Origin of the sequence: Paraburkholderia sp. BCC1876 (genome assembly GCF_902833695.1) — a bacterium.
In the GTDB taxonomy this organism is placed as follows: Bacteria; Pseudomonadota; Gammaproteobacteria; order Burkholderiales; family Burkholderiaceae; genus Paraburkholderia.
The window spans coordinates 173,015-217,362 of record NZ_CADFGI010000013.1; the positions used below are offsets into that span (position 1 = coordinate 173,015).

A 44,348-nucleotide genomic window follows, 5' to 3' on the forward strand; every position below is an offset into this window, starting at 1 on the left:
AGGATACGATACAACCCGGTGTTGTCGGCATCGCGCACGGCGGACTGGCTGCGCGGGGTTTGGGGAGACCCCGCCAAAGCAGATCTCGCTGCGCGCCGACGTCTCCCTTAGGACCGCACGTTCCGCCACCTGAACGAATGATAAAAAATCGCCGAGAACTGTTTTCGCTTCACTGGACCTGCGCATCGTTCGCAGGCCTCGCATTTCTGGCCGGTTGCGCGTCGCCGCCTGCCGCGACGCAGAAACCCACGGGCTGGATCAAGGACGAAGTCGCCGACTCGTACGTATTCGGCTACCCGCTGGTGCTGATGGGCGTCGCGCGCGACGCGGCGGTCGGCACCGATCCGGGCCAGGCGCCGCTCAATACGCTGCGCCACGCGCAGGCGTTGCCGCCGGTCGGCGCGTCGAACCCGCCGCAGCCGAGCCTCGACACGCTCGACTCGACCGGCTGGCTGGACGTCGGCAGCGAGCCGGTGATCGTTTCGCTGCCCGATTCGCATGGCCGTTACGTCGATGCCCGCGTGCTGGATATGTGGACCAACGTCGTCTGGTCGACTAGTGCGCAATTCACCACCCGCGCGGCCGGCATCAAATCGCAAACGATTGCCTTTGTCGGCCCGGGTTGGCAGGGCGATCTGCCCAAGGGCGTGAAGCGCGTCGACGTGCCGACCCGCAACGCGTGGGTGAGCGTGCGGATTCAGTCGAACGGCACGCGCGACCTGACGGCGGTCCGCAAGTTGCAGCGCGCCATTCGCGTCGCGCCGCTTAGCGCCTATGTGGGCGACACACGCACGGCGACCATTACGCCGCCGCGCAGCAATGCCGCCGACGCGGCCGCAAGCGCATCCGGCACACCGGCCGCGCAAGTCGCCGCGCTCGACGCCAACGGCTTTTTCACGCGACTCGCGCAAGCCTTGCCCGACAATCCGCCGACTCCGGCCGATCCGCACGCACTGAAATTCCTCACCGACCTGGGCGTCACGCCGGGCGAGCCGGTCAAGCTGCCGAAGGCGGCCGATGCGATTGCCGCCGGCCTCACCGAAGGTCATGAGCGGGTTGTCACGGCGCCGAGCAATCTCCTGAACGGCAACGGCTGGAACTGGTTCGGCGACGGCGTCGGCAATTACGGTCCCGACTACGCGTTGCGCGCTTATGCCGCGTCCATGCAACCGGGCATCGGCACGAAAGACGACGAAGTGCGCGCGGTCGTCACGCAAGACAGCGACGGCCACGCGCTGAACGGCGCCAATCGCTACGTGATTCACTTTGCGCCGAACCAGTTGCCGCCGGTGCGAGGTTTCTGGTCGATCACCGCCTACACAAAAGACGGTGCATTGGGTGAAAGCGCGCCGGCCCGTCTGGCGGTCGGCGATCGTAACGGCGCACGCCGCAATCGCGACGGTTCGCTCGACGTGACCGTCTCGTCGGCGCGTAGCAAGAGCGGCAACTGGTTGCCGGCGCCGCGCGCCGATCTGCAACTGGTGCTGCGTTTGTATGCGCCGAAGCCGCAAGCCACCGACGGTAGCTGGCAACCGCCGGCGGTCGTGCGTCAGTGAAATGCGTCGCTGATATGACAGTCGCGCGCGCTTGATGCATCGATTAATTTATGCCCGCCGTTTTACAACGGCGGGCATAAACTTTTAATAGCGTCAGCGATTGTGTAAGCCCCGGCTTACATTTCTATCCCATCCCTGATTCACGACTTATACTGCCGCTTGCGGGATTTTCGTTTTCGCGGCGGGCTTGCCGCCGCACTACCCAAGACCGAGCATGGCAAGCCTCAACAAAGCATCATTAGCCTCCTCCATGCAGACCGTGCGCGACGTCGCGCAGTCGCGCCGCACCCGGCGTGTCCTGACCGGTCTGCTGATCTTCGTCGTATTGTTCGGTCTGCTGGGCTTCTTCGCGGCGCCGCCGCTGATTCGCCATATCGCCGAGCAACAACTCAGCAAGCAGCTCGATCGTCCGGCCACCATCGGCCGGATTGCGCTGAATCCCTATACGCTGCGACTCGAAGCCGACCGCGTGCATATCGGCGATAAAGACGGCGCGGGTGATTTCGTCGATATTTCGCGGCTTATCGTGCAGGCGTCGTGGAGTTCGCTGTTTCGCGCGGCGCCGATCGTCGACGAAGTGCAACTCGATTCGCCGCGTTTTCATATTGTTCGTTATGACGCGCAGCGTTTCAATTTCACCGATCTGATCGAGAAGTTCTCGAAACAGCCGGCCAAACCCGACAGCAAGCCGACGCTGTTCTCCGTGTCGAACATTCGCCTCGAAAACGGCCAGATCACGTTTGACGACAAGCTGCTCGGCGTGACTCATGTGATCGATCAATGGAAGCTCGGCATTCCGTTTATCGCCACGTTGCCTTCGAAAACCGACATCTTCGTCGAGCCGTTGCTGCGCGCGCGGATCGACGGTAGTCCGCTGGCGATCGACGGCAAGACCAAGCCGTTCGCCACGTCGCGTGAATCGGAAGTGTCGCTGCGCTTCGACGGGCTCGATGTGCCGCGGCTCATGTCGTATGTGCCGACCAAACTGCCGGTGATCGTGCAGTCCGGCAAGCTGTCCACCGACCTCAAGCTCAACTTCGTGATTTCGAACGACGCGCCTTCGCTGCGCGTAGCCGGCACCGTCGATATGAACGACGTGGACGTGCGGGATCAAAGCAAGGCGCCGTTCTTCGCGGCCCACGCCGTGCATGTGGCCGCCGCGACGCTCGAGCCGTTGAAGAGCCTCTATCACTTCGACGAGATCCGCATCGACGCGCCGAGCGCCGATCTGGCGCGCGATAAAGACGGCGTGTTGAGTGTCGAGCACATGTTCGCGCCGGCGCCGGTGGCGTCTGACACGGCCGCTGCGTCCGCACCGGCGACGGCATCGGCTGCTGCATCGGCGGCCAGAACTGCTAGCGCACCGGCCGCCGCATCTGGCGCCGCCGCGACGGAAACGGCTGCGGCTCCGCCGCTGGATCTGGCGATCAAACGCTTCGTGCTGAATGACGGCACCGTGAATGTTCACGACGAAGCGGCTTCGCGGCCCGTCGACGTCGGTCTGCAAAAACTGGCTGTGGCGCTGACCGATTTCTCGACACTCGCCACCGCGCCGGCGCATTACACGCTGAATACCGATTTCAAGGACGGCGCCGGTTCGCTCGGCGCGGCAGGCGCGTTCGGCCTCGTCGCGAAGACCGCGAGCGCGAAGCTCGATCTCAAGTCGCTGAAGCTGCCGCTGCTGCAGCCCTATATCGACACCGCAACCGCCGCGCAAGTGACCGACGGCGCGCTGTCCGCCACGGTGAATATCGGCGCGAACTGGTCGAAGGAGCCGGTCGCTGTGATGGTCGCCGACACGCAGCTCGATCTGCAATCGCTGAAGCTGGCGGCGCGCGGCAGCAAGCAACCGCTCATCGCGCTCGCGCAGGCGCACGTGACGGTCAAGCAGGTTGACGTGGCGGCACGCACCGCCGACATCACGAGCGTCGAGACGACCGGTCTCTCGGTCGACGCGCAACGCCTGAAAGACGGCAGCATCAATCTCACGTCGCTGGCCGGTCCGCATGAAGTCGAGCAGCAGCGCACGGCGATTCACGCGGTCAAGAAGGCGCAGGCGCAAGGGCCCGCGTGGCACTACAAGATCGGCGAACTGAACCTGAAAGACGCGACCGCCAATTTCACCGACAACACCACGCCGCAACCGGTGCGCCTGAGCATCACGCCATTGCAACTCAAGGTGCAGCAGATCAGCGACGACCTGAGCCGTCCGCTGCCGATCGACCTACAGGCCACGTTGAACAAGAAGGGCACGCTCGGCGTGAAGGGCGACGTCACGGCCACGCCGCTCAAGGTCGCGGTCAAGGTGAACGCGAACCGGCTCGACGCGGCGGCGTTCGAACCGTACTTCGGCAGCAAGCTCAATGCGGTGATCGCGAGCGCGTTGCTCAACGCGAACGGCGAACTGGCGCTGAGCCAGACGAAGTCGTTGAAGGCGAACTATCACGGCGACATGGCGCTGGTCGACGTGCGGATGCTCGACAAGGCGACCTCCGACCCGTTCGCGGGCTGGGGCTCGCTCGCGCTGACCAACCTCAAAGCCGATTACGACGAGCGCGGCACGGAAGTGGACGCGGGCAAAGTCACGTTCACGAAGTTCTACGGACGCGTGCTGCTCGACGCGCAAGGCAAGCTCAACCTCAAGGATGTGGTCGCGCATGAAAGCGGCGCGCCCCAATCGCTGACGCGCGACAAGAGCGGCGCCGAACCGGTGCCGCTGACACCGCAAGCGCCTGCGGTGGCGGCAGCACCGGCGCCGGTTTCGTCGACTACACCCGCCACACCCGCTACCGTGACGGCCGCTACGCCGCCGCAGAGTCCCGTCAAGCTGCACTTCGGTCAACTGGTGCTGCAGCAAGGCCGCGTGACCTATACGGACAATTTCATCAAGCCGAATTTCACGGCGAATCTGGTCGGCATTACAGGCACGATCGGCGCGTTCGGGACGCAATCCACGACGGCCGCGCCGGTCGACGTCGCCGCAAAACTGGCGGCCAACGGTCCGCTATCGATTCGCGGGACGGTCAATCCGCTGATCGAGAAACCGGCGCTCGATCTGACGGCGAGCGCGCACGATATCGAGCTGACCAACCTCACGCCATATTCGGCGAAGTATGCCGGCTATCCGATCACCAAGGGCAAGCTGAACGTCGATCTGCACTACCAGCTCGCTAACGATCAGTTGAACGCGAACAATCACCTGTTCATCGATCAGCTCACGTTCGGCGACCACGTGCAGAACGATACGGCGACCAAGTTGCCGGTGCGTCTCGCGATCTCGCTGCTGAAGAATTCGCGCGGTGAAATCGACGTGAACCTGCCGGTCTCGGGCTCGTTGTCGAATCCGGAGTTCAGCATTGGCGGCCTGATCTGGCATGCGGTGCTCAATCTGCTGCAGAAGGCGGTGACCGCGCCGTTCTCGCTGATCGCCAACGCGTTCGGCGGCAGCGGCGAGGAATTGGGCTATGTCGAATTCGAGCCGGGCTCCGCGAAACTCACGGACGCCGACAACAAGAAGCTCGACACGATCGTCAAGGCACTGGCCGACAAGACGTCGATCAAGATGGACCTGATCGGCCGCGTCGACCCGGCTGTCGACGAACCCGCGTTGCGCACGCAATACGTGGACCGTCTGGTCAAGCAGCAGAAGATCAAGGACGTGGTGGGCAATGGTGAGAGCGTCGATCTGTCGACGGTCACGGTCGATCCAAAGGATTACGACAAGTATTTGACCCAGGCCTACAAGTCCGCCGACTTCAAGAAGCCGCGCAATTTTGTCGGCCTGACCAAGAGCCTGCCGAACGATGAAATGAAGAGCGCGATTGCCGCCAACGCGCCGATCGACGACGCCAGCCTGCGTCAGCTCGCGCAGCAGCGGGCGCAGAGCGTGCAGCAGTATCTGGACGGCAAGATCGACAGCAGCCGCGTGTTTATCGTTGCGCCGAAGCTGAACGCCGACGGTATCAAGGACAAAGGCGCGACCACACGGGTCGACTTTGGCTTGAAGTAACGTTATCGGGGCGGCGAACGTGGCGTGCAGCACGGGCGCGTGAAGCCACGTGAAGCCGCGCAAAACCACGCGCCGCGCAATCAGGCGGCGCGCGTCGGCTTCTTCAACGCGGTCTGCTCGATCACACGCGCGAGCGTGTCGAACGCGGGGCCGATCTTCTCGTTCGGCACGCACGCATAGCCCAGCAGCAAACCGCGCCGCGCGGGCGTATCGCTGCTGTAGTAGCTCGCGAGCGGACGCACGATCACGCCGGCATCGTAAGCGGCGGCGGTCACCGCGCGATCGTTCGCGTGATCCGGCAAACCGAGCACCAGATGCAGACCGGCCTCGTCGCCCATGACCGGCAGTTCGCTGCCGAAGCGCGCGGTGATCGCGTCGATCAGAATCTGCCTGCGCTCGCCGTACAACGCACGCATGCGCCGAACGTGCGACGTGAGATGGCCGTCCATAATGAAGTCTGTCATCACCGCCTGCTGCATCAACTGCCCCTCGCGGTACAACTCCGCGACGCCGGTCCGGAACGTCTCCACCAGATGCTCCGGCGCGATCATGTAGCCGATCCGCAAGCCGGGAAACAGCATCTTCCCGAGGCTGCCCACGTAGATCACCTGCCCGGCCTCGTCGAGTCCTTGCAGCGATGCGAGCGGCCGGCTGCCGTAGCGGAACTCGCTGTCGTAGTCGTCCTCGATGATCCAGACGTTGTGCTGACGCGCGTATTCGAGCAGCGTGCGGCGGCGCGCGAGGCTCATCACCATACCGAGCGGATATTGATGCGATGGCGTGACGAGCGCGAGGCGCGGCGGCTGTTGCAGATCCTGTTCGCGCGGATTCAGACCTTCGGCGTCCACGGGCACCGGCACCAGCGTGATCCCCGACGATTGCAGCACGCTGCGCGCGCCCCAATAACAGGGCTCCTCGACCCACGCGCGATCGCCGACGTCGGTCAATAAACGCACCGCCAGATCGATCGATTGGTGAATACCCGTGGTGATGATGATCTGATCGGGCGTGCAATTCACCGACCGCGCCACGCGCAGGTAGTCGGACAGCGCACGCCGCAATGGCCGATAACCGCCGCCCGGTGCGTAGGTGAGCAGATCGGGATTGGCCTCTTTCCATAACCTGGCCTGCAAGCGGCTCCACGTACGCGCCGGAAACTCCGCGACGTCGGGCACGCCCGGCATGAATGCACCCCATTGCTTGGCGGATACGCCGGCTTTGTCGATCAGCCGACGCCCCCGCGTCGACAGGTCGCCGAGATCGCGTTTGGGCGGCGGTGGCGGCGGCTCCGCAGCGGGGCTCGCTTGCGTGTCGACACTGATGACCACCACGGGCTGCTTGCGCGCATTCATCGCGGCTGTGTCCGGCCTCGTGTCCGCGACGTAGGTGCCGCTGCCGGTGGTCGAGATCACGTAGCCTTCGGCGGTCAACTGATCGTAGACGTGCAGCACCGTATTGCGTGCAATGCCGAGATCTTCGGCGAGCGTGCGTGAGCTCGGCAGCTTGGTGCCGGGCGGCAACTGGCCGGTGAGAATGGCCTGCTGCATCAGTCGCAAGGTCTGTCTGTAGACCGGTTCGGCGGCCGTGCGGTCGAGCCTCGCGGCGAGCCAATCCGACAAGATCACGGTGTCCAAGTGGTTCTATCCGGAATAATGAAATGGTTCCATATTGTAGAACCGTAACGGTCTATAGTGAGCCACGCAATTGACACAATCCCGCTGTTTTGCAGGGGGAGCCAGATGGATCGCAGAGGAGACTGGAGCGATGAAAACCGATGACGTGATCGTCAGCTTTCGCGGCGTGCGCAAGACCTACGACGGCGAAACGCTGGTCGTCAAACAGCTCGATCTGGACATCTATCAGGGCGAATTCCTGACGTTGCTCGGGCCGTCGGGTTCGGGCAAAACCACTTGCCTGATGATGCTGGCGGGTTTCGAATTTCCCACCGGCGGCGAGATCTGGCTCGACGGCACGTTGCTCAATACGGTGCCGCCGCACAAGCGCAACATCGGCATGGTGTTTCAGAACTACGCGCTGTTTCCGCACCTCACAGTCGAGCAGAATGTGGCGTATCCGTTGACCGTGCGCAAGGTTTCGGCGCAGGAGCGTGCGGAGCGCACGCATAACGCGCTGAAAATGGTACGCATGGAGAGCTTCGCGAAGCGTTATCCGGCGCAGTTGTCGGGCGGCCAGCAGCAACGTATCGCGCTCGCCCGCGCCCTGGTGTTCGAGCCGAAGCTCGTGCTGATGGACGAACCGCTCGGCGCGCTGGACAAACAGTTGCGCGAACACATGCAGTACGAACTCAAGTCATTGCACGAGAAGCTCGGCGTCACCTTCGTGTACGTCACGCACGATCAGGGTGAAGCGCTGACCATGTCCGATCGCGTCGCCGTGTTCGATAAAGGCATCGTGCAACAACTCGATACCGTGGACCGTCTGTACGAATCGCCGTGCAACGAGTTCGTCGCCAACTTTATCGGCGACAGCAACAAGCTGCGCGGCACGATCGCGAATGTCGACGGCGAGTTCTGCGAGTTTCATCTGAGCGACGGTACGCGTCTCACCGGCCGCAATATCGGCGGTGCGCGGGCGGGCACGTCGGCCGTGGCGTGCATTCGGCCTGAGCGCATGAAGCTGGCCAATCGCGCCGTGAACGGCGAGCGGCGCGCCGGCGCCAATGCGCTCAGCGGCGAAGCGCGCGGGCTGATCTATTTCGGCGACCACGTGCGGATGCGCTGCGGTCTGCCGCAGCAGGACGAGTGCTTCGTCAAGGTGCCGCTCGGCACGGCAGCGCTCGATACCTTTGCACCCGGCGCGCCGGTCGCGTTGGAATTCGCGCCGGAGCATCTGCGGGTTTTTGCCGAAGCATAAACAGGTTGAGCGTATTGGTTGCAGTGAACACGCCGGACGTGCAACGCGCCCGACGTGGGTAAGTCTTTTCAGCAGCACATAACAAAACCGCGTCGTACATAGATTTGAAGCACATCACCCAAGGAGAGCAACACACCATGAGCAAGATCGTGAAATCGCGCTGCGCCATCGCTGTCGGTGCTGTCGCGCTCGCGCTGGGCGCCGCGCAAGTCAATGCCGCCGAACTGACGGTCGTCAATTTCGGCGGCGCGAATGGCGACGCGCAGAAAGCGGCATTCAACCAGCCGTTCGAAACGCAGACCAGCAATAAAGTGACCGCCGTCGAATACAACGGCGAGCAGGCCAAAGTGAAGGCCATGGTCGAAGCCAAGCACGTGAATTGGGACGTGGTGGAAGTCGAATCGGGCGACATTGGCCGCGGCTGCGATGAAGGCCTGTACGAAAAGCTCGACTGGTCGAAGCTCGGCAAGAAGTCGGATCTGATTCCTGAAGCGCCGCAAACGTGCGGCGTCGGCTTTTTCGTGTGGTCGACGGCGCTCGCGTATAACGCCGACAAGCTGAAAACGGCGCCGACCGGCTGGGCCGACTTCTGGGACGTGAAGAAATTCCCGGGCAAACGGGCTATGCGCAAGGGCGCGCGCTACAACCTCGAATTCGCGCTAATGGCCGACGGCGTGGCGCCGAAAGACGTCTACAAGGTTCTCGCTACGAAGGAAGGCCAGGACCGCGCATTCAAGAAGCTCGACGAGCTGAAACCGAATATTCAATGGTGGGAAGCGGGCGCACAGCCGCCGCAATTCCTCGTGGCGGGCGACGTGGTGATGTCCACCGCGTACAACGGCCGGATCGACGCCGCGCAGCGCGAAGGCAAGAACCTCAAGGTGGTCTGGAACGGCAGCATTTACGACCTCGACTATTGGGCGATTCCGAAGGGCACGCCGAACAAGGCGCTGGCCGAGAAGTACATCGCCTATTCGATCTCGTCGAAGCCGCAACAGGACTACGCGCATAACATCGCCTACGGTCCGGTGAATGTGACGGCAATCAAGGCGCTCGACGCGAAGACGCTCGCCAATCTGCCGAACTCGCCGGCCAACGGCAAGAACGCCGTGCTGCAGAACCTCGCGTTCTGGACCGACCATGGCGATGAACTGGAGCAGCGCTTCTCGTCGTGGGCTTCGAAGTAAGCGGTTGAGTTTGAGAAGGCGCGGTTCGATCGATAGTGAGCCGCGCCGTATCGATGCAATGAAACGTTCGCGCTTATCCGATGGATGCGCGCGAACGTTCAGATGGAGACGGGTGTGACTACGATGACGATCGCCGCCGATTCGACGCCTGAAGCAAGTGGCCGACTCAAGCGTGAACTGAAGGCCGCGGAATCGAAAAAACGGGCCATGGCCTTGCTGTTGATCGCGCCGCTCGCCATTTTTCTGCTGTTGATTTTCGTCGTGCCGATCGGCGCGCTGTTGACGCGCGCGGCGCAGAATCCGGAAGTGGTCGGCGCGCTGCCGCATACGCTGAATGCGCTGAGCGCCTGGGACCGCAAGACGCCGCCGCCGGACGCCGCTTATGCCGCGCTAGCTACCGACCTCACCGCAGTCGCCGACGGCGACGGCATGGGCGCGCTCGCACGCCGCCTCAACGTGGAGATTCCCGGTTATCGCTCGCTGGTTGCAAAGTCCGCGCGCGCCATGCCGTTCGTCGACGACAACAACAAGCCGCTGCAACTGACGCCCGCGCAGGTTCACGCCAAATTCGTCGAACTGGACGAACGCTGGAACGACGTCACTTACTGGCAAGCCATCGCCAAGAACTCGGGCGTGTATTCGGCGTTCTACCTGCTCGCTTCGCTGGATCATAAACAGGACGCGTTCGGTCACATCATACCGACCGATCCCGATCAGCAGATCTACCTCACCGTGTTCGGCCGCACCTTCGTGATCGGCGCGGTCGTCACGTTCTTCGCGTTGTTGCTCGGCTATCCGCTCGCGTACTGGATTTCGACGCTGTCCGAGCGGCGTGCGAATCTGGTGATGATCCTCGTGCTGATTCCGTTCTGGACTTCGATCCTCGTGCGCGTGGCCGCATGGATCGTGATTCTGCAAGGCGAAGGGCTGGTGAATAAAGCGCTGATCGCGAGCGGCCTGATTCACGATCCGCTCGCGCTGCTGTTCAACCGCACCGGCGTCTACATTTCGATGACGCACATTCTGTTGCCGTTCATGATTTTGCCGCTGTACAGCGTGATGAAATCGATCCCGCCCACGTATCAGCGCGCCGCGGTGTCGCTCGGCAGCCATCCGTTCGCCGCGTTCTGGCGCGTCTATGTGCCGCAGACCTATCCGGGCATTGGCGCGGGCGCCTTGCTGGTGTTCATTCTCGCGATCGGCTACTACATCACGCCGGCTTTGCTCGGCGGCCCGGGCGATCAGATGGTCAGCTACTACGTCGCGTACTTCACCAACGTCACGATCAACTGGGGCATGGCGTGTGCGCTCGGCGGTCTGCTGCTCGCCGCGACGCTCGTGCTGTACGTGATCTATGGACGCTTCACGCGTTCGTCATTGAGCCTTGGCTGAACGGAGTCTATTACGATGAAACTTGCCAAGCCCTTGTTCGCGCCGCATACGTCGATGGTGGAGCGCGTGTGGTATTTCGCGCTGCGCGCACTGGCCGTGCTGACGCTGCTGTATCTCATTCTGCCGGTGCTGGCGATCGTACCGCTGTCGTTTTCGTCGAGCACGTTTCTGGTGTATCCGATCCCGGGCTGGTCGCTGCGCTGGTATCAGAACCTGCTCGCCTCCGATGAATGGCGCACGGCCGCCAAAAACAGTTTCATCGTGGCGCCGTCGGCAACGATCGTCGCGACGGTGCTCGGCACCCTGGCGGCGATCGGGCTGACCAAAGCGAACTTCCGCGGCAAAGGGCTGCTAATGGCGATCCTGATCTCGCCGATGATCGTGCCGGTGGTGGTGGTCGGCGTCGGCATGTATCTGTTCTTTGCGCCGCTTGGGTTGGCCAATACGTATATCGGGCTGATTCTCGCGCACGCGTCGCTCGGCGTGCCCTTCGTCGTCACGACGGTCGCGGCCACGCTGCAGGGGTTCAATTACAACCTGGTGCGCGCCAGTTTGTCGCTGGGTGCGAATCCGGTCAAAACGTTCTTTCGCATTACGTTGCCGGTGATCGCACCGGGCGTTATCTCGGGTGCGCTGTTCGCGTTCGCGACATCGTTCGATGAAGTGGTCGTCACGCTGTTCCTTGCCGGCGCGGATCAGACCACGCTGCCGCGCCAGATGTTCACCGGCATCCGCGAGAACATCAGCCCGACCATTGCGGCGCTCGCAACGATTCTGATCGTGTTCTCCACGGGCCTACTGTTGGCGCTCGAATGGTTGCGAGGCCGCAATGCCGCGCGCGCGGTCAAGGCCTGAGGTTCATGATCGAGACTGCGACGTTGGATATTTAAGGTTCCTTACATTCTGCAAAGTTCCGAACCGTTTCTAAGATTGTTCCCATTCCCCGTGTGTCTGCGTCTGTTCATACTCTGAGCCCTCTTCAGCAAGATGCGCTCGACGCAGACAGTCAATGAAACTCCAGCTAACCCTGCTTGTCTGCGCGCTGACCTTAACGGGCTGCGCGGACCGTGCTGCGCGTGAGCGGCTAGGTATCGAAGACGCCTCCGTGTTGAGAACAGGCATTGGCGCCACGCAGGACGAACCTGCGGGCGCGGCGAACTCGCAATGGGTGAATGCTTACGCGCCGATCGCGAACAGCCGCGCTGCGATGACGTCGTTACAGGAACGCCTCGATCGCGCGCCCGGTAGCCGCAACGACTATTTTCGAGCGAAGGCGCAATGCTGGCTGGACGCCGCCCAGCAGGCGCGACAAGCGCATGATCAATGGGGCTTCGTCGAGGAGGCGATCGGCCAGGCCGCGACGATCACGGTCGGCGTTGAGCGCGGCACACCGTTATCGGCTGCGAATGCCGCGTTGCGCACTGTGTCCACGGTACGTCCTGATCTGTGGGGGATCGTCAACACAATCAAGGCAGATCCCGCCCTCGCTCAATGTCCGCCAGCGCAGCCGCCGCTTGCCTGCGCCGAAGTCGAACTGATGCAGGCGGGGCATGACGCATGGATACGTAGTTTCGCCGATGCCGAGAAGCACCTGCCTGACGTCAAAGACAAGCTGCGCAAATCGGCCGAAACAGCGGTGCAATGCAAGCAGGCCATGTCGGCATCGGTGCCCGTGTCGGCGTTGCCGGTAAAAGCGCCGCAAACAATGACGCTGCGGGCGGACTCGCTGTTCCGTTTCAACGACGCCTCGATATTGCCGGCTGGACAGCGCCAACTCGATGACGTGGTGAGCGCGCTAAAAAACGCGCCTGCCGTTCACGCCTTGCAGGTCACCGGCTATGCGGACCGTCTTGGCGGCGCGGCCCGCAATCAGTGGTTGTCGACGCAACGTGCGCAAACCGTCGAGCAGTATTTGCGCGCGCGTGGCGTGACATTGCCGATTACCGCGCGAGGTCGAGGCAGTGCGAATCAGCGGGTTGAATGCCATCAGAGCAGGCAGGACGCTTTGGTGCGATGTCTCGCACCGAACCGTCGTGTCGAGATAGAGCTGGTGGGCGCGGCGGCTTAGCGGGTTCTTCTGTCGAGCGTGTCTCTGTGCGAAACGGAGCCACTAACCTGAAACGCGGCACATTCTCGTCGCCATGCGACAACCGCCACTAGCGTGCAGGGGTGCGGCAGTACTCGCCGGTCCTCTGTCTTCCATGCTCGGAACGAGCGAAAGCGCCGCACGAATTAATGCATCGTCAGACCAGATGGCGTCGACGATTTGTGCGGCAAAGGATTTTTTAAAAAGGAAAGTAAACCATGTCAACTATTCTGGTTATCGATGATCATCCGGCATTCCGGATGGTTATCAAAATGCAACTCATGCAATTACTCGGTATCGAAGAAGTCATCGAAGCCGACAATGGACAAACCGCTGTCGAGCTTGCCCGGCAATACACGCCGAAACTCGCCATATTGGACCTCGACATTCCGCGCATCAGCGGGCTCGATGTGATCCCGCGTCTGAAGCTTGCGCATCCGGCGATTCGTGTGCTGGTTTTGTCTGGACACGACCCCGCCATTTTTGCGCCGCGCGCGATGCGCTCCGGCGTCCACGGCTTCGTAGGCAAGTCGCAGGAAATGAAGGAGATCTTGCGCGGCGTGGAGGCGGTATTAGCGGGCTACACGGTCTTCCCGGTGACCGCCAACGGCGCCGGCATCGCGCCTGCCGTCGGCATGGGTGGCGAGGAAGACAGGATCGGTCTGCTGTCGGACAAGGAACTGGTGATTCTTCAAATGCTCGCAAAGGGTCTGTCGAATAAAGCGATCGGCGACGCGCTATTTATCAGCAACAAAACCGTGAGTAGTCACAAGACTCGAATCATGCAGAAGCTGGGTGCGAAATCTCTGGTCGAACTGATCGATCTGGCGCGGCGCTGCCGGATCGCCTCCATGCAATGACGAGAGCGGCTAGCATGATGACTTGCGCTATAGCTTTCGACGACGCTCATGCGCTCGCTGTAAGAACGCTTGAGTTGACCGGCGGCGACCACTTCAGCGCGCGGCGTCTGCTCGCGCTGATCGTCGAGACCAATCGAGTTGCGGTCATACAGTTACGCGACGGTTTCGCGGCGCAGTCCTGGGATAGAGTGGGCAGCGCGGCGCATCGAGTGGCCGGATCGGCCTGCCTACTTGAATGTACCGAACTGATTGCGTTTCTGACGGAGTTGCAAGTGGCGGCGCGCGAGCGCGAAATCGCAACGGTATCCGCGCTCATGCAACGCGCGATCGACGCATTGGAGCGTCTCGACATGTCTATCACCGTGGCGCTCGATTCGGCCCTTCTGCGCTGAGTCACGCATTTTTCCGGCACCGGTTTGACGCTCAGTCGCTGATTCCCGAGCCGACGATCATCAAGCGTTCGCGTGCGTCGTCCGAAACCTCGCGTACCAACGCCGCAGTTCTCGAAGACGCGGTATTCCGATACCACTGGTATCGAGCCATGACCCTGGGTATATAGTTCATCGTCTCGATGTACGGCGGTATCTGCCCGCCATACTTTTGTACCGCACCTTCTCCGGCGTTATAAGCAGCAAGCGCGAGTGACAGATCACCGAACTGGCCGATCAGCGCTTTCAGATAACGCGCGCCCGCAGCGATATTCTGACGCGGGTCGAACAGATTGGACGCACCGTGCCGTGCGCCGGTCGCGGGCATTAACTGCATAAGACCCGTTGCGCCTTTGGGCGACACCGCTTGCGGATTACCTCCGGACTCGACATCGATCACTGCCATGAGCAGCGCGCTATCCACATCGGCGAGGCGCGAGGCTTCGTCGATCAATGGCGACAAGGCCATGACGCGCGAAACAGCCGAAGCGGACAGGGGCCGCGCCGCAGCGCGTGATATCGAGTTGCCCGGCGGGATCGCGATGGAAACCGGCTTCGCGGCGACGGCGGCTTCGTCGTTCGTGGTCATTCCGCCGATCATCATCACCACGCTCGGAGCGTGATGTGCGCGAGCTGACGCGTCGGCAGTTTGCGCGCGGCACGGCAGCGCGATGATGCCCGCAGTCATTGCGACAACCGGTAATAGCAGAGGCAAGCGCGCATTGGTCACCGCCTTAGGCAGCGCAATAGCCCATCGCGTCGCGCTGCGACCTCTCACTGCCGGACTGCGTCCGTTCACCCGAAATATCATCAATTACCCGTCGGATTCGGCGAATCGTTCAGCGCCGATGCTCTCAACGGAGACTGCATGCGCACGATCGCTTCCGAGTCCAGGGCGATCGGCCAGCGGCCGGTTGCGACGCCATCCTTGAGTTGCGTCTTGCACAACACGTCAGCGTTCCTGGGCGCGCCATAGGGGTCCTGATTTGCTGGCTCACGGGTTAGAAGACCCATTGTGCCGATGCTGCCGATCACGTTGGTCGCGTAGTAAATGACCTTGTTCACCAACGGCACATAGAGGGTGTAGCAATAGTGCACGTGGATCTTCAGCAGATTGGCGTCCTGGATGTTCACGCCGGAAGTGGCCGCGGACGCAATAGCAGCGTCGCGGTACATCAGCGAATCGTTGGGAATCTCGCTATAGTTCGCCGCCTGGTCCGGATAGTGACGAGGCCGCGAATAGTCCTGTATCGCGGCCGAAGTCGGGTTGAGCACGGTGATGATGCTGTAGTTCGCGGCAGCGGTCTGCGCCTTGGCAAGCGCGGCGCTGACACCCTCGGCGCTCGCCTGACGCGCGTAAAGCGGCGCCAGACCCCGTGCGAGGCCGCTTCGCATGGCTTGCATGGAGCCGTGATTCACCGCGCCTTCGCGCGCGGCTTCCAGGACCGCCACGTCCAACGTCGACTTCGCTTGATAGAGCAGCACGAACTGCAAAATACCGAAGCAGACGAATAGCAATGCCGGCGCGATGATGATGAATTCCGCCATCGATTGCCCCGACTGCCGGACTCTGCGCGGTTGCTGCGTCGATGTTGATCCCGATCCTGAGCGGCGCGCCGCTAGCCGCCGCGACTTAAAAAATGCCGCGCTCACGAGACCGCCTCGAAAGCCAAACAATCGCCGACCGCGAGTCGAAGTCGACGTGCCGCGCCGGCTGACATCTCCAGCGTCTGAGCCGCGCGAAAGTCGAGCACCACACGGCGCCTAGGTACACCGTGGTAGATCGCCACGATGCGCTGCCGCCGGTTCAGAAACACTACGTCGATAGCGAAGCGCATGCCGAACGTATGCACCGAACCGCAGCGTTTCATCAGCAAAGCTTCGTCGGCGGACAGGTGGTCGCGACCTAGCAGACCTCGCAATCGCTCCCGCGCCGTCTCGGTCACCTCGACCGCGACGCCGACGTCACGGCCATCCAGATAGAGATGCGCCGTTCTCACAGCAGACCCTCCTGCACGAACTTCATTACGATTGGGAAGCCGAGCACGATAAACGTAATCGGAAAAATGAACACGAGTAGCGGAAACACGAGTTTTACCGGCGCCTCCATCGCCTGTTTTTCGGCTCGCTGAAATCGCTCCGAGCGGCGCTGCTCGGATTGAAAGCGCAACGACTTCGCGAGTCCCGATCCCATGCGCTCGGCCTGGACCACCGCGCCGACCAGGTTCGTGACTTCCTTGATGCGCAAGCGATCGTCGAAACGGCGCAGTGCTTCCGTGCGATTCAGTCCGGATTTGAGGTCGCGTAGCACGTGCTCGAGCTCCCAGCGCAGAGGACCTGCCGGTCCTTTTTCCACCGCTTTCTGAATCGCACCGTTGATATTCAGCCCGGCTTCGACGGCGAGCGTCAGGAAGTCGAGAAAAATCGGCAGATGTTTAAGGATTTGCGAGATACGGCGGCGACGCACGTCGCGCGTCCAGATACGTGGGTAGTAATAGCCGAGCAGGGCCGCACCGATCACCGCGAGTATCGAGAACATGCCGAGCGCCAGCATCAGCAGAAGCACCACGAGCGCCGCCATGATCGAAGAGATGATGGACAACGCGATGAACTGTCGTGCGTTCATCAGAAACGTGAGCGACGTCAGGCGCAATTGGAGATCGGTCCGCTCCACCAACTGCTTGCTGAATTTACCGCCGAAATGATGGACCACGAAGTTGACGAGCGGCCATAGCGGCCGCAGCGACCTGGGCAGCGGATCGAGAAAGGCGCGATCTTCCTGCGGCACCGAGGCGGCCAGGCCGTTGATCGACTTATAGCCGACGCCGGCGATAAAAATCACGCCGAGACTAACGGCGAATGCGATGAATAGGAGCATAGGTCACACGTCGATGTTAGTGATCTTGGAGATCGACAGATAGCCGAGACACTCCATGACGCCGATGACGGCCAGTGTGGCCCAGCCGACAGGTTCATTGAACAGCGGCGCCATCGCTTTCGGTTCCATGAAGCGCAGCACGAGCATCAGAAAGAGCGGCAGGCACGTCATCACAATGCCTTGCATCCGGCCCTGGGACGTTAGCGCCTTGATCTTGCCGTCCATCTGGATTTTTTCGCGCAGGGTGCGAGCGACCGACTCCAGCGCCTCGGCGAGATTGCCGCCTACTTCGCGCGCGATCGTCACCGCTGCCGTCATCATCAGAAAGTCAGGAATCGGAATGCGTTTCTCCACGTTGCGCATTGCGATGTCCAGGTCGATGCCAAGACGAATCTCGCGCATCAACAGATCGAACTCTTGAGAAATGGGCGCGGACGATTCGTGTACGACGGCCTCGAGTGCAGTGGGAAAACTGGCGCCCGCGCGCAGCGCACCGGACATCATCAGCAGCGCGTCGGGTAATTGCTTTTCGAGCGCTGCAATGCGCTTTTTGCGCATGCGCCTGAGGTATTTTTTCGGCAACGTCAGCGCAACCGGCACAGCGGCGAGCGCGATCAGAATGCTGTGACTGAGCAGAAACACGAGGACCGGCAACATGATCATGACGACCATGCTCCAGGCTGCGGTTTTCTGCCGGTTCACGAACACGAACGCATCCGCTAGCGACGACTCGATTTCGCCGGCCATTTGCCGCGAGCCGGCGCGGAGCGTGGCTGTACCCATGCGGGAGATCAGAAAGATCAGGAAGAGGCTGCCGAAGAACGCCAGCGCGAGAATGATGGGGAGGCTCATGAGCGATCTCTCATTCGGCGCGCGTGAAAATGTCGGTATTCACGGGAATTCGCCTGCGAATCAACTCCTGATAGAAATCGGGAATGTAAGCCGTGGGCACGAACGTGCCGTGAATCTTGCCGTTCTCGCCGAAGCCTTCTTCTTTGAAAACGAAGACGTCCTGCAGCGTGATCACGCCCGACTCCATGCCGCTGACTTCGGTGATGTGCGTGACGCGGCGCGAGCCGCACGAGAAGCGCGACTGCTGCACGATAAGGTCGACTGCCGAGCAGATCTGCTCACGAATTGCCTGCACCGGCAGATCGAGGCCGGCCATCAGCGTCATTACTTCGAGACGTGCGATGCAGTCGCGCGGCGTGTTGGCATGCGCGGTGGTCAGCGAACCGTCGTGACCGGTATTCATGGCCTGCAACATATCCAGCGCTTCGCCGCCGCGGCATTCGCCGATCACGATCCGATCCGGACGCATCCGCAAACAGTTCTTGACCAGATCGCGAATCGGCACCGCGCCCTTGCCTTCCATGTTCGGTGGGCGCGCTTCGAGCGACACGAGATTGGGCTGCGACAGTTGCAGTTCCGCGGCATCTTCCACGGTGACGATGCGCTCGTCGTCGGGAATGTAGCTCGACAGCACGTTCAGCAGCGTTGTCTTGCCGGACCCCGTGCCGCCCGAGATGATGATGTTGGCGCCTTGCTCGACGGCGGTCTGCAGAAACTCGAGCATGTCGGACGACATCGAGCCGAACTGGAGCAGATCCTCGCCGGCAAGCTTGCGTTTGGAAAACTTACGGATCGTGATGCTGGGGCCCTTCAGGGCGAGCGGCGGGATTACCGCGTTGACCCGCGAGCCGTCGGCGAGGCGCGCGTCGACCATGGGCGAGCTCTCGTCGATGCGTCGGCCGATCGGCGCAACGATTCGCTCGATGGCGCCGAGCACAGCGCGGTCGTCGGTGAAGATCACGGGCGAGCGGGTCAATTGCCCCGATTGTTCGACGAAAATCTCGTTGTGGCAGTTGACCATGATTTCCGACACGGTCGGGTCCGCGATCAGTTCCTCTAGCGGCCCGAGCCCGATGATTTCGTCGAACACGCTTTTCTTCAACGTCTCAAGCGCAATGTCCGGTGTGCGGAAGCTCGGGTCGTGACTCAGAATATCGTCGAGCGCGGCGCCGACGGTCTTGCGCAGTTCGTCCTCTTCCATGCGCGCCACGTTCAGACGCCGCAGGTCGAGCGCGGCGATCACTTTCATGTGCGCCTGCTTGCGCAACTCGATGCCGAACGGACTGTTGATCGGCGCGACGGGCAGCTCGCCGGCAGCGGTTCTTCTTGCGTGCGCGGGCTGCATGCGGAGTGGCGCTTCGGAGGCGGGTTTGTTGCGGGTAGCGGTGTCGTGGTGTGCCGATGGCGGCCGTTGCGTCACTGGCGTGGCGATTTGCGTTGCGGTGAACGCTATCGACGAACTGGGCGAAGACGCAGCCGCTGCAAAGGAAGGCGCGCGGCCGTCGTTTAGCGACTGTTGATCCGGTGTGGCAGACGCAGCGTGCGACACGCTATGGGACGGTTGTTGAAGCGCCATATCTGCCTGAACCGTCTGCTGTGCCGACTGTGCCGATGATGCCGCCGCAGCCGTCGCGCCCCGAACGATCCTGATCGTCGTCGTGCCGATTTCGATCTGGTCTGCTTCGGTCAGCGGACCATAGCGTGTAATGGCCGAACCATTGACGAGGGTCGCCGCGATGCCGCCCTGATCTTCAATGTAATAGGCGTTGTGTTCCCTGACGACACGCGCCTGCAGCTTGCCAACCAGCAATCCCTTGACGATGACGTCGCAGCTCGCGTCCTTGCCGATCGTGCAGCCCTGTTCAACCTGGAGTGCGCGCACAGCCGCGTGGCGAGTGTGAATCTGAAGATTAAGCATGGTGCTTCTCCACGAGACCGGTCAATTTGCCGAACTGCCGATCGTGCCGACTTGCTGCGTCGGCACTTTGCCGTTCGAAGGAGGCGGCGCCGCGTCGAGCGGTCTGTTCGGCATGGCGGAGGATGGCGGTGCAGCGCTCAGCATACGAAGAGCCTCAGCCACGCCGACCGGCGGCGTGCTGCCGGACGCAGGCGACGACGCGGGTCGAGCGCCGACGTCATCCCCGGCCGGGAAGGATGGCGCTGGTGATGCCGCCGCCGCACGCGGCGCACTGCTGCGAACCGGCGTGGGAATGAGCGCGGGCGTGGGCGCGATGATGCTGCGCGGCGTGGTCGTGTGAGCCGCTTTGTCTTCGTCGTCGACGAGCGGATCCGGGTTGCCGTGCTCTGCCCGGAAGCGTTGATCCACCTTGTCGGCACGCGCCAGCAAGTTGACGTTGGGGTCCAGCTCCGGATCGGAAATCACCGGCGTCACGAAGACCACCAGATCGCTTTTCTTCGCGCGGAAGCTGTCCGAGCGGAACAACTGGCCGATGATCGGCACCTGACTGAGAAACGGCATGCCGTGAGAGTCGTTCACGGCATCCGCGCTGACGAGACCGGAAATGGCAAGCGTCTCACCGGCACGCATCGAAATGTCGGAGCTGGTGTTGCGGGTGAGGAAACCCGGCATGCCGCCGTAAGTGACCGTTGGGTCGATCTGGCTGATCTCGGTGGTCAGATGGGCGGAGATGACGTTGTTCGCATCGACGACGGGAGCAATGCTCAATTTGATCCCGTACTTCTTGTATTCGACATTGGTCGTGCCGAGCGCGCCCGACTGGGGAATCGGCACTTCGCCGCCCGCCAGGAAGCTTGCCGTACCGCCGCTCTTCGTATTCAATTCCGGCGCGGCGAGCACGAATGCGTCGCCGTTGTCGACCGCGAAATTGATCTGCGACGTGATGTTCGACGCAATGCCCGCGAGGAAGTAGTTCGTGCCCGACAGGGCCGCTTTCGCCGCGCCGCTCCCGAAGCTCGCACTGCCGCCGATCTGCGGTCCTTTGAAGGCGCTGTCCCAGGAAATGCCGAGGTTTCTCTGCGCATTGCGTGTGACTTCCATGATCTGCACCTTGAAGTGGACCGTCTTCCTGAGCGCGTCGCCTTCATCGATCCTGGTGGTATCGATCACGTTCTTCATGTCTTGCGTGGCGGACTTGACGATGCCCACCATGTCCTGATGCACGACACCGGACAAAACGATGTTCGAGCCGATGGCGTCGATGTGCAGGCCCGCGACCGATTTCAATACCGAACGCAGTTGCTCCAGCGAAGCGTTCACCTCGGCTTTGGCAATGCGCACGGTGGTTTGCAATGCAATGCCACGTTCGTTCCATACCACGAGCGACGTGATGCCGTCCTGTTCGCCGAGCAGCATCAGACTGCCGTCGACCACGTTCGCGGTGATCAGCTTGCCGTTACCGATCGCAATGCGCCGGATGGTGCCGGGAATGTGCAGGATGCGGACTTCGCCGCGAAACATTTCGAGCACGCTGGGGCTGGCGGAGGGCGCGTCCATGGTCCGCGAGTAAGCGGCCTGGGCAAGCGCGGCGGGTGCGGCCTCGCATAACATCACGCCGATAAGGGCGGACAGCAAAAACCGGCGACGCAGCGGCGTCGCATTGTGATTGACTTTCATGGTGTGAAAACTGGACTCGCTACTTTAGTTCTGCTTTGACGCGCTGGGTGCAACGGCTTTTTGCAGTTGTTGGGCAATGGCGTTGGCCTGCTCGTAGAGGCTCGGCTGACTTTGCGGCGCTGCCGGTGCCGGAGCCGGTGCGGATTGCGCCGCATGGGCCGCGGCGATGTCGGCACGAGGTGCTTCCTGCGTGGCGTTAGATGGCGCGCCGCCTTGAGGAACCAGCGGCACGAGCATGCTGGTGCTGTTGGCCCCGCCGCCGGCGATCACTTCGACGCCCTGAGCGGCGCGGCTTGTACCGATACCGGTCCCGCGCGTCAGTTGGCCCGGATCCGTGAATACCTCGCTCTCCTGAACCAGCGACGGGCCTGCGCTACCTTTGTCGTCGGCGTTGCGCAAAATCAGGCGCAAGCCGCCGATCTTCTGCGCGAGTGCGATACGCGCGACGTCTTCAACCGGAACCTGCAGCGTGACCGTGGTGTAGCCCATGCCTTCCTGCCGGCTCATCGCGCTGCTGTTGGCGTTAGCCTGGTCCTGCTGGGCCGCTTCGCCTGCGTCGCGCGGACGCATGTCCTGGCCGGTGGCGAGCACCAACACATTCGGCAGCAGCAGTTGCGCCATCTTCTTGTCGTCGGCGGATTGCGATTCGTGAAAGACCTTGCCGAGCCAGTACATATCGACGCGATTGCCGGGACGAATCAGTAGCGCGGTCGAGTTGACTGTGTCGATCTCGACGGTCACCGCGCGCTGCCCAACCGGCAGAACATCGGCGAAGTCGCGCCCGCGCAGCGAGTCGACGTCGCCGGCACGCAGAGGCAGACCCCGGCGCACCGGCTTGACGAGGTGTGACGCATGGTATTGCTGGAAGCCGTCCGCGCGGATCATGTCGTCATAGACCATGTCGCCGGGAATTTCGCGCGAGACGAACGCGGCGCTCGACAACGGCGTGCCGACCGGCACGTCTTGCGCGGGCACCACGACTTCCACGCCGGCGCGCACGCCGTGCGCGGCGATGTCGGCCTTGAGTTTGCTCTCGCGATCGTTCAGGTATCGGTACAGCAGATAGGTGAGGCCGCCGGCAACCAGCATGGCGAGGAACAGCAGCACCCAGGAGTTCGCGAGTAGCGAGCGGAGTTTGATTTTTCTAAACATGATCTATTGACCGTCGCCGGTCAGGGAAGCGATAAGGTGAAGCTATAAGCGTTGAAAAACGACCTGAAACCAGCCAGGAGCGCGGTGAATGGCGGGACGATATCGCCGGGCTGAAGCAGCAGAACGGCGACGAGCGCCGACGTGACGACGAGATATTCGGCGTAAGCCTGGCCGCGCTGTCGGCTGCGTTGCGTCGCGATAGCGTTGAGACCTCGTGTGGGTTGTGGCATCTCAACGATTCCTTGTTGCATTGATGACCGCAAAGGTCCTGCCATTGCGATCTGAAAAACTGACGTCCACGCTGTCTCTACCGAGTTGCATGGCGAACGCCGAGCCTTGAGGGGATTGAGCGCGTGAGGGTTGATAGTCAGGTTGACGGCCCAGGCTTTGCCATCCCTGCGTGGTAAGCGTGTTGCGGTAGCGTTGCGCATTCCAGCGAACGTCTCCCGGCATCTCGAGCAACCATGTGCGTCCGGTCTGCCCGGGATCGCGGCTCTCGATATCGGAGAGCACGCGGCTGTCCTCCGGTAACGGAACCGTCGCATCCGGAATGCGGTGGTCGACCGGCCGGCCGTCCATGCGGATCACGCTCATGAGACCGCGTGCGCGAGGACCTTCCGGCTGCGGCGGCAGGCTAAGCACATAGAGGCAATGGCCGTCCAGGGCGCTGAGCAACACGCCCGACGCGCTGGTCTGTCCTTTCGCCGGGACGTCTTCGCGCGTCCAGTACGCGCGGAATGCTTTCGAGACGTCGTCGATCGTGCCGGCGAACTGCACGCCGACAATCGAGGTCGGCACGCCGTTCACGAGCATGTCGCGGCCGAAGGCCTGGGTGCTTTGCGCCGGCACGGGCGTCTTGTTGCATGCCGGATCGGCCGCCGCGTGGCCGGCGACCAGCGCAGTCGCGAGGCAGCCCCAGTGCATGAGTCGATACACGAATTTCATTGCTTCAACCGCCCCGCCGGCACGACGTCCTGCTGAACGCGACCAAATTGAAGCGACGCAATTTCCGGCGCGTACTTCTGCAGGCTCATATAACCGGCGGGCGGTATCAATACGACGTTGGCGGCCGCCACGGCCTGACTGAACAACGCCTTGTTGCTGCTCGAACCGTCCGGCACCCACGTGTTGGTCACCAGTACGTTGGTGTCGGAGAACGTCAGGCCGCTGAAGGCCGGCAACGCATTGTTTTGCGGCCAAAGGCGTTTGAGCGTGTCGCTGTTTTTCGCGATTGCAATGCTGACGACGCCGGTTTGCAGCGTTTGCGTGGGCAGGTTCAGGTGCGCCGTAAATTGACTGCCGGCCGACCACTGGGCGAGGGCGGAGCCGGCCTGACTGCTGGCGGGATTGGCTGCGGCGCTGGTGCCGGCAGCGACGTCGGCCGCCGAGGTCAGCAAAGCGTTTCCGCCGTAGTCGCGCCACATTGCCGGCTGCGTGGCAGCCAACCGGGTTTGCTCGCGATCCGCGCTGGAGACGGGCGAATCGTCGCCTGCCAGGATGCGCTGCATCACTTCGCCCTTGAGTTCGGCGTCGGTCTTGCCGACAACGAGTGCGGCGGCGCCGTAGGTGCTGGACCAGCCTTCGGTTGTCGCGGGATTGCCCGGCAGATTCTTGCCGCGATCGCTGTCCGTCCACACGGTGCGTTCCCATGCGACGTAGCGCGAACCCATCAGGGTCCGGTTGCGAACGTCGTTGAATTTGCCGAGCATGACGATGGCGAACAGCAGCACGCTCATCACCATGGTCATGGAGATCAGGAACTCCACCATGGCCTGGCCGGTTTGCGCGCCTTTTCCGGTATGGAGTCGATTCATGGCTTGCCGGCCTGCGAGGTGGCCGCAATCTGGCTCGCCTGAGCCGCCGCGCGCTCGCTGGCGCTGACCGGTGCAAGCGAGGCTTGCCAGTACGGACTGAACAGACTGGGATATTCCGTCCGATGGTCGGCTCGTGCCCATTGGCCGGCGTTCAGCAGGCCACCCACGACCGCGTTGCCGAAGGACGTCTCGTCCGGGCGCACGAAATACGCGTTCGCACTCGACAGCGCGCGCATTGCACCGGCGGCTGCGTTGTCGGCCACGCTCAGTCGTCCGCCACCTTGCAGACCCACGGTCTTGACCAGGGTGTTGCTATTTCGCGTGACTTCGATGGTGATGCGCGGCGCCTGGCTCGCGAACTGCACGCCACTGATTTCCTGGTAAGGCAGCAGGCCGCCGTTGGCCGGGTCGAGCGAAGGGCCCGGACCTGCCCGGAACTGGGCCGCCATAGCGTCCGGCACTTGCAATCCGGGCGTCGAACTGCCCGTATAACCAAAGTTGAAGTAACCGCCGTAGCCCTGCCAGTCCTGCCATGCCGCGAACGGCGGATTGGTCATGAAGTTGGTGATATTGCCGTTGGCGCTGCCGCCGTAGCCGGCCACCGATTCGATCGCGCCAAAGCAACTGATCCAGAGATGGGCGGTACTGGCATCGATAGATTGCCAGCCTGCTTTGTCGCTGCGTAACTGGGTGCCGCCGGCATGCGTGACGTTGATCGTGATCGAACTATTCGCGGTTCGACACAGCACGCCGGCGCTGTCGTTCAGTTGCTGGAAGTTGGGCGCGACGCTGCGCACCGAGCTGCGATTCCTGACGAATCCGTCGAGGGTGACGGACGCCGTCGCGACGTCGGCGAAATCGTCCGCGCCGATCTTGCCGGCAGGCGCGACGGTAGCGGCATACGAGGTCCACGCCGCAAGCTGACCTGCGTTGCGCGGGCTGGTGAAATAACCGCTGGTGACATGTGTGTCCGGCTGGTTGAGCTGGGCGACGGCTTCTGCCGTGTCGGGCACGGCCGTGAAGACCGCCGCGTGATAGTTGGCTTGCGCCACGCTCAGCGCGCGGTTGAGCGAACCGATATTTCTGGCCACGGTGGGGAGCAACGCGTCGAGCGCGGCGCGCACCGGTCCTGTGTCGGCTTGTCCAATTCGTTTCGGCGTAGTCCATTGGGCCGGATGATCGGCCAGGTTGCTGACGGTGGCGTCGAGTTCCGACGTCGAGTAAGTCGCGTCGAGTTCGTCGATCCACGATTTCAGTGCGACCACCTGCGCGGCGGTGACCTGATTGGCGATCATGGCCCGGTTCGTGTAAGCAGCAAAGTTGTAGTCGCGCGCCTGCAGCACGGCGGCGCTGTACGCGGCGGCGTCGGCCGTGTTCTGAAGCTTGATTTTGGCGCTCGTCATCTGGAAAGAATTGAACGCCACGTAAAGGCCGAGACAGCCGGCCAGAAGAAAAATCAGCGCAGGGACCAGCGCCTGCCCGCTAGCGCCGGCGACCCTGCCCCTGCCCTTGCGGGCAGAGCGTTTCATGATGGATATCGACAGTCTGGGGAGATTAGTTGCCGGCGTTGTTGCTGTCGTTATACGTACCCATGTTCTTCGTCTTGTTGCCGTTGGTCGTTGCCGTGTTCGCGTTGGTCTGCGCGGTCGAGATATTGGTCTGCGCGTTCTGGCCAGACATTTCGACGGCGAGGCCGGAAGTCTGGTTGCGCAACGTTTGACCGAACAGCGAGTACACGCCGATGGCGGACACGGCAATCAGGGCGACGATGATGATGTATTCCGTCATGCCCTGACCGAGCTGCTTATTCTTGCGGCGAATTTGTGACATTTTCATAATCTTTAATTCAATTAAATAATGCAGGAGATGAGAGGTGTCTGGACACCGCTGTAAAAGTATTTGCCGTCATGGGTGAAAAATTAATTAAATAATTTCGCTTCAATAAAACGGACGAGCAACAGTGTCGGGCCGAAGTATAGAAATAGATTGGGTTCAATAATCTGCGAAATTTCCTAAATTCAGAGGGCGTAATTCCGCGTTGCCTTTCATTCATGAAACGCGTGGGTCGGCGGGTTTTCGCCTGGGCGCTATTTTGCCCGGCAGGTAAGCGCTGCCACGGCGATCGTCGAGCAATGACTGCGGAATCTCGCTGGGTGGAAGTCGATCCGATTCATGCCGAGCGCATTGAATCAGTGTGCTGTGAATTTACACGCGATTATGCGGAAATTTCCGCTTCGATTTTCTAGTTTCCTGATTTTTAGAGATAAAGCCACCGGTTAAATTTGCCACGCGTGAAAAACTCCGGGCCAGTTTCAATGTATCGGCCAGTTTTTTTGCGGGGAGCGTGTGCGCACGATTTTCAAGTCGAACTGCAAGCGGGGCTTGCCCTCTATTTAGGTAATTTATGAACAAGTCGTATATCAGCGTCTGGAATGACGCATTGGGCGCGTGGGTCGCCGCGCCCGAGACCGCCTCATCGCATGGCGGTAAAGGCACAGCGTCCTCCTGCACGATCTCGCCCGGAGTGGCTGCGGTAGCGCGTCCGGCAAGACCGTTCAAGGCGGCGCTCATGCCGATCGCAATGGCCATCGGCGCGGCAATGTCGCCTGGCACGGCGGCGGCTCAGGCAACTACGGGTAGCGGCGGTCTCGAGCTGTGCCCCGCGGGGGTAGGCGGAGTCGGGTCGTCGTGGGGCCCGCTCTCCAGCGCCGTGGGCATCATGGACTGCACAGCGCCGGCTCAGTCCGGCAGCGGGATGGCGTTTTCACTGAACAACGGGGCGGCCAGTAATGGCTCGTGGGGCTTCGCCGATAACGCGATCACTGCCCGCGTAACAGGTTATGACAACGGGCTTCTCGAGATCCAGGGGGCCGGCGGCATCTCGATGCTGAATGCCGTCAGTATGAACGGCAACAAGATCACGTCGCTGGCTTCGGGCGTTGTGTCGCAAGGTAGCGCGGACGCGGTGAACGGCGACCAGCTCTACCAGGCTACGCGATATTTCAAAGCCAACTCGCCTTCGAACGCGCCGTCGACCGACGCGTTGGCCAAAGGCGCCAGTTCAGTGGCCTCGGGCCCGTCGGCCATGGCAGTCGGCGCCAATTCCAGCGCCTATGGCGCGAACTCTGTCGCGCTGGTGTCCAACTCGGTCGCGCTGGGCGCGGGTTCGGTGGCTAGCCGTAGCGACGCGGTGTCGATCGGCTATCTGTCCGCAGACGGCAAGTCGCAGTACACGCGACAAATCACGAACCTGACGGCGGGCGCTGCGGGAACCGACGCCGTCAACGTCAACCAGCTCAACGCGGCAATCGCGGGCCTGAGCGGCGGCGGCGGTGTTACGGAAAATGCGGTGACGTATGACAGTTCCGCGTCCACGTTGATTACGCTCAAGGGCGCAAGCGGCACCCGGATCACGAATCTGACTGCGGGCGATATTTCGTCGGCGTGGAGTACGGATGCCGTGAATGGTTCGCAGCTTTACCAGACGAATCAGAACGTGACGAACGTCGTCAATAACGTTGCCAACATGTCGGGCAATCTCGCCAATGTGACGAACGTCGTCAACAACATTGTGAACAACGGCATTGCGGGCAATCCGCTCGTCGTGACGTACGACAGTTCGGCGCGCGACGCAGTCACGCTTGGCGGTGTGGGTAGTGCGAAGGCGGTCAAGCTGACCAACGTCGCGGCGGGTGACATCTCGTCGCTATCCAGCACCGACGCTGTGAACGGTGGGCAGTTGTTCCAGACAAACCAGAACGTGCACGACCTCGCGGAGAACGTCGGCCAGATCACGACGAATATTTATAACCGGGGCGTCAAGTATTTCCACACCAATTCGTCATTGGCTGATTCGTCGGCAGTGGGAGCGGATTCGGTGGCGATTGGCGGTCTCTCCATTGCTCAGGCGGCCAATTCGGTCGCGCTGGGTTCGAACTCGCTCGCAGACCGTGCCAACGCAGTGTCGGTAGGTGCGGCTGGAACCGAACGCCAGATCATGAATGTCGCGGCCGGCACGCAAAGTAACGACGCGGTGAACCTGGCTCAAATGAACACGGCTATCACCAATTCGTCGATCGGCGGCGGTTCGAAAGATGCCGTGATCTACGACTCGTCCGCGCACAACAAGCTGACGCTCGGCGGCGCGCTGGCCACGGTGCCGGTTGGGCTCACGAACGTGGCCGCCGGCAACGTTGTGTCGGGCAGCACCGACGCGGTGAATGGCGGTCAGTTGTCCAACACAGCGAGCAGCGTGGCCGCAGCGCTCGGCGCCGGCGCCACGGTCGGCAAGGACGGCACGGTCTCCGCGCCAGGTTACGTTATCAGCGGTACGACATACGGCAATGTGGGCGACGCATTCTATGCGCTCAATTCGGCGGCGGGCGATCTGGTCAGCGCAGCGAAGTACGTCAAGGTCATCTCGACGGCGAATGCGGCGATGGCAAGCGGTACGGAGTCGGTAGCGATCGGCGGCTCGGCCATGGCAACCGGTAGTCATGCGCTTGCCATCGGCGCGGGCGCGACCGCCGGATTCGCCAACTCGACCGCCATCGGCGTGAATGCGATCACGGATGCCGCCAATACGGTGTCGGTCGGCGCTCAGGGCGCGGAAATGCGCATCACGCACGTCGCGAACGGTCTCAATCCGACCGATGCGGCGACGGTGGCCCAGTTGGACGCGTTGCAGTCCCAGTTGTTGAAGAGCTCACAGCAAAACGGTGGCGTGAAGTCGATGCTGCTGGGTGCGGCGGTACCTGTCACTAACTACATCGCCGTAAGTTCGAACGTGACCGGCGGCGCGAACACCTCCGCGTCGTCCGATCTGAACGCCATGGCGATCGGCCCGGTGGCAGCGGCAACCGGTATCAATGCGCTGGCGGTCGGCGGAGGTTCTGCTGCGGGCAGCAACGCTTCTACGGCGGTTGGATCGGGCGCGGGCGCATTGTCGGTCAATTCGACGGCGATCGGCGCGGGCGCCACGGTTGGCGCCGTATCGGATAATTCGGTGGCGATCGGTTACAACGCCCGCGCCAGCGCGCTCAACGCGACAGCGTTGGGTGGTTTTGCAAGCGCGACGAGCGCGGGGTCCGTCGCGATGGGTTACAACTCGTTCATTAATCCATCTGCTACGAACGGCATGGCGTTGGGGTTAAACGCATCGGTCAGCGCGGTGAACGGGGTCGCGATCGGCTACAACTCGATCGCGGATCGTGCCAATGCGGTGTCGGTGGGGAGTTCGAGCAGGCAGAGTCAGATTACTTACGTCGCGGCGGGTACCAACAATACCGACGCGGTGAACGTCAAACAGTTGTCCGGCGTGATCTCCACGATCGGCGGCGGCGCTGCGATGAATTCGGACGGCACGATCAAGAATCCGAGCTTCGCGGTTGGCGGTCAGACGTACACCGACGTTGGCTCGGCTATTGCCGCCGCAGCCGCTACGGGGTCGGCCAATTCGGTGCAATACGACACCACTGCGCGGTCCAAGGTGACGCTGGGCGGTACGGGTTCGACGGTACCGGTGACGTTGTCGAACGTCGCCAACGGCGTGGCTAACAACGACGCGGTCAATGTGGCGCAGTTGCAGGCCATGGGCGCGACCATCGGCACCAGCGGTGTGGTGACGAACAGCTTTGTGGCGTACGACGACACGTCGCGCGGCTCGATCACGCTGAAGGGCACGGGCGGCACGACGATCACGAACGTGAAGGCCGGCGCGCTGACGGCCACGAGTCTGGACGCGGTGAACGGCAGCCAGCTCTATCAGACGAACGCGAATGTGGCGAACGTTGCAGGCAACATGGCGAACGTGACCAACACGGTCAACAACATCGTCGTCAACGGTGGCGGCATCAAGTATTTCCACGTGAATTCGACGTTGGCCGATTCGTCGGCAAGCGGGACGAACGCGGTGGCGATCGGCGGCGCGGCGAGCGCATCGGCGGCTAACTCGGTCGCGTTGGGTTCGAACTCGGTGGCGAATCGGGCAAACGCGGTGTCGGTGGGGGCGGCCGGTTCGGAGCGCCAGATCGTCAACGTGGCCAACGGTACGAACGGCACAGACGCGGTGAACATAGCGCAGTTGCAGGCCATGGGCGCGACCATCGGCACCAGCGGTGTGGTGACGAACAGCTTCGTCGCGTACGACGACTCGACCAAGGGCAAGGTGACCTTCGGCGGCACGGGTGCAACGAAGACGGTGACCCTGTCGAACGTCGCCAACGGTGTGGCGAACAACGACGCGGTGAACCTCGCGCAGCTCAAGCAGATGGGCGCGAGCATCGACACCAGCGGCGTGGTGACGAACACCTTTGTGGCGTACGACGACACGTCGCGCGGCTCGATCACGCTGAAGGGCACGGGCGGCACGACGATCACGAACGTGAAGGCCGGCGCGCTGACGGCCACGAGTCTGGACGCGGTGAACGGCAGCCAGCTCTATCAGACGAACGCGAATGTGGCGAACGTTGCAGGCAACATGGCGAACGTGACCAACACGGTCAACAACATCGTCGTCAACGGTGGCGGCATCAAGTATTTCCACGTGAATTCGACGTTGGCCGATTCGTCGGCAAGCGGCACGAACGCGGTGGCGATCGGCGGTGCGGCTAATGCATCGGCGGCTAACTCGGTCGCGTTGGGTTCGAACTCGATCGCGAACCGTGCAAACGCAGTGTCGGTGGGGGCGGCTGGTTCGGAGCGCCAGATCGTCAACGTGGCCAACGGTACGAACGGCACAGACGCGGTGAACATAGCGCAGTTGCAGGCCATGGGCGCGGACGTTAACAGCAGCGGTGTGGTGACGAACAGCTTCGTCGCTTATGACGATTCGGCCAAGGCCAAAGTGACGTTGGGCGGAGCCGGATCAACTACGCCGGTGACGTTGACGAACATCGCCGCGGGTAAAGTTGCTGCGACAAGCAGCGATGCCGTGAACGGATCGCAGTTGTACAAGACGGCGAATTCGATCGCCAAGGCAATGGGCGGTGGTGCAGCCACGCTCGCCGACGGTACGATGTCGGCGCCGTCGTATGAAATCACGGGCTCGACGTACAACGACGTCGGTTCGGCACTGCAAGCTGTCGACGGGCAGCTCGGCCAAATCAACACGAACTTCTCCACCAACCTGAAATACGTCAAGATCGTCTCGACGGCTGCCTCGGCACAGGCAAGCGGCGCCGAGTCGATCGCGATCGGCGGTAACGCCATGGCGACCGGCGATCACGCATTGGCAATCGGTTCAGGCTCGACCGCGACCTACCGCAATTCGACGGCGATTGGCGTGAACGCCATTACAGACGCGGATAACACCGTGTCGGTCGGCGCCCGCGGCGCGGAAATGCGTATCACGCACGTAGCGAACGGCCTCAACCCGACCGACGCGGCAACGGTGGCGCAGTTGTCTGCTCTGCAGACGCAACTTTTGCAGAGCACGCAACAAACCAACGGTCTGAAATCGATGTTGCTAGGTGCAACGCCCGCGGTGACGGACTACATTGCCGTGAGTCCGAACGTGACGCAGGGTAGCAGGACCTCTGCGTCGATTGACCTGAACGCCATGGCAATCGGTCCGGTGGCTGCCGCTACCGGCATCGGTGCGCTGGCGGTCGGCGCGGGCTCTATTGCCGGGAGCAACGCGTCGACGGCTGTCGGTTCGTCTGCGATGGTTGGGTCGATCAATTCGACATCGATCGGCGCGGGCGCCCAGGTGGGTGTCGAATCGGACAACTCGGTGGCGATCGGTTACAACGCGCGTTCGAGCGCGATGAACGCGATGGCCATGGGTACGTCTGCCAGCGCTACCAGTGCGGGTTCTGTTGCGCTTGGCTACAACACGTTCATCAACCAATCCGCCACGAACGGGATGGCGCTGGGTATGAATGCGTCGGTTAGCGCCGCGAACGGTGTCGCGATCGGCTACAACTCGGTCGCCGATCGTGCGAACGCGGTCTCGGTCGGCAACAGCAAGCAGCAGAGCCAGATCGTCAACGTGGCTGCCGGTACGCAAAACACCGACGCGGTGAACCTCGGCCAGATGACGGCCGCGATTACCGCTGCGTCCAGTGGCGGCTCGCCCAACGCTGTCGTCTACGACACTGCTGCGCATACTTCGGTGACGCTGGGCAACGCAGGTTCGCCGGTCAAGTTGGCCAACGTGGCTGACGGTTCGGCCAACAACGACGCGGTGAACGTCGCGCAACTGACGGCAATGGGCGCGACGATCAGCACAAGCGGCACGGTAACGAACGCGTTCGTCGCGTACGACGACACAACCAAGGGCAAGGTGACGTTCGGTGGCATCGGCGCTACCACGCCAGTCGTGTTGACCAACGTCGCGGCAGGCCAGATCACGTCGAGCAGCAAAGACGCGATCAACGGTGCGCAGTTGTACAACACGGCAAGCAGCACGGCGGCGGCGTTGGGTGGTGGCTCCACGGTAGGGTCGGACGGCAAGGTGTCGAAGCCGACCTACATGCTGAACGGCGCCACCTACAGTGACGTGGGTGCGGCGCTGGTAGCGGCTGCGTCAACGGGCGGTGGCGATTCGCCCGAGGCCGTCAAGTACGACACCACGTCGCATAACAAGGTGACGCTGGGCAATGCGGGTACGCCAGTGACGCTGTCCAATGTGGCCGATGGCGTGGCCAACAACGACGCGGTGAACGTTGAGCAACTGAAGGCAATGGGTGCGACGATCGGCACAAGCGGCACGGTGACGAACGCGTTCGTCGCGTACGACGACACGACCAGGGGCAAGGTCACGTTCGGTGGCATCGGCGCGACCACGCCGGTCGTGTTGACCAACGTCGCGGCAGGTCAGATCACGTCGAGCAGCAAAGACGCGATCAACGGTGCGCAGTGTACAACACGGCAAGCAGCACGGCAGCCGCGTTGGGCGGCGGCTCGACAGTGAACGCCAACGGCGTGGTGTCCAAACCGACCTATACGCTGAGCGGCAATACGTTCAACGACGTCGGCGCGGCGCTTGCCGCAGTGGACGCCAAGGCGACGACCGGTTCGGTGAACGGTGTGGTGTATGACACCTCGGCACATGACAAGTTGACGCTGGGCAATGTGGGCGTTCCGGTGACGATCGCCAACGTGGCCGCGGCCACCAGCGACGACCAGGCCGTCAACCTCAAGCAATTGAAGGACGCTGGCCTGAACGTCGACACGTCGGGTAACGTGACCAACTCGTTCGTTGCTTACGACAACTCGACCCGGGGCTCGGTGACCTTCAACGCGGGCGGCGCGCCGACCCAGTTGAAGAACGTGGCGGCTGCCAGCGACCTGACCGACGCGGTCAACTTCGGGCAGATGAAAACGTATGTCGCTCAGAACACGAGCGGCGGCGGCACGGCGAACGGCGTTGCCTACGACGATTCGACAAAGACTCGGGTCACGCTGGGTGGTGTGGGTTCCACAACGCCCGTGACCTTGACGAACGTGGCGGCGGGTTCCGGCGCAACGGACGCGGTCAATTTCTCGCAGTTCTCGAGTCTCCAAAGCCAGATCAACAACTTGGCCGGCGGTGGCGGCAATACGACCTTCGTCAACATCAACACACCGGCTAACGGCGGTACGGCTGCGGTTGCCTCGGGTTCGGATTCGATCGCGATCGGCAATGGTGCTGCGGCAACCGGCGCTACGTCGATTGCGATCGGCAAGAACACGGTGACGGCGGGTGACAACTCGGTCGCGATGGGTGCAGGGGCCACGGCGCCGAACACCAACGCGGTCGCGCTCGGTGCGAACTCCACGACGGATCGCGACAACTCGGTATCGGTCGGCTCTGCCGGTGCGACGCGTCAGATCACCAACGTCGCTGCCGGTACGCAGACCACCGACGCGGTCAACCTGGGTCAGTTGAACAATGCCATGGGCAACATGAGCAGCACGATCAACAACGTCGATCGCAATGCGGCCAAGGGTATTGCTTCGGCATCGGCGCTGAACATTGTTACGCCCTATCTGCCGGGTCGTACCACGCTGAACGCAGGTGTTGCCAACTACCGCGGCTATCAGGCTGTCGGTCTGGGCGTGTCTCGCTGGAATGAGAAAGGCACGATCAACTACAACCTGGGCGTGTCTTCGTCGGGTGGCAATAGCACCATCGTTCGCGCTGGTATCGGCATTGTCCTCGGCAACTAAACAACGGCCGCCAGGCCCTTGAATAGAAGCTTGAGGCGTTAGTTGTCTGGGTCGCACGGGAAGCTTCCGTGCGACCCTCTTTCCATGAGAAACAGACATGAAGTATTCATTGATTGCCATCGCGCTTGCCGCGATGCTCGCAGGATGTTCGTCGTCTGCCACTCGCGACCGGCTGCAAATTCAGGACCCTACGGTTCTGCAAACGGGATTCAGCGCGACGCAGAGCCAGGCCGCCGGGGCGGTGACGCCGCAGTGGATCGCAGCGTATGGCGGTGTCAGGAACGCAACGTTGTTGAGTACCGTGCAGACCCGCCTGAACGCGTTGGGCGAGCGAAAAAATAACTACTTCGGCGCTAAGGCGCAGTGTTGGTTGAATGCGGCTCGCGACGAACGCAGCGGTCACGACGGTTGGGGTTTTGTCGAGGAAGCGCTGGTCCAGGCCGATCACCTGACCGCCGCGCTTGAAACCGGTCAGGGTCTAGCCGTCGACAATCCGACGTTGCGCACCAGCGCGACGATCCGGCCCGATCTGTGGAAACAGGTGATGGCAGCGAAGACATCGCCGCTGTTCGCCCAGTGTCAGGAGGCCCAGCGTCTGGCCGCATGCTCCGAGGTCGAGTTGATTCATGCCGGCCACGAAGCGTGGGCGCGTAATTTCAACGAGAGCCAACGACTGGTGGACGGTGTCGAGCGCGGTATGCCAGGTATCGGGGCGGCGCTTGAGGCCTGCACGCCTGCGGCACCCGCGCCTGTGGCGTCGCCAATCCCGCAGAAAATGACGTTGCAAGCCGACGCTACCTTCCAGTTCGATCGAAGCGATGTTGCCGGTATGCTGCCCGCCGGCAAAACCAAGCTGGATCAACTGATTCGCGACCTCCAGCAGGCTGGCGACGTGACGGGCATTCGCGTCGAAGGCTATACGGACCGGCTCGGCAGCGATAGTTACAATCGGCAGTTGTCGGCCAAACGCGCCGAGACCGTCAGGCGCTATCTGCAGAGTGGCGGCGTGAAGACGCCGATCACGTCGCGTGGTCGTGGCAAGGACGATCCGGTGGTGCAGTGTAACGAGCGTAACCGTCAGGCTTTGATCGAATGCCTCGCACCGAACCGCCGCGTGGAGCTGGACTTTTTGCGCAGCAGTGAGCACACATCGGCGCCGCGATCGCACATGCCAACCCAACCGCAAGAGCAGCGACAACAATAAGGTAAGGGAATGGCCGGGCCTTCACGGTCAGGTCGTTCCTTTGCCCGGAGTCACTGCATAAGTGCGGCGAGCGCGGACGATGTTCGCGCTCTCTCTTCCCGGCAACTTTGCATGCCATCCACGGCATTGAATGCGCGCTCCGCGCATTGCCTGCGACGAAAAGCGCAGGCCACAAGCACGATTTATGCGTAAGGAATTTCAATCATTCAAGCGAGGAAAAATCCTTCAAATATTGCGGAAATTTCATTTATTCGTGTCGAAGAAATGTTTTATCAATGTTGTTAGTATCTAATCCGACCTCGCGTTGGGCTATTGCAATTCTGTTTTACGCCCATTAATCAAAAAAATGGAGCTATAGTGAAAAGAATTGTGATTATTGATGACCATCCCATCATTAGGGGGACGATAGCCAACGTGCTGCGCGCCGATCCTGAACTCAAGCTGGTAGGGCAGTCGGGAGACGGAGAAGACGGCCTGCAATTGATTCTGGACGAAAGCCCCGATCTGGTTATTCTGGATCTCGATTTGCCACGGCTGGACGGTTTGTCTATGATTCGTCGCATTCGAGCGCAAAATATAAAAGTGTGTATTCTCGTGCTGTCCGCCAAGCCGGAGCATGTTATGGCAACGTATACGCGCAATGCGGGGGCCAACGGCTACGTCAGCAAAGGCCGTGAAATAAGCGAATTGATTACGGCGTTAAAAACAATTCTATTCGGCTACGACTGTTTCCCCGTCGACTCCACCGATCCCACGACAGTAAGCGGACTGGCGGCCCTGTCGTCGCGCGAGGTCGAGGTGCTGCAAAATCTCGCGCGTGGCATGAGCAACCGTGACATTGCGGGTCGACTGTTTCTGAGCGACAAAACCGTCAGCACGTACAAGAGCCGCATTCAGGAAAAACTCGGGCTCTCATCATTGGCGGCACTCATCGAGTTCGCTTCGTTGCACAGACTGATCGATTGAGTTTCGCCGCTATGAATAAGATTAGCCCGTCGCATTCTTCTGCGGGTGTGCATTGTCGTACGCGGTGCCTGGTTCGCCATGTTTCTGCTGGTCATGCTTGCCCTGTTGGGTTGACTTCGATCCGTCTCGCGTCGGTATTGGGGTGTTTTTGTGCATTTGCATTGCTGTGGGCGCTGTCAATGCGCGCGAACGCGCTACCGTTGAGCGACAGCACGGCGAACGCCGTGCAGATCGATATTTCACGGTCGGGCGCGCACGGTGCGGCAGGTCAGCAATCGTGGATATTGATGCTCGTGGCGCCAGTTGTTGTCGCCCTCGCCGGCGTCTGTCTATTCCGGATCGCGCAGCGGCGTGCTGCTCAGAAGGCAAAAAATGCTGCCCATAAACGGAGTACCCGTCGAGAACTAGCCGCGCCGCGCGGCCGTGCGAGCTTGAGCGCGTCGTTTGCCGTCGAGTCATGGTGCGAGGAGTCGAGATCGGCTTACGCCGGTCCGCAAGCGCAAGTTCCTTCCACTGCGGAGGTCGAGGCGGACATCGCCCGGAACGCGTCTTTCGAGCCATTCGAAGCACGCTATCTTCAGGCGCTGTCCGAAGAGGGCATCGATCTCCAGACGTTTCTGGCCGGTTGGCGCCATGCAATGGACGAAGACCTCGCCCATCTCAATGCGTTGCGTCGCGACGGCGAGTTCGACCGTTTGCGCGGCGTGCTGCATCGGTTGAGCGGGGCGGTTGGCCTCGTCGGCGCGTGCAGCCTGATGGAAGCGTTGCGGCACACGAGTGCCGCGCCACCGGCGCATAACGCCGGTTCCATCGACGTGCTGACAACCCGCGTAAGGACTTTGGTCATGCAACTTGACACTGCGGCCCACACCTATCGGAGCACCCCGCGATGACTCGACCATGGGCCTTGATTCAAGGCGATCTTGCGTTGCCGAATGCGCGACTGCTCAGCGGCCTGCCGGCGCCTTTCGGTTTGAAACCGCAGCCGGTGCGGACCGGCGCGCAGCAAGAACCGCTGTCCGCAGTGCGCGATGAGACGCAACAGGCCAATCGGCGCGGGGTGCAGGCCCGAGTGCCTGTAACACCGCGGGATCCCGTTACGCCGGGGTCAAAGTTTGTCTTTTTCTACAAGTTGCAGCCGCAGCGCGAATATTCGGATCGTTTCGACGCTCAGTTGGCCGAAGCTCGGCGTTACCTTGAAATGGGCAAGACGCGACCGCGTTCGTCGCGCTCGGACCATGTAGTCGGAGCGGCGATTTTTCTGAGCTGCAGCATTGCGCTGGCCTGGCTGCTGTCGACCTGTGCAACGCGCGACGCCAACAAGACAACGTCCGTAGCGGTTACGCGTCCAGTCGTGCGATTGCAGGGCGGCCCAAGCGTGGCCTTGCCAAAAGCGCACGCCGAAGCTCGTTCGGCGGACGCGCTCACGGCCCGTTCGCAAACGCCGGGCTCTGAGGTGTCTACAGCGCTCGATGCAAGCCGGCATCAAACGGGCAACGCGTCGCCTGCCACCGATACGGCGCCGAAAATCGCGTTCGAAGCCGAGCCAACGCAAATGTCGCCCCGCGCCGAGTCGCATTTGGCCACGCGAGGTTCTCGCCGCAATCCCGAAACGAAGCTCGCCACCGCCAAACCCGCCGGGCGTGTCGCCATGGCGCACCTGACTCAGGCCCAGGTCGAAGCGCGTGTTGCTCTGACCCGCGTCACTTCTTCGGCCATTAAGCCGTCCCTATCGCATCAGACCGAATGGACCGCGCAGGCCTCGTCCACCCACGACACGGCTGAGCGCGCCGCGTTACTCGATTGGGCGGCGCGACAGCGGCGCGCGAGCGTCACGCTGCGTGCCACAGTGCCCGCGCCCGGCGAAACCGAGATCGAGACCGACTGGAATGCCCGCATGACGCAGCGAAGGATCACCGATAACCCCGCCGCCTTCCAGGTCAACCGAGGCCAACCGTAACGGCGCGCCGAAAAAAGCGCGCAAAAAAAAGCCCGACCAACGGTCGGGCTTCTAAAGTCGGCTGCGTCCTTCCACAGAACGCAGCCCCTGCAAAACAGCATGGCTGTTTGCGTTGCCGCTAACTCAGCTAAACAGGCAGCTTAAGCAGCCAGCAGCGAACGCAGCACGAACGGCAGAATCCCGCCGTGCTTGTAGTAGTCGACTTCGATCGGCGTGTCGATACGCAGCAGCACCTGAACGCGCTTTTCCTTGCCGTCCTTGCCACGAATCACCAGCGTCACTTCCTGTTGCGGCTTGAAGTCCGAACCCAGGCCTTCGATGTCGTACGTTTCTTCGCCGGTAATACCGAGCGATTGCACGCTATCCGAGCCCTTGAACTGCAGCGGCAGAACGCCCATGCCGACCAGGTTCGAACGGTGAATCCGTTCGAAGCTGCGTGCGACCACGGCCTTCACGCCCAGCAGTTGCGTACCCTTCGCAGCCCAGTCACGCGACGAGCCCGTGCCGTACTCTTCGCCCGCGAACACGATGGTCGGCGTGCCGGCGTCGATGTACTTCATCGCTGCGTCGTAGATCGATTCCTGTTCGCCGCTCGGCTGGTGAATCGTCAGGCCGCCTTCCACGCGCGTGCCGTCTGCCTTCGCCGGGATCATCAGGTTCTTGATCCGGACGTTCGCGAACGTACCGCGCATCATCACGTCGTGGTTGCCGCGGCGCGAGCCGTAGCTGTTGAAGTCGGCTTTCTGCACGCCGTTTGCCTTCAGCCACTTGCCTGCCGGCGAGTCTTCCTTGATCGAGCCAGCCGGGCTGATGTGGTCGGTCGTGACCGAGTCACCGAAGATGCCCAGTGCGCGTGCGTTCGTGACTGCGGCGATGCTGTCGGCCGGCGTCATCGAGAAGTCCTTGCCGAAGAACGGCGGCTCAGCGATGTAGGTCGACTTCGGCCAGTCGTAGACTTGACCTTCTTCGCCTTCGATCTTGCTCCACAGGTCGCCCTTCTTGGTCAGCGACGCGTAGTTCTTGCGGAACGCGTCGGCGTCGAGTGCGAACTTGAGCAGCTCGTTGACTTCTTCGCTGGTCGGCCAGATGTCGCCCAGGTAGATGTCCTTGCCGCCCTTGCCCTTACCGACCGGTTCCGTCATCAGGTCGCGCGTGATGTTGCCGGCGATCGCGTAAGCGACGACCAGCGGCGGCGAGGCCAGGAAGTTCGCGCGGATGTTCGGGTGAATCCGCGCTTCGAAGTTACGGTTGCCCGACAGCACCGCCGCCGCGACGATGTCGTTCTTCGTGATCGCTTCGTTCAGTTCCGGCGTCAGGTCGCCCGCGTTACCGATACAGGTCGTGCAACCGTAAGCGGCCAGCGTGAAGCCCAGCTTGTCGAGGTACTTCAGCAGATCGGTCTTCGTCAGGTACTCGGTGACGATACGCGATCCCGGTGCGAGCGACGTCTTGATGTGCGGCGCGACCGTCAGGCCGGCTTCCACCGCCTTCTTCGCCAGCAGGCCGGCGGCCAGCAGCACGCTCGGGTTCGACGTGTTCGTGCACGACGTAATCGCCGCGATCAGGATGTCGCCGTTCTTCACGTCGACGCCGTTGGTCGTGGTGTATTGCGCGTCCAGATCGGCTTCCTTCTTCGCGAAGCCGTTTTCCGCCACCGGCTTCGAGAACAGGTCGCTGAAGGTCGACTTCACGTGACCGATTTCGATACGGTCTTGCGGGCGCTTCGGACCTGCCAGCGACGGCGTGACCGTGCCGAGATCCAGCGTGACGACCTTGGTGTAGTCGATCTGGCCGGCCTTCGGAATACCGAACAGGCCTTGTGCCTTGAAGTAGTTTTCGAAGGCCGAGATTTCCGCGTCCGTGCGGCCCGTGCCCTTGAAGTAGTCGATGGTTTTTTCGTCGACCGGGAAGAAGCCCATGGTTGCGCCGTATTCCGGCGCCATGTTGCCGATCGTTGCACGATCCGGCAGCGACAGCGACTTCGTGCCTTCGCCAAAGAACTCGACGAACTTGCCGACCACTTTCTCTTTACGCAGCAGTTCGGTCACGGTCAGGACCAGATCGGTCGCCGTCAGACCTTCGCGCAGTTTGCCCTTCAGTTCGACGCCAACCACGTCAGGCGTCAGGAAGTACACCGGCTGGCCGAGCATGCCGGCTTCCGCTTCGATACCGCCCACGCCCCAGCCCACCACGCCGATACCGTTGATCATCGTGGTGTGGCTGTCGGTGCCGACCAGCGAATCCGGGTAGTACACCGTATCCGTGCCTTCAGCCTTCTTGTGCACGCCGCGTGCGAGGTATTCCAGGTTCACCTGGTGGACGATACCGACGCCCGGCGGCACGACCTTGAACGTGTCGAATGCCTGCATGCCCCACTTCATGAACTGGTAGCGCTCGTTATTGCGCTGGAATTCCAGTTTCATGTTCAGATCGAGCGCGTTCTTTTCGCGGAAGTGATCGATCTGCACCGAGTGATCGACGACCAGATCGACCGGGACCAGCGGTTCGATCGACTTCGGATCCTTGCCCATGTGCTTGGCGACACCGCGCATGGCAGCGATGTCGGCGAGCAGCGGCACGCCGGTAAAGTCTTGCAGCACCACGCGCGACACGACGAACGGGATTTCGTCGACGCGCGATGCGGTCGGCTTCCAGTTGGCCAGTTGCGTGATGTGTTCTTCGGCGATCTTCTTGCCGTCGTAGTTACGCAGCACCGATTCCAGCACGATTCGGATCGAAACCGGCAGGCGGTCGATCTTGATGTTCAGTGCCTTGCCGAGTTGCGGCAGGGAGTAGAACTTGCCTTTGCCGGAACCGCTGTCGAATTCCTTGAGCGTTTTGTGGAGGTTGTGGGCCATGGTGTTTTCCTTGGTTTGATCGCGGAACTACAGTACTTATTAACTTGACTAGATGACGTACAGATCGACGTACTCATTGACCGGCATGGCTTCGAGCCGTGCCTGATCCAGCGACACGTCGAGAATCGCCAGTTGTTGCCTGACCGGAAAGCGGCGCGCGAGGTTGGTCTTGAACTTCTCGACCAGCAACGGAATCCCGTCTTCGCGACGACGCTTATGACCGATCGGGTATTCGACTACGACTTCGTCGAATGACGACCCATCGTTGAATTCGATCGTCAGTGCATTGGCGATCGAACGCTTCTCCGGATCGTGGTAATCCTTCGTGAACTGCGCGTCTTCGACACAAGCCATTCTGGCGCGCAGCACATCGATTCGCGCGTCCTGCGCGATCGAATCTTCATAGTCCGCGGCCGTCAGGCGGCCGTGGATCAGCGGCACGGCGATCATGTACTGAATGCAATGATCGCGGTCGGCCGGGTTATTCAGTGGGCCCTTCTTGTCGATGATGCGCAACGCAGCTTCATGCGTGCGAATCGTGATCCGGCTGATGTCTTCAATGCGTTTGCCGTGCGCCACCAGTTGCGCATGCAACGTCATCGCCGCTTCCACCGCGGTCTGCGCATGGAATTCTGCCGGAAAAGAAATCTTGAAGAGCACGTTTTCCATCACGTACGACGCGTACGGCCGTTGGAACCTGAACGCGTTGCCTTTGAACAGGACGTCGTAGAAGCCCCACGTCGGCGCCGTCAGCACCGACGGATAGCCCATCTCGCCGGTCCTCGCGATCAGCGCGAGGCGCACCGCGCGCGACGTCGCGTCGCCGGCGGCCCACGATTTGCGCGAGCCCGTATTCGGCGCATGTCGGTAAGTGCGCAGCGCCTGTCCATCGACCAGCGCCAGCGACACCGCATTGATCAGCTCGTCGCGCGAGAGGCCGAGCAGTTGCCCGACTACCGCCGTGGACGCCAGCTTGACCAGCAGGACATGATCGAGCCCGACCTTGTTGAAGGAGTTTTCGAGCGCGATACAGCCTTGAATTTCGTGCGCCTTGATCATCGCGATCAACACGTCTTTCATCGGCAGCGGCGGCTTGCCCGCTGCGATGGCGCTGCGCGACAGCCAGTCGGCCGTGGCCAGAATGCCGCCGAGGTTATCCGACGGATGACCCCATTCGGCGGCTAGCCAGGTGTCGTTGAAGTCCAGCCAGCGGATCATGGCGCCGATGTTGAAGGCGGCCTGAACCGGGTCCAGCTGGAACGACGTGCCCGGCACCTTTGCGCCGTTGGGGACGACCGTGCCCGGCACGATCGGTCCCATCAGCTTGGTGCAGGCCGGGTAGGTCAACGCCTCGAGTCCGCAGCCGAGCGTGTCGATCAGACAGTGACGCGCGGTTTCCAGCGCGAGCGCGCTGTCGATCGGATAGTCCAGAACGTAATCGACAATATCAACCAGGACCTGGTCCGGGTTGGGTCGCACGTTGGAAATCGGAGCGGACATCGGGGAGCGTTCCTGACGACGATATTTAGTTCGAGTTGTTGATCGCGTTCGATTGCGTCGGCGCCGGTGCGCCCTGGATCATGGCTGCCGTCTTGCATTCGTCGGCCAGACGCGAGCTGTCCTTATCCGAGAACAGCATGGCCTTCGTCGGGATCACGACCAGATCCATACCCGATGCGGCGTCGTGGAAACGGTCTGCGCCCGTGGTGGTCGCTTCGCGCGGCAGGTTGTAGTTCTTGTTCGCCCAGTGAACCGTGACGATCTGGTCACGCTTCATGTCGCCCTTCAGTTCGAAAGCCAGGCCTTCGTTGCACGACCACTTTTCCGCGCCGTCCGGTACCGGATCGACCTTCGCTTCCTTGGCCGGATTGACCTTGCGCTTGATCAGGCGTTTCGGTTGCGGGCGCTTTGCCACGGCCTTCGTGGCGGGCTTCGCGGTCGTGGTGGTCGTCGTTTGCGCGGCGGCGTCAGTCGCGACGGTCAGCATCGTCGTGGACAGTGCGCCAATCACGGCGGCGATCATCAGCTTTTTCATGGAGAAAACCTTTCTATCTAATTTCATTCAGTTGAACAGTGCGCGGGCTGCCGGTCCAGGCGACCGCGTCGGTGGAACTGCACGCGCCTTAAAAACGCACAGCGGCCGCTATTTTCTCCTATTTAGCGGCAGGTACTTCAAATTCTCCGGACCGGTGTAATTCGCGCTCGGGCGGATGATCTTGTTATCGATCCGTTGCTCGATGATGTGCGCGCTCCAGCCGGCCGTACGGGCGATCACGAACAGCGGCGTGAACATCGCCGTCGGCACGCCCATCATGTGATACGACACCGCGCTGAACCAGTCGAGATTCGGGAACATCTTCTTCGCTTCCCACATGACCGATTCGAGCCGCTCGGCGATGCTGAACAGCTTGTTGTTGCCCGCTTCTTTCGAGAGCTTTTTCGCGATTTCCTTGATGACCTTGTTGCGCGGGTCCGAAATCGTGTACACCGGGTGGCCGAAACCGATCACCACTTCCTTGTTTTCC

Annotated in this window: 33 protein-coding genes and 1 pseudogene; 16 read left to right on the forward strand and 18 right to left on the reverse strand. The window is 61.8% G+C overall.

Going from position 1 to position 44,348, the window contains the following annotated elements; translation table 11 throughout:
• Nucleotides 1–137: 137 nt before the first annotated feature.
• Complete coding sequence (locus HWY05_RS33120; RefSeq protein WP_176061001.1) at nt 138–1,556, forward strand: DUF1254 domain-containing protein; 1,419 nt, start codon at nt 138–140, stop codon at nt 1,554–1,556.
• A gap of 214 nt (nt 1,557–1,770) precedes the next feature.
• Nucleotides 1,771–5,565 carry a DUF748 domain-containing protein gene (locus HWY05_RS33125; protein WP_176061002.1) on the forward strand — a complete coding sequence of 1,265 codons (3,795 nt, stop codon included), beginning with the start codon at nt 1,771–1,773 and terminating at the stop codon, nt 5,563–5,565.
• A gap of 80 nt (nt 5,566–5,645) precedes the next feature.
• Here the strand turns inward: HWY05_RS33125 and HWY05_RS33130 are convergent, their stop codons facing one another.
• Nucleotides 5,646–7,199, reverse strand: coding sequence for a PLP-dependent aminotransferase family protein (locus tag HWY05_RS33130; RefSeq protein ID WP_176061003.1), 1,554 nt, complete (start codon nt 7,197–7,199; stop codon nt 5,646–5,648).
• 130 nt (nt 7,200–7,329) lie between these two features.
• On the opposite strand from HWY05_RS33130, the gene HWY05_RS33135 reads away from it, so the two are divergent.
• The 7 genes from HWY05_RS33135 (at nt 7,330) to HWY05_RS33165 (ending at nt 14,356) form a co-directional block, all read left to right on the forward strand.
• Nucleotides 7,330–8,439, forward strand: coding sequence for an ABC transporter ATP-binding protein (locus HWY05_RS33135; RefSeq protein ID WP_035560954.1), 1,110 nt, complete (start codon nt 7,330–7,332; stop codon nt 8,437–8,439).
• Between the two features lie 137 nt (nt 8,440–8,576).
• Nucleotides 8,577–9,626, forward strand: coding sequence for an ABC transporter substrate-binding protein (locus HWY05_RS33140; RefSeq protein WP_035560957.1), 1,050 nt, complete (start codon nt 8,577–8,579; stop codon nt 9,624–9,626).
• 114 nt (nt 9,627–9,740) lie between these two features.
• Nucleotides 9,741–11,018: an ABC transporter permease gene (locus tag HWY05_RS33145; RefSeq protein ID WP_035564025.1), complete on the forward strand. Its 1,278-nt coding sequence runs from the start codon at nt 9,741–9,743 to the stop codon at nt 11,016–11,018.
• A 15-nt stretch (nt 11,019–11,033) separates the two neighbouring features.
• Nucleotides 11,034–11,873, forward strand: coding sequence for an ABC transporter permease (locus HWY05_RS33150; protein ID WP_035560960.1), 840 nt, complete (start codon nt 11,034–11,036; stop codon nt 11,871–11,873).
• 154 nt (nt 11,874–12,027) lie between these two features.
• Nucleotides 12,028–13,086 (forward strand): OmpA family protein, encoded by a 1,059-nt coding sequence (locus HWY05_RS33155; protein ID WP_176061004.1) that lies wholly within the window; start codon nt 12,028–12,030, stop codon nt 13,084–13,086.
• 236 nt (nt 13,087–13,322) lie between these two features.
• Nucleotides 13,323–13,964: a response regulator transcription factor gene (locus HWY05_RS33160; RefSeq protein ID WP_176061005.1), complete on the forward strand. Its 642-nt coding sequence runs from the start codon at nt 13,323–13,325 to the stop codon at nt 13,962–13,964.
• A 14-nt stretch (nt 13,965–13,978) separates the two neighbouring features.
• Nucleotides 13,979–14,356 carry an Hpt domain-containing protein gene (locus HWY05_RS33165; RefSeq protein WP_176061006.1) on the forward strand — a complete coding sequence of 126 codons (378 nt, stop codon included), beginning with the start codon at nt 13,979–13,981 and terminating at the stop codon, nt 14,354–14,356.
• Between the two features lie 31 nt (nt 14,357–14,387).
• On the opposite strand, the gene HWY05_RS33170 is transcribed toward HWY05_RS33165, so the two are convergent.
• The 13 genes from HWY05_RS33170 to HWY05_RS33230 form a co-directional block, all read right to left on the reverse strand.
• The gene (locus HWY05_RS33170; protein WP_347880826.1) at nt 14,388–14,981 is read right to left on the reverse strand and encodes a lytic transglycosylase domain-containing protein; all 594 of its coding nucleotides are present in this window, start codon (nt 14,979–14,981) and stop codon (nt 14,388–14,390) included.
• Nucleotides 14,982–15,202: 221 nt separating this feature from the next.
• Entirely contained in the window at nt 15,203–15,940 is a 738-nt protein-coding gene (locus HWY05_RS33175) for a TadE family protein (RefSeq protein ID WP_176061007.1), read from the reverse strand.
• A gap of 101 nt (nt 15,941–16,041) precedes the next feature.
• The gene (locus HWY05_RS33180; protein WP_176061008.1) at nt 16,042–16,392 is read right to left on the reverse strand and encodes a DUF192 domain-containing protein; all 351 of its coding nucleotides are present in this window, start codon (nt 16,390–16,392) and stop codon (nt 16,042–16,044) included.
• On the reverse strand, nt 16,389–17,270 hold the full coding sequence (locus HWY05_RS33185) for a type II secretion system F family protein (protein WP_176061009.1): 882 nt from the start codon (nt 17,268–17,270) through the stop codon (nt 16,389–16,391). The genes HWY05_RS33180 and HWY05_RS33185 overlap by 4 nt, the downstream gene beginning before the upstream one ends.
• 3 nt (nt 17,271–17,273) lie before the next feature.
• Nucleotides 17,274–18,122, reverse strand: coding sequence for a type II secretion system F family protein (locus tag HWY05_RS33190; RefSeq protein ID WP_176061010.1), 849 nt, complete (start codon nt 18,120–18,122; stop codon nt 17,274–17,276).
• Nucleotides 18,123–18,132: 10 nt separating this feature from the next.
• Nucleotides 18,133–20,040: an ATPase, T2SS/T4P/T4SS family gene (locus HWY05_RS33195; protein WP_176061011.1), complete on the reverse strand. Its 1,908-nt coding sequence runs from the start codon at nt 20,038–20,040 to the stop codon at nt 18,133–18,135.
• 21 nt (nt 20,041–20,061) lie between these two features.
• Nucleotides 20,062–21,717, reverse strand: a complete 1,656-nt coding sequence (locus HWY05_RS33200) for a pilus assembly protein N-terminal domain-containing protein (RefSeq protein ID WP_176061012.1) — start codon at nt 21,715–21,717, stop codon at nt 20,062–20,064.
• 24 nt (nt 21,718–21,741) lie between these two features.
• Nucleotides 21,742–22,869 carry a Flp pilus assembly protein CpaB gene (gene cpaB, locus HWY05_RS33205; protein ID WP_176061013.1) on the reverse strand — a complete coding sequence of 376 codons (1,128 nt, stop codon included), beginning with the start codon at nt 22,867–22,869 and terminating at the stop codon, nt 21,742–21,744.
• A 20-nt stretch (nt 22,870–22,889) separates the two neighbouring features.
• Entirely contained in the window at nt 22,890–23,120 is a 231-nt protein-coding gene (locus tag HWY05_RS33210) for a hypothetical protein (protein ID WP_244146765.1), read from the reverse strand.
• Complete coding sequence (locus HWY05_RS33215) at nt 23,101–23,814, reverse strand: hypothetical protein (RefSeq protein WP_176061014.1); 714 nt, start codon at nt 23,812–23,814, stop codon at nt 23,101–23,103. Before HWY05_RS33215 ends, HWY05_RS33210 begins: the two co-directional genes overlap by 20 nt.
• Complete coding sequence (locus HWY05_RS33220) at nt 23,811–24,683, reverse strand: hypothetical protein (protein WP_176061015.1); 873 nt, start codon at nt 24,681–24,683, stop codon at nt 23,811–23,813. The genes HWY05_RS33215 and HWY05_RS33220 overlap by 4 nt, the downstream gene beginning before the upstream one ends.
• Nucleotides 24,680–26,212: a pilus assembly protein TadG-related protein gene (locus HWY05_RS33225; RefSeq protein WP_176061016.1), complete on the reverse strand. Its 1,533-nt coding sequence runs from the start codon at nt 26,210–26,212 to the stop codon at nt 24,680–24,682. The genes HWY05_RS33220 and HWY05_RS33225 overlap by 4 nt, the downstream gene beginning before the upstream one ends.
• Before the next feature lie 25 nt (nt 26,213–26,237).
• On the reverse strand, nt 26,238–26,519 hold the full coding sequence (locus HWY05_RS33230; RefSeq protein ID WP_176061017.1) for a pilus assembly protein: 282 nt from the start codon (nt 26,517–26,519) through the stop codon (nt 26,238–26,240).
• A 568-nt stretch (nt 26,520–27,087) separates the two neighbouring features.
• Here HWY05_RS33230 and HWY05_RS38760 point away from each other — a divergent pair.
• The 7 genes and pseudogenes from HWY05_RS38760 to HWY05_RS33255 form a co-directional block, all read left to right on the forward strand.
• Nucleotides 27,088–27,165, forward strand: a pseudogene (locus tag HWY05_RS38760) (ESPR domain-containing protein); the annotation flags it as partial.
• Between the two features lie 87 nt (nt 27,166–27,252).
• Entirely contained in the window at nt 27,253–33,597 is a 6,345-nt protein-coding gene (locus HWY05_RS33235; protein ID WP_347880828.1) for a hemagglutinin, read from the forward strand.
• Complete coding sequence (locus HWY05_RS38765) at nt 33,543–34,835, forward strand: YadA-like family protein (RefSeq protein WP_347880827.1); 1,293 nt, start codon at nt 33,543–33,545, stop codon at nt 34,833–34,835. Before HWY05_RS33235 ends, HWY05_RS38765 begins: the two co-directional genes overlap by 55 nt.
• 97 nt (nt 34,836–34,932) lie before the next feature.
• Entirely contained in the window at nt 34,933–36,039 is a 1,107-nt protein-coding gene (locus HWY05_RS33240; RefSeq protein ID WP_176061018.1) for an OmpA family protein, read from the forward strand.
• 357 nt (nt 36,040–36,396) lie between these two features.
• The gene (locus HWY05_RS33245) at nt 36,397–37,005 is read left to right on the forward strand and encodes a response regulator transcription factor (protein WP_176061019.1); all 609 of its coding nucleotides are present in this window, start codon (nt 36,397–36,399) and stop codon (nt 37,003–37,005) included.
• Nucleotides 37,006–37,229: 224 nt separating this feature from the next.
• On the forward strand, nt 37,230–37,898 hold the full coding sequence (locus HWY05_RS33250) for a hypothetical protein (protein ID WP_176061020.1): 669 nt from the start codon (nt 37,230–37,232) through the stop codon (nt 37,896–37,898).
• A gap of 35 nt (nt 37,899–37,933) precedes the next feature.
• Nucleotides 37,934–38,965 (forward strand): hypothetical protein, encoded by a 1,032-nt coding sequence (locus HWY05_RS33255; RefSeq protein ID WP_244146766.1) that lies wholly within the window; start codon nt 37,934–37,936, stop codon nt 38,963–38,965.
• A gap of 140 nt (nt 38,966–39,105) precedes the next feature.
• Here HWY05_RS33255 and acnA read toward each other — a convergent pair whose 3' ends face one another.
• From acnA to HWY05_RS33275, 4 genes are all read right to left on the reverse strand, one after another.
• Nucleotides 39,106–41,823: an aconitate hydratase AcnA gene (gene acnA, locus HWY05_RS33260; RefSeq protein ID WP_176061022.1), complete on the reverse strand. Its 2,718-nt coding sequence runs from the start codon at nt 41,821–41,823 to the stop codon at nt 39,106–39,108.
• 48 nt (nt 41,824–41,871) lie between these two features.
• Entirely contained in the window at nt 41,872–43,323 is a 1,452-nt protein-coding gene (locus tag HWY05_RS33265; protein WP_035560971.1) for a bifunctional 2-methylcitrate dehydratase/aconitate hydratase, read from the reverse strand.
• Between the two features lie 25 nt (nt 43,324–43,348).
• Nucleotides 43,349–43,858, reverse strand: a complete 510-nt coding sequence (locus HWY05_RS33270) for a hypothetical protein (protein WP_035560972.1) — start codon at nt 43,856–43,858, stop codon at nt 43,349–43,351.
• 108 nt (nt 43,859–43,966) lie between these two features.
• A partial coding sequence (locus HWY05_RS33275; RefSeq protein ID WP_279614192.1) for a citrate/2-methylcitrate synthase occupies nt 43,967–44,348 on the reverse strand: 382 nt, incomplete at its 5' end.

What these genes read in the sequence shown, in the direction of transcription:
- HWY05_RS33270 (WP_035560972.1), bottom strand. Translation starts at nt 43,858, where the DNA reads ATGAAAAAGCTGATGATCGCCGCCGTGATTGGCGCACTGTCCACGACG.
- HWY05_RS33195 (WP_176061011.1), bottom strand. Translation starts at nt 20,040, where the DNA reads ATGCTTAATCTTCAGATTCACACTCGCCACGCGGCTGTGCGCGCACTC.
- HWY05_RS33225 (WP_176061016.1), bottom strand. Translation starts at nt 26,212, where the DNA reads ATGAAACGCTCTGCCCGCAAGGGCAGGGGCAGGGTCGCCGGCGCTAGC.
- HWY05_RS33135 (WP_035560954.1), top strand. Translation starts at nt 7,330, where the DNA reads ATGAAAACCGATGACGTGATCGTCAGCTTTCGCGGCGTGCGCAAGACC.
- HWY05_RS33185 (WP_176061009.1), bottom strand. Translation starts at nt 17,270, where the DNA reads ATGCTCCTATTCATCGCATTCGCCGTTAGTCTCGGCGTGATTTTTATC.
- HWY05_RS33235 (WP_347880828.1), top strand. Translation starts at nt 27,253, where the DNA reads ATGCCGATCGCAATGGCCATCGGCGCGGCAATGTCGCCTGGCACGGCG.
- HWY05_RS33210 (WP_244146765.1), bottom strand. Translation starts at nt 23,120, where the DNA reads ATGCAACAAGGAATCGTTGAGATGCCACAACCCACACGAGGTCTCAAC.
- HWY05_RS33220 (WP_176061015.1), bottom strand. Translation starts at nt 24,683, where the DNA reads ATGAATCGACTCCATACCGGAAAAGGCGCGCAAACCGGCCAGGCCATG.
- HWY05_RS33265 (WP_035560971.1), bottom strand. Translation starts at nt 43,323, where the DNA reads ATGTCCGCTCCGATTTCCAACGTGCGACCCAACCCGGACCAGGTCCTG.
- HWY05_RS33120 (WP_176061001.1), top strand. Translation starts at nt 138, where the DNA reads ATGATAAAAAATCGCCGAGAACTGTTTTCGCTTCACTGGACCTGCGCA.
- HWY05_RS33150 (WP_035560960.1), top strand. Translation starts at nt 11,034, where the DNA reads ATGAAACTTGCCAAGCCCTTGTTCGCGCCGCATACGTCGATGGTGGAG.
- HWY05_RS33190 (WP_176061010.1), bottom strand. Translation starts at nt 18,122, where the DNA reads ATGAGCCTCCCCATCATTCTCGCGCTGGCGTTCTTCGGCAGCCTCTTC.
- HWY05_RS33165 (WP_176061006.1), top strand. Translation starts at nt 13,979, where the DNA reads ATGATGACTTGCGCTATAGCTTTCGACGACGCTCATGCGCTCGCTGTA.
- HWY05_RS33175 (WP_176061007.1), bottom strand. Translation starts at nt 15,940, where the DNA reads ATGGCGGAATTCATCATCATCGCGCCGGCATTGCTATTCGTCTGCTTC.
- HWY05_RS33160 (WP_176061005.1), top strand. Translation starts at nt 13,323, where the DNA reads ATGTCAACTATTCTGGTTATCGATGATCATCCGGCATTCCGGATGGTT.
- HWY05_RS33170 (WP_347880826.1), bottom strand. Translation starts at nt 14,981, where the DNA reads ATGACCACGAACGACGAAGCCGCCGTCGCCGCGAAGCCGGTTTCCATC.
- HWY05_RS33230 (WP_176061017.1), bottom strand. Translation starts at nt 26,519, where the DNA reads ATGAAAATGTCACAAATTCGCCGCAAGAATAAGCAGCTCGGTCAGGGC.
- HWY05_RS33240 (WP_176061018.1), top strand. Translation starts at nt 34,933, where the DNA reads ATGAAGTATTCATTGATTGCCATCGCGCTTGCCGCGATGCTCGCAGGA.
- HWY05_RS33140 (WP_035560957.1), top strand. Translation starts at nt 8,577, where the DNA reads ATGAGCAAGATCGTGAAATCGCGCTGCGCCATCGCTGTCGGTGCTGTC.
- HWY05_RS33215 (WP_176061014.1), bottom strand. Translation starts at nt 23,814, where the DNA reads ATGAAATTCGTGTATCGACTCATGCACTGGGGCTGCCTCGCGACTGCG.
- HWY05_RS33155 (WP_176061004.1), top strand. Translation starts at nt 12,028, where the DNA reads ATGAAACTCCAGCTAACCCTGCTTGTCTGCGCGCTGACCTTAACGGGC.
- HWY05_RS33125 (WP_176061002.1), top strand. Translation starts at nt 1,771, where the DNA reads ATGGCAAGCCTCAACAAAGCATCATTAGCCTCCTCCATGCAGACCGTG.
- acnA (WP_176061022.1), bottom strand. Translation starts at nt 41,823, where the DNA reads ATGGCCCACAACCTCCACAAAACGCTCAAGGAATTCGACAGCGGTTCC.
- cpaB (WP_176061013.1), bottom strand. Translation starts at nt 22,869, where the DNA reads ATGTTTAGAAAAATCAAACTCCGCTCGCTACTCGCGAACTCCTGGGTG.
- HWY05_RS33200 (WP_176061012.1), bottom strand. Translation starts at nt 21,717, where the DNA reads ATGAAAGTCAATCACAATGCGACGCCGCTGCGTCGCCGGTTTTTGCTG.